A 57,671-nucleotide genomic window follows, 5' to 3' on the forward strand; every position below is an offset into this window, starting at 1 on the left:
GCCATCAGCATTTACCTGACCGAATTCCACATGAACATCTTCTTCCCAGCAATTGATGACATTGGTTTTTCTTAGAATGATCTCATCAGAACTTTTAACGGTGATATATTGAAAATCGGTAAAGTTCAGGAGCTTTCTGTGCAGGGAGACCATCTTGTTACTGGCATAAATGACAGGAGTGCAAACCTGGTGCATTCTGCTATCCAGGAAAGTTTTCAGAATGACTTCCAGTCCGACGCCATTTATATCGCCGCAGGTGATTCCTACCTTAATTCTGCCTTCTTGCTCCGTTTGACTCATAACTTGATGTGATATTAGGGTGCAAACATACCTTTTCGGGGGGACAAATTCAATGAATAGCGGGGTTATTTATTTCCCGCAGATTTGCGCAGAATACGCAGAAAAACCGCAGAATTAATATCAACACAAGAACACAAGTTCACAATAAGAACACGGAATTTAATACGTCTTATATTCCGTGTTCTTTTGTGATCTAAGTGCCCTTATGTTTAATTTTTAGTTACGAACCAGCTTCCTCACTTCCACCCTCTCACCCATTTGAATCGACACAAAGTACGATCCGCGAGAAAGAACAGAAACATCGATAATACTTTTCGAAGAGTTGGTTTTCTGAGACAAAACTTCTTTACCTAAAAGGTCATAAATTCTGACCGAAGAAATTTTTTCTGAACTATTCTTTAATTCCAGTACAAGATCTGACGTTGCCGGATTCGGATACATTTCAAAAGAACGATCGATCTCATTTACTGCTGTATTGAGATTGAAAGTATTCGGCAATGGATTCGGATCTGAAGGTGTACAGCCTAATTGCGAATACAAAAAGTTACTGACGAACCGGACAGTTGTATCCATGTAAGCAACATTTGAATAATAAGGAACATGATCAGCTCCGAAAAAAGTATACATCTGATTTGTTATTCCGATTGAATCTGCATAGGCAGAAATGGAATAGCTGCCATCGACTTGCATGATTGGAAAAACACCAAGTAAGTTTATTATAGCTGTTGCATAAGGCACAACAGCGTCAGCAGTTCCGTGCATAGTTACAACAGGAACGTCTGTAATTTTCATCCATGTTTTATTTCCAAGTGCTCCGCAAAGATCAACCACTGCATTTACTTCCGAAGAGTAACCAGGATTTCCGGAATTGCCTTCGATATCTCCTAAGATTGAAGTATCAATTGTAGATGGAAGTTCACTGTATTCATTTAAGTAGGCAAGATGCAAAGCAGTAAATGCACCGGCAGAACTTCCTCCGGCAAAAATAATATTCGGATCGATCTTGTATTCATTTGCTGTTGCAGCATCCTTTCTGAAAAATCTGATAGCAGCTTTCAGATCCTGCACTGCACGAAATACTGTTGACGTTGTATTAGCTTCATTGTAAGGAAAACTAATTCCCAGACGATAATTTATAGATGCGCAAACGTATCCGCGTTTTGAAAAATGTTCAGACAATCTCTGAACATCCAGATCGTTTTTTGTTCCACTTAAAAAACTACCGCCATGGACCCAGACTATGAGAGGTCGTTGAGCCATCGTATCACCTTCCGGCTGGTAGATATCCATTGTCAGAACAGTATTTAATCCGTTGTAATCAAGGTTTGCACCATAAGTGACATTCAATGTAGTATCAAATCCGGAAAAAACTTCTGTGTCAAATCTGCCGGATGAACAATCAACCAGTTGCGCTTGAGCTTCAGAAATAAATAGCAATGATGTTAGCAGGAGTAAGTAAACTTTATTCATCAGTATTAATTTTGAGAGAAAGATAATAAAAAAAGGCGGTCAATCGATTTGATAGCCGCCTTTTTTAAAAATCTTTCACTCTGAATTTATTATTCAGAAGGAAATCAAATATTATTGAAGAGAGATTCTTTTGCTTACTGTTCCTTTATCTGTAGAAATTCTGACAATGTAAATTCCATTCGACAAGTTTCCTCTTGAGAAAGTCGAATTGGATCCTGTCAGATTATCTTTTTTCCAGATGAGTCTGCCTGTGATATCAGATAGTTCAACTGATTTCAGATTCAGATTTGTTCCATCAGCAGAAACTGTGAATTGTGTTGAAGCCGGATTCGGATAAACTGAAACAACTTTGTTCAGAAGAGATTCTGAAATTCCATCAGGCAATCCAAGACAATATACTATACGAGGATTTACATAATTCTGAATAGTGTCAATGTATGCCAAAGCTTTTGCTTTTGACATATCAGGATTTGTACCTAAACCATTAACGTAAGCCTGAGTTCCGGCAGAAGCTGACAAACCTACTGCTTGCGCATATACAGTCAAAGCAGTTGAATCATACCATTCCCATGGACCTGCTTCACCCGGAGCAAATGGAGGTGTTGGTCTTTGGAAAGGGAACAATCCGTCTTCTCCACCATTGATTGCATTTGCAGCCAATGTATATGGATCAGTGAAACCGGCAAGATTGAAACATGCATTGTTACCTAATAGATTTGATTTTGTAATTACAGTCTGACTTCCGCTAACGTCCACAACGAATTGTGGTGGAGTTGTCGGAACATAAACCGGTCCGTCACCATATGGTGCGAATGGGTCATTTGTTACATGGAAGCCAACCATAGGAGCATCACCTGCTTCTAACCAAGAGCTATCACCAAGAGCGCCGCCCATATTTACAATAAAACTTACTCTTGAACTATAACCAACGTGATTATTCGGATTGTTTAATTGCGGAATACCACCATAAGCATCAAAATCACCAAGAGCAGCCTGATTTACATAAGGCTGACCAATCACAAATCCATAAGCTGCATTTGTTGTATTCGACAAGAATTTTGGAAGCTGGATCTCTGATGGTTTATCAAGAGTTGCATAAGCCATAGCAATATATCCACCTGTTCCTTGCCCTGCAAGAATGATATTGTTTGTATCGATATCAAAAGTATTTCCTGATGTCATAGCATCTTCATAGAAATAACGAACACAAACTTTTGCATCCTGAATAGCACGATAAACTGCCATTAGCAAAGTACCTGTACGTACATCCTGATCAGGATCTGTTGGAACCCAACCTTGACGGTAAGTAGCACTGGCAACTACATACCCACGTTTTGCAAATTGAGTACACATTTCTACTGCTGCAGAATCACTTTTTCCACCCGTAGGATTTTGATTAAAAACTGCAGGGACAAAACTTCCCGTGTGCAGATAAACGATCAAAGGACGAACCGGTGCAGCATCACCAACCGGTTGATAGATATCCATTTTAAGATCTTGTGCAGTTGGAGTACCTGTTGGAAAAATTGTGATGTTATTTCCGTAAGTTACGTTTGGTGTTACTGATACATCAGTGAACACTTCTGTTAAATAGCGCTGCGCATTCATAGTTTGCGTTGCAAACAAAGCAATTGCCAGCATTGACAATTTTAGTAGATTTTTTTTCATAGTCAGATTTTTGGTGATGTAAAAATACACAAAAATTAGCGACAAAAAACATGACAGATTCCTTCATTAAACAAAAAAAAGGCCCAATATCGTGGGCCTTTTGCAATAATTTAACAGTTGAACTAATTCAGTGTTACGACAATAGAAGCATATGCCAGTCGCCCTACTAATGGACCACCATATACTTCATAATGCAAGTTATTCATGAGATTAGATGCGCCCACTTTAAAAACCGATTTCCATGATGGAATTTTTTTGCTGATCTGGACGTCAACAACATCATAGCTTTCAATTTCTCCGGTAAACTGCGGTGAGCCTTCAAATAAAAATCCCTGAACCCACTTGTAATTGATATTATAACTCCAGTTTGAAATTTTTATCTTGTTGAACAGCATTGCTTCAATATCTCTTCCACCGAAACCTAGATTGTATTTGTTGCGAGGTGTGTTATAAGCAGGAATGATCGGATCATCTGATCCTTGTTTATTCAATTCGTTCCATGAATAATTTCCATTTATACTATAAAATTTTCCAATGTAGTAATTCAGTCCTATACTAAATCCCTGTGAGTTTACTTCATCCTGCGAATTACTTGCTATTCTGAATACATCATTCAACTCCAGAAAATCACCACCAAATGGAGAGGTACTGGTTGTAACATCTGCTCCGACTACATAACCAATAAAATCAGTATAAATACTATAGTAAAAATTTGCATCAGCATACAGATTTTTCGTAAGCGAAGCACGGTATCCGACTTCAAACGTTTTTACTTTTTCAGGCTTTACAGGTCCGATATTGAAATACTCTAATTTATCCAGATCAGGAAAACCGGAGAGATAATCGCGTAATGAAGGAATTGTTACGAGTGAATCATACCCAGTAATATTTCCAAGCAATTTTGCTCTTCCGACATTGTAATACAAATACTGATCAGTAAGAGTTGGATTTCGGATTGCTGATGAAAAAGATAACCTGACAACGTTTTTTGGATCAATCGTATAGACAAGTGAAACCGCCGGACTGAACAGCATATCAAAATTCTGGTTTTTATCGGCGCGAAGAGTAAGGTTGATCTTCAATTTTTCCTTGAGCACTTTTTTCTCCAATCCACTATAAAATCCATATTCATAATTTTCGATTTTTCTTCCGGATGTATCACTGAAAATTGTTCCGTCAGATTGCGGAAGATATTTTCTGTAGTTTCCACCTAAGATAACGTCTCCGAATTTTGGTGTAAACTTATATTCTCCTTGTACATGGACTAAGCGTGATTTATCATAAAACTTTGATCCGCCTTCTGTAAAAGATCTGCTGGATGTAATTTTATTGAAGAGTGAATCAAATCTCTGAGTACCCGGTTCAAAAAAAGGTATTGCTTTTTGAGAAACGCTTGTAAACTCATCAGCATAAGCCCTTGCAGTGTTATGATACAGTTGCAACGTATCATAATAATTGTTCATCAGAAAAGGATTAATTGCTGCGAGATATTCTGCATAAAGTCTGTCATAATCCGGATCACCAAATGCAGGCGGGGTTGGAAATCCGGGAAGTGCTTTTAATTTATTGTAATAATCACTTTGTGGCAAAGACCAAAAACCTATGTAGTTAGTACTCCATACATAATCATCTTTAGAAGCTTGCTGCAAAAGTAATCCGGTGAAATATGCATCGTAAGATTTTCCTGCATCTTCATTCGTAGTATATGCTCTGATGAAAAATTTATTTTCCTTGCGATACTCCAGACGATGCTGAAAAAACAAAATGTCTTTCAAACTAAATCTGTTGTCGCCCTGATAAACTGTTGTACCTGCCCCAAATGCTGAGTTTAAAATAATTTCATTTTTGGATTTCGTTTTGTAATGAAGGCCAACAGATGATTTAAAATTTTCAGTATTATAATCTACCAGATCTGTTTCCGCATAGCCAGTGCGATAATATGTCATTACACCGGGACGGATCCTTGGGACAGAATTGTAATTACTCGTTGCATAATATTCATCACCATAAACATTTACAGCATCATAACCACCGGGGTTTCCCGGACCATCAGGTGAATCAGGAGTTGCGCTCATGTTATTTGCTTCCCAGTCGTGTGCTTTCATATAAAAGAGATTTACTTTATAAGCAAATCGGTCTTCACCGCTTTTATCTTTGAATGCCTGCGACCAACGCACAGCAGTTTCGATCAGGTCTCTTTCTCCGGCTTTAAATGAAACTTCAAGTCCCGGTTTCACAAACGGACTTCTTGTGGTCATGGAAATAACACCATTGAAAGCATTCGGACCATAATATGCAGAACTGGCTCCTGCAATAAGTTCAACTTTCAAAACATCCAGTTCGCTCGACCCCAAAAAATTCCCTAACGAAAAATTTAATCCCGGTGATTGGTTGTCGACTCCATCGATTAATTGCAATGAACGAACAGGAGAAGTACTATTGAAACCTCTTGTATTGACAATTGTAAATCCAAGAGATGCACTGGTAAGATCAACACCTTTTAATGTACCCAGTGCTTCATAAAATGAATTCTGTGCACTTTGTTTTATTGCAATGAGATCTATGCTTTCAACTGTAAGCGGTGCTTCCTTTTGTTTTTCAGAGACACGACTTCCTGTAATAGTTACATCTTTCAGATCAACTTTCTTAGAAGAAACTTTTACGTTTAACTCTTTTGTAAAATCGGTTATAACTAATTCCTGTGTAGCATATCCAATGGAAGCAATGATCACAGTAATTGGTGCTGTTTGATTTGCAACATCCAGCTCAAAGCGACCATCTACATCTGTGCTTGCACCAACGTTTGTTCCTTTGATCGAAACGGATGCGCCAATGATGCTTTCACCATTTGTATCGTCTTTGATTATTCCTTTTAATTTTTGCGCTTGTGATGTAAATGAAAAAATCAACAAACTCATTAATAATATGATATTCCGCATCCTTTGCTTGGTCTTTGGTATCAAACCTAGTGCATTCGCAGGGAATAATCAATAGGGAAAGGGGAAAATTTTACACTTTTTCCAGTGTTAAGTAGAAATTAGTGAACTGAAGTCAATAACTTCAAAGTCTGGCCATATCAAAAAACTAATATTCTGCGAATAGTAGTAGTGATATCTATATGTCTCTTATTACTTACTGATAATAAGAGTTCCTGTTTTCAGAAAACTTCTATTACTAAAGGTAAAAAAGTAAACTCCCGGGACTATGTCTGCCGTTTCAACCCTGATCAAATGTTCTCCTTCATCCACATTCCCATCTAAAACCGTTTTAACAAGCTTACCTGTTACGTCATGTATTTTTATTGAGACGGACTGATGATCATTTGTCAAAAATGCAAACACAACATAATCACCGGCAGGATTCGGATAAACATAGAGTGGAGAATTATTTCCTTTGATAGTTTCTGTATTAGTCCCCGGTTCGAGAACAATCACTGAATCACATTTAACACATGCATTTGAATCGGTGATGCAAACGAAATATGTACCTGCAGTTAATCCGGTAATTGAAGATGTTGTAAAATTACCAGGCGTCCATGAATACCTATAGGGCGGGAATCCACCACTTACAGTTGCATCTGCAGTACCATCTGAACATGATATGCAACTTGCATTGGTATGAGATGTCACAAGAGTCAATGAATCGTCTTGCGTAAAAGTAAATTGCCTGTTCTCAATACAACCCATTGCATCTGAGATCTGCACTGTACAGATTCCGGCACATGCGTTTGTGATCGATGCATCGGTAGAACTATTGCACCACAAATAAGAATACGGCGCCGAACCTCCGCTTACATTCAATTCAGCAAATCCATTGCATTCTGAATAACATGTATGCAATGTAGCAATGGATGTAATTTGTAATGAATCCGGCGACTGAACAGTTGCTGATGCTATGGCAGTACAGCCTCTTGCATCTGTCATCAGGACACTATATGTTCCGGGTGATAAATTAATTGCTGAATCAGTTACTTGTGCACCTGGTGTCCAGAGATAAGTGTAAGGCGATGTACCGCCGCCAACATTGGCAACTATTCTTCCATCATTCACACCATAACAACTTGCATCATATGGAATCATCAGCGCGCCTAATGGTGAAGGCTCTGGTAAGATCACGCCAATGCTATCCTGACAACCGATTGCATCCGTTACAACAATGGAATAAATTCCTCCAAGGATCTGTGTAGCAGAAGATGAATTTGAAACATCAGGCAACCATGAATAAGTCAATGCTCCGGTTCCACCGGTAGTAGATAATATGATCGATCCATCATCTGTAGAATTACAGGAAGTTTCAATCATAGATGCAACAGTAACTTCAGGCAACGATGTTGTACTTACAGTCACACTAACTGACCGTGAACATGCATTAGCATCAATTACCGATATCGAATAATTTCCCGGCATCAGATCATACGCTGAATCAGCTGTTGACACAAATGGATTCCACGAATATGAATAAGGAGCAGTTCCGCCCGATGGATTGATCCGTATAAAACCGTTTCCATTTCCACATGTTGAATTCACAACTGAAGAAGTTGCTGAAACCATTGTAGGTTGCAATACTGAAATCGATTGTGTCGATGAACAATTGTTTGCATCAGTTACATTCACTGTATAATTTCCTGCTGTCAGATTATTTGCAACAGAATTAAACCCATTGGAAGGTGACCATAGATAAATATATGGCGCTGTTCCACCAATTACATTTGCTGTAGCACGGCCATTATTTCCGCCAAAGCATGAGAGACTATCCTGCGTTGCAGAAACGATCAGTTGATCTGGCTCCTGAATTGTTATTTGCTGAATTGTAGTACAGCCGTTGTCATCATTGATCTCAACTGAATAAACTCCGGCAGGCAAATTCACCGCTGACGAATCACTTCCACCGATCGGTGACCAGGCAAAAGTCATTGGCAGCTTTGCTCCTGTTACTCTTACAGTAGCAGTTCCATTTGTTCCGCCAAAACAACTGACGTTAGAAAGGTTTGCAACATTTACTGTCATTCCGCTTGCGCTATTTACTATGACAGAAGGATTGACTGTACAACCACGCTGATCTGTTACTGTCACTGAATAATTTCCAGCAATGATGTTACTTATTGAAGCAGTCGTCTGACCGTTAGGTTGCCATAAATATGAATACGTTCCGGTTCCACCTGAAGCACTTACTTGTGCACTACCTGTTGCTGAAGTACAGATCGAAGTAGTTGATGAAGTACTTGCAGTCAGCAAAGGTGGATTTGTCAATGTAACACTCTGGTTGATGGTACATCCAAAACTATCTCTTACAGCAACACTATAAGTTCCCGGGGTAAGTCCCGAAATGCTATTTGTTGTTTGCGATCCGGGACTCCATAAATAGGATAGACTTCCGGTTCCTCCTGAAGCAGTAATTGTCGCACTGCCATCATTCCCATTATTACAATTTACAACTGTCGAAGAAATATTTGTATTGATCAACGGTGCTTGTGTTATAGTTACAGGTTCTGTCCGTGTACAACTATTAGCATCAGTTACTCTGACAGAATAATTTCCCGCTGGTAAATTATTGATCTGCGCTCCTGTTGCACCACTTGGTAACCATGTAAACTGATATGTACCGGTTCCACCGCTTGCACTCGCAAGTGCTGAACCTGTACTTGCACCGAAGCATCTGACGTTATTTGCTGTTACTGATAAAGCAATTGATGTTGGCTGAGTTAAATTAACATTAAAGCTTGTCGGACAACCGGTAGCATCTGTTGCTGTCACAACATAATTTCCTGCTGCTAAATTTGAAGCTGAAGAATTATTTCCACCACTCGGCGACCAGCTGTACGTATATGGTCCTACTCCACCTGTTACATTAACTGAAGCTGATCCATTCGATTGACTAAAACACGTAGGATTCGTTGCTGAATTTAGCGTAACAATCGGAGAAGAAGGATTAGTAATTGTAACTGTTGAAGTTTTCGAACAACCTTTTGAATCAGTAACGATCACTGTATATGTTCCTGAACACAATGCTGTAGCAGTGGCTGTAGTTTGTCCGTTCGACCATGAATAATTATATGGTGTTGTTCCACCACTTACACTTGCAGAAGCTTGTCCGTTACAGCCGGATGCATTGCATGGTGCATTGACTGCTGATGCATTAAGAACCAGTGCTGAAGGTTCTGTTATTGTTGCTGTAGCTGTACGTGTACAACCAATAGCATCTTTAAAAGTAACTGTCTGACTACCGGAACACATTCCGGTTAAAGTATCACCGGAACTACCGTTATTCCATTCGTATGTTTTCTGATATGGCGAAGTACCAACGGCAATCAATTGTCCATCGCATGCATTTAAACAAGTTACATTTTGCTGAACAATATTCAGAGTACAATTACATCTTCCGGGCATATTCGAATCCAGCCATGAAAGTCTTCTGCTCATCCAGTTTTTCAGATTCTGAATTTCGCCGGCATAAGTTGAAGGTTGCGGTGAAGGATTTGGCCAGACATAAGTTCCCAGTATTGGCCATTGATTAAAATTCCAGTCTTTTGATTCACCAATCAGTGTTGTTATTGAATCAATAACAGAATTTATATGGGACAAACTTAATACGTTGGTGCGGTAATCTGTCCAACGACATTTCATCTGATTTGTATAATTCGTATCCTGTAAAAGTTTTTGCCACCAGAAAGGAACCTGCCAGCTATCGCCTGTACAACTGAATAAATAAGCCCAGCCCGTTGTATCGGAACCATTACAGTAATTTGCATTTCCATAAGCGATGTCGTAATCCCATACCGGACCTGCTTTTAATGTTTTCTCTTTGTCTTTATATAAATAAGAACTGATCCTGTAACCATCGACATTTTTACTCAACTCATTCGAGAAAAAATAATCTATCCAGGAGCCATTGCCGATGAACTTTGCATATCCTAAAACAGAATCACGGAAATTCGGTCCGGCTAATGCATTTTCAAAACTATCGACATACGATTTTATATATGCTTTTTGTGATGCAACAATACTATCTGTAGAAGGATAATCGTATTGAATAAAAACATCTTGTCCGTTTGAATGATTGATTGGCGCATACGGAGAAGTCCAGCCATCACCACCACTACCGGTTGATTTATCGATCTTCACAATGTATCCGCCGGTAATATCAGGCGCTGTTGTTTCTGTGCGTTCAAGTTTACTGATGTCGACACGATTCTTATCACGTTTCAGACTTTCCATAAAAACATAGATCCCCCAATACTGTCCATTCAAAACAACATCAACATATTTAGTCCTCACAGCATAGTGTCCCATTTCATTTGCCAACTGATAGGAAACAACATTCCTGCAAAATGATTTATCGGTATAATTTGCACTCAGGATCCAGTCGTGTTCAGAAGGCATTCCAAGTAATGAAGTATCAAGATCAATCAGCCCACTGTTATCACGTGTTTCAAATCCAAAAGATTTTTTCGGAAACATCTGCGAACTGGAACCTCTGATTTCTATTGCAATTTTCCCATTGTAATTATTCGGAATGTCTGTCAGATGATTTCTGTTCCCAACTCCATTGTCGATAATTTTCATATCAGCAATGATCTTCGGATCATCAGGAATTGTTTGTCCATTTGTATTGATGATCACAATCGGCAAAGACGATTGCGAAAAAACAAATGTCATTGCCGGTGCATTACTGAATTTCACATTCCAGCTTGAAACTGAACCGGTGACACCATTGTTATTATCGTCTATCACTCGTAGCTGCCATTGCCCATTTCCACTTTGATTATTATTTACACGCCAAAGATCTCCTTCAGGTTTATATGTCCCATTAAAAGGCGCACTTCCGGATGTGATAGCATTCGTTGCACTATGTTTGAAAACTGTATTTGTATAATTATCGCCCGTACCACCATTATCGGTAGTAAGTTCGATCAGAGTTCCATCAGGAGCAGCGAGAAAACAATCGATGTCTCTGTCCTGAGTATGTGAAATATTTATAGTCACAGATTCCAGTCCATAGGTAAAATCAATCGGATTCGCCAAACCACTCACAGCAATATTGAATCGCGATGTGTCGGTCAAAGTAATAATTGAACCACCGGTTCCTGAAAAAGTCTGAGCATTTGTTCTTCCATTTGAAAAAAGGAAAAACAGAATTCCAAAGATGAAAATTCTGATCGTTTGCATGAGTAAATTTGTCCTAGTATAAATTTTGCAATTCATTGTTTGAATTGAAGCGTGTTCTTGTATTTTACTATTTATGGACTTGAAAAGTTGTTTTAAATCTAGACAAAAGAGGCTTCAATATTACAGTTTGACAGAAGTATTAAATACTTATTTGATGATATCAGCGTTTAAAAAATAAAGCGCATAGAAATTAAAAATTGTGAAAAAGGAGAACAGACCTCTTTTTTTCTCCCTTTTTTTCTCCATTGTCTCTATGTTAAAAAATCCATCGATAATGCTTAAAAATTGAAACACGGAGAGCACTAAGAAAAAAAGGGAGGAAAAGGAGAATAATTATTTTGTTACATGAAATGACATACTTAATCCAAAAAGACCATTACCTGATTCTTCTCAACTTTATCTCCTTTTATCACTTTTACAGTCTTCACAACACCATCAGATGGTGATTTTAAGATGTTCTCCATTTTCATGGCTTCCAGTACTACAATAGCGTCTCCTTTTTTTATCTGCTGTCCGCTTTCGACCATGACCTGTAAAACCATCCCTGGCATTGGGGCTTTTATGTCGTTAACTTTTTTGCCGGCCGTTGCGTCAATACCCATTTGCTTAAGTAATTGGTCGAAACGATCCTGCACTTTTACAATATAAATGTTGCTATTTACTTTAATTTCAAAGCTTTTCTCATCTTTGTCAAAGGAAATTATTTCAGCAGTATACGATCTGTTATCTTGAAGGATGTGAAACTTTCCTTCTCTGAATTCCAACACATCTGCATTAAATGCCTTGTTATCAATAGAAAAACTTCCGTTTTCGGATTCTACATTAAATGATTTATCGGCAACTGTGACTTTATTCATCTAGTAAAGGTAAAAATTTTAGCTCTAAACCTTAATAAGTCCTTAAATATTTGAAATAAAATGGCTTCTTTTTATTCAAATTCTATCTTTGAACTATGCGAAATCTCTTTCTCTATGTTGTTGCTCTTGGATTTATTATATCCTCCTGCAAAACTGCTGAACAAACGGTTAAAAATGAAAATAAAGAAAAAAAGCTTTATGCAATTCCGGATTACAAATCAGCCTATACTAAACGTGTCGATCTGATCAATACTACTCTCTTTCTTACACCATCGTGGAAAGAAAAAGAACTGAAAGGTCTTGCGGAAATTACTCTGAAGCAACATTTTTTTCCAAGCGACAGCATAACTTTGAATGCAAGAAGTATGTCGATCCTGAATGTTTCTTTGGTCACAGGGAAAAATAAAAAACTATTGGAGTATACATATGATCAATCGCTTTTGATCATCAGACTTCCCAGAATTTATTATTCACACGAAGAAATAAAAATCGCAATTGAATACATCGCTAAACCTGAATCAACAGTTATCCCGGGAAACATTTCTTTTAAAAGTGACAAAGGCCTTTTCTTTGTCGATCCGGATAGCATTGATGACAGTCGACCAACACAACTGTGGACGCAAGGCGAAACAGAAAGTAATTCGGTCTGGTTTCCAACTGTAGAATCACCCGAACAAAAAATGACTAGTGAAATTTTTCTCACTGTTGATTCTGCATTCAAAACACTTTCAAATGGATTATTGATTGAAACGATCAATAATAACAATGGAACATTTACCTGGCACTGGCGGAATGATCTTCCTGCTGCTCCTTACCTTGTATTTATCGGCGTTGGCGATTATGCAATTGTAAAAGACAAATGGAATGGGATTGAAGTGAGTTACTATGTTGATCCACCCTATGAAAAAAATGCACGGCTGGCTTTTGGAAATACTCCTGAAATGATGACGTTCTTCTCAAAACTTCTTGGCGTTACATATCCTTGGCAGAAGTATAGTCAGATCGTTGTGCATGATTATATTTCAGGAGCAATGGAAAATGTGACTGCTGTTGTTCATGGAACGAATATGCAACAGGATGAAGGTTCAAACATTGATGACAACTATGAACATTATGTTGCTCATGAACTTTTTCATCAGTGGTTTGGCAATCTTGTAACCTGTAAATCATGGAGCAATATTACATTGAACGAAGGCTTTGCAAATTACTCTGAGTATTTGTGGAATGAATACAAGTACGGCAAAACAAAAGCCGAAAGCGATCTGAACAAAAGTCTGCGAAGTTATTTCCGCGCTGCAGAAAAAAGTGATCCGCCATTGATCCGGTATCAATATGACGATGCAGAAGATGTTTACGACAGAATTTCCTATAATAAAGGTGGAAACATTTTGCATATGCTTCGAAGCTATCTCGGCGACTCTGCATTCTTCAAAGGACTGAATGTTTATCTGACCGACAATCGGTTTTCAAGTGCTGAAGCTGACAACCTGCGTCATGCTTTTGAAAAAGTAACCGGTGAAGATCTGAATTGGTTTTTTAATCAGTGGTTTTTCAAAGGTGGTCATCCACAACTGACTGTTTCGTATTCATGGAATGAACTTTCAAAAAAAGAAACGATCAAGATCAAACAGATCCAGGATCTCACAAAAAGTCCATTGTATAAACTACCACTTGATATTGATTTTTATTTTGAAAATTCTGTTGAAAGAAAAAGAATTGTTCTTACAAAAAGCTCTCAGGAATTCGAATTTCCTTTGAATCAAAAACCGAAAGTTGTTTCTGTTGATGCAGAAAGAACTCTCGTAGGAACGATTACTACAGAACGACCTGAAGAAGAAACGATCTATTTGTATGATCATTCAAAATATGTACGTGACCGTGGGCAAGCAGTGACTACGATTGGTTTCGTTCAGGAAATTAATTCACCTGCGTCAAATATGATTCGCAGAGCATTGAAAGATTCAGCACAACTTGTTCGCCAGGATGCACTGATATATGCCAGCATTATTTGTCAGAATGAACCTGCATCGATAAAAGAAACAATGTTTGATATTGCAATGAACGACCCGGCATCCGATTGCCGTAGTACAGCAATTCAAAGGATAAAAACTTACTACAAAGCTGAAGAGTGCGTTCCACTTTTTGAAAAATTGCTGAAAGATAAATCACATGTTGTTGTTGCTTCGGCTTTCGATAATCTGAAAGACAAAGATCCGGAGAAAGGTGCGAAGGCAGCCCTTGAACTTGAAGCGGATTCAAGCAGTGAAGTACTGGCAAAACTTTCTACATATTATTCAAATAATGACTCCGCAGACTTCATCCACGTTTATAAGAGAGCATATTTATTTGTTGACCGTTGGGAAAAATTTTCTATCCTTGAAGACCTGGGAAAATATGCAGGAAATCATTATAATCTGAAAACGATTAAATCTGCAGTTGATCTTATAACGAAAGACGCTATGGGGAGCTCATTTGATTATTATAAAAAGATCTGTGAAGAAGTTTTATCAGATACACAAACTAAACTTGGAACCGCTTCTTCAAGTTTTAGCAAGAACGAAAATCGTTGGCTCGAAATGAATCCGGGTTTGACAAAAGACGCCATTTCACAAGAACTGACGTATCTGCAAACTTATATTGAGAACAAAAGAAATATCATAAAGAAGATTAATTAATGAGTTTCCGGCTTTTTGCTATCACAATATTTCTTCTGTTTACTCATCAGATATCCGCTACGGATTCTGATTCTACAATTGGGAAATACTCCTGGAGTATCCGTCGTGATCATGGATTTCTGATTGCACATCGGCCGGCATTGGTTCCTCTTCAGGAAAAACACATTTCAGGTTTTGAGATCTCACTGGCAAAAATTTCTTCAGGGAAAAACGAATGGGAGCGGGAATTTCTTAACCCAAACCGCGGAATAACTTTTGCGTATTTCGATCTGGGCAGTCCTGACAAACTCGGATATGGATTTGCAGTTTATCCTTACATTGATTTTCCGCTGAATAAAAATTCCGACAACAAATTTATCTTCCGATATGGTATCGGATTAGGCTGGGTAGAGAAAACTTTTAATTCGTCGGACAACTTCAAAAATGCAGCTATAGGCTCGCACTTCAATGGCATTATTCATTTTGACTTAGGTTATGAAAAGCGTTTATCCAAATTGTCTCTTCTTGAAATCAGTACAGGCATCACTCATTATTCAAATGGCTCTTACAGCATTCCAAATCTTGGAATAAATGTGGCTACTTTAAATCTTGCTTACACCCGCTATTTCGGTGAACGATTAGCGATCAACAGTGCACGCTCGGACTTAAAACCTAAATCCTCAAACTGGATAGCATATATTGGAGCGGGACTGAAAAAAATCTATCCGCCGGAAGGAAAACAATATAATATAGGAGTTATATCTTTTTCAAGAATGACTTCCATTGGAAATAAAAGTAATTGGGGAATTGGCATCGATGGATTTTATGACAATTCTCTTTCTGCCCGACTAAAAAACTCGAATTCTGAGCTCAAAGGTTTTTCAGATGACGTACGTGCAGGAATCTTTGGAGCAATAGAAGTATCTGTAGGTAAAACCGGTTTACTTTTTAATATGGGGCACTACCTCTATAGCAGATGGAAAGAAGACGGAAATATTTATCACAGAATTTGCGTGCGCCAATACTTCGAAAATTTCTTTCTTTGCATGAATCTAAAGACACATTATGCGAGAGCAGATTTTGTTGAATTTGGTATGGGAAAAAAATTCTAAACAATGGAACATCAAAAATATTCATGCGTAAATTAATTCTCCTTACACTCCTCATTTTTTCATTCACAAACTGTTCGAAAGACCACATGTTTGATTGCCTGAAAAGTACAGGTGACGAGATCACGCAGATAAGACGGGCTGAGTCTTTCAAAAATCTTAATCTGAAAGATAATGTTGATGTCATACTCTATTCAGACACGACTCCATTTATCAGAGTAACTGCCGGTGAGCATTTGATCGATGGTATCATTACAGAAATAGAAAATGGTACACTCTATATCCGAAATGATAACAAGTGCAACTGGACCCGCAGCTTCAGTAATAAATACACTGTCGAAATAGGTATGCGCAATCCTGAAAAAGTTGAGATCTACGGATCCGGAAATTTTACCTGTGCCGACACCATTAAAACGGAAGAATTTCTTTTTGATTCCTGGAACGCTTCCGGCAGTTACAACTTTCTTTTCAACTCAAACAAAATTTACATCAACAATAATATCGGAAGGGCCGACTTTCACGCAAAAGGAAAAGCAAATGTTACTTTTGTTTACATGAATGATGTTGCCACACTCGACTTTTCCGAATTACGAACAGAGCTTTTCTACATCCGTTCATCAACCACCGGCGATTGCAGGATCAATGTTGATAGTGAACTGGATGTTGTTTTGCTTTATACCGGGGATATTTACTATACGGGAAGTTTGTATAAGCTGACGAAAAATATTTCAGGTAGTGGAAGTTTGATTGCATACTAATTAACACTTGAAAAATTTAACATAGAGAAAAAGGAGAAAAAAAGGGAGAAAAAAAGATTTCTTTATTTTCTCCCTTTTTTTCTCCTCTTTCTCTGTGTTAAAAAAAACTACTCCTCCCCACCAATTCTCTCATACTCCACATCAACCTTCAAAGGCTTCTTAAATGAAGCAGCCACCGCCAATTCATCGCATCGATTGTTCTCAGCATTTGATGCATGACCTTTTACCCAGACAAATTTCACATGATGCTTTCTGTAAATTCTTAAAAAGCGCATCCATAGATCGGGATTCTTTTTTCCGGAAAAATACTTTTTCTCCCAGCCAAACACCCATTTCTTTTCAACAGAATCAACAACGTATTTCGAATCAGAATAGATGGTTACATGCTCGCCTTCTTTTTTTAAAGCTTCAAGCGCCACAACAACGCTTAGCAATTCCATTCTGTTATTAGTAGTATGACGATAACCTTCTGAAAGTTCTTTTCTGTGTTCACCCTTTAACAAAACAATTCCATATCCTCCCGGACCGGGGTTTCCTCTTGCACTGCCATCTGTATAAATTTTTACCATAAAACCTGAATCAGGATTTTAATACTCCTAACTCTTTTCCAATTTTGGTAAACGCAGCAATAGCTTTGTCAAGATGTGCGCGTTCATGTCCGGCAGAAATCTGGACACGAATACGTGCATTGCCTTTTGCAACAACAGGATAGAAAAATCCAACGACATAAATTCCTTCGTCTAAAAGTTTTGAAGCAAAATCCTGTGCAAGTTTGGCTTCGTACAACATGATCGGAACTATCGGATGTTCACCGGGCTTAATATCAAAACCTGCCTTTGTAATTTGCTCACGGAAGTATTTTGTATTCTCCCAGAGCTTGTCTCTGAGGGCAGGCGTTTCCTGCAGCAGATCAATTACTGCAATCGATGCACCAACAATACTCGGCGCAAGTGAATTCGAAAATAAATATGGACGTGAACGCTGACGAAGAATTTCAACGACCTCTTTCTTGGCGCTTGTAAATCCACCCATAGCACCGCCGAGGGCTTTCCCTAATGTACCGGTAATAATATCTATACGACCCATTACATTTCTATACTCATGTGTTCCTCTTCCTGTCTTGCCCATAAAACCGGATGCATGACATTCATCGATCATAACAAGTGCCTTGTATTTGTCAGCCAGATCGCAGATTTTATCCAGTTGCGCAATTGTGCCATCCATACTGAATACTCCATCGGTTACGATCATTCTGTGACGAAGATGTTGCGTTTCAATCAGAACTTTTTCAAGTTCTTCCATATTGTTATGCTTGTAACGCATGCGTTGCGCTTTGCATAAACGAACTCCATCAATTATCGATGCATGATTCAATTCATCGCTAATTATGGCATCTTGTTCATTTAACAACGGTTCGAAAACACCGCCGTTTGCATCGAAAGCTGCGGCATAAAGAATAGTATCTTCTGTTCCCAGAAAGGAAGAAATTTTTGCTTCGAGTTCTTTGTGAATATCCTGCGTACCACAGATAAAACGTACGGAAGACATTCCATATCCGTGTGTATCGATCGCTTTCTTCGCTGCTTCAATAACTTTAGGATGTGATGACAATCCCAGATAATTATTTGCGCAGAAATTTATTACTGCTTTGCCATTAGCAATAATATCTGCTCCCTGCGGGCTGCTGATGATTCGCTCTTGCTTATATAATCCGGCGGATTTGATTTCTTCAAGCTCGGAGATTAGGATTGGTTTTAATGTATCGTACATTTTAAATTAATTAATTACTTTAAATACTGTAATGAAATGTGTTCTTGTGCGTTCTTAGTGACTTGTGTTTATTTTAACACTAAGAACACTAAGAACACAATAAGATCACGGAATTTTAGTCCGGCAAAGAAGCGAAAAAATCATTTACCAAGGCGACACTTCCTGAAACAATATTTTGACTATTGAAATTAATTAATAATCCTTTCGGCTTTTGCGCAAATTTCATATAAGTTAGCAATTGAGCAGTAAAATTGGAGCTAATGTATCCACAGATTTTAATTCAACAATAACCTGATCATTAACTAAAAGATCTAATTTCAATTTACTTGCCAATTTTTCACCCTTATAAAATAAAGGAACATGATGCTCTACTTTTAAGTCAAACCCTTTTTTTAACAATTCCGCTTTCAGGCATTCTTGATAAACCGATTCCAAAAGTCCTGGTCCAAATTGACGATGTACTTCTATTGCACACCCAACAATTCCATAGGCTATACTATTTATTTGATTTTTTCGTCATGGCTATTATATTTTTCAAACAAAGAAATGTCTTCCATAGCTCCATTACAACCAATATAATAAGAGAACTTCCCCGGTTAATATGATTTCCGGGGGAGCGCAATGAGGGTGTTCATTTTTTTTTACATTTATCCGTCTTTCAAATGACCCTTTTATGCTCGAAGCTGCTGCACGTATTATATTAAGATACAGACTGATATCACTTATTGTTCTGCTTGTTCTGACCGGCGGAATGGTTTACCTGGCCTCGTCAGTCAAGCTATCTTATGAAGGCGCTAAGATCCTGCCACCAACCGATTCAACTTATGCCCAGTATTTACGCTTCAAACAAAAATTCGGCGAAGACGGAAGCGTCATGGTCATCGGATTCCAAAGCGACAGCATCTGGGAACAAAAACTGTTAGCCGACTGGTATGATCTGACTAATAACATCAAATCCATCGAAGGCATCCAGGAAGTAATATCCATTGCCCGCGCTTTTCATGTTACCCGTAATGATAGTCTGCACAAACTGGATTTTAAACCACTCATCAAATCCAGACCAACATCCCAGGCTGAAGTCGATAGTCTGAAAGAAGAAATTGCCAACCTTCCATTCTACGAAGGACTACTTTATAATCCGGAGACGAAGGTTACTTTGATGGCCATCACTCTTGATCAGGAAAAGTTAAATACCAAGAGCCGGATCGATATCGTGAATCATGTGAAAGAAATGAGTGAGCAATTTTCTGCAACTCACAACATCGATCTGCATTATTCCGGATTACCTTACATAAGAACAGCCGTTTCGCAAAAGATCCTTGCCGAAATGAAGATGTTCATGATCCTGGCATTTGTTGTAACGGCATTCATTCTATTCGTCTTCTTCAGAAGTTTCTACGCAGTGCTTTTTCCAATGATCGTTGTTGTACTCGGCGTGATCTGGTCATTTGGCACATTGGAATTATTCGGATTTAAGATCACCATCCTGACTAGTCTGATCGCTCCTCTCATCATTGTTATAGGGTTACCGAATTGCATCTTACTTCTCAATAAATACCAACAGGAATTTGCAAAGCATGGCAATAAAGTAAAGCTCTTGCCCGCTCAATTTACAAAATAGGAGTATCAACTTTCTTCGCCAATCTGACAACATCAATCGGATTTTTAGTATTCGCATTCACGCATAGCGACGTACTTATTGAATTCGGAATCATTGCAAGTATCAATGTCATGATCACGTATCTGATCTCACTCGTGTTGATACCACTTGTATTCAGTTACCTTCCGCCACCTTCACCTAAACAGATCAGTCACCTCGATAGAAAAACGCTTAACAAGATCCTCGATAAGATCGATCATTGGGTGCATGCTTACAGACCCAGAATCTATCTGACCGTTATCTCTATCATTGTTGTATGTGTGATCGGAATGATGCGAATCACAACAGTTGGATATGTTGTTGATGATCTTCCGAAAAAAGATGTCATCTATAAAGATCTGAAATTCTTCGAATCGAATTTCAGAGGAGTTCTTCCTTTTGAAATTGCCATCGATACTAAAAAGCCGAAAGGAGCATTAGAATTAAAAACTCTTTACAAGATCAATCGCGTTCAGAAAGTTCTTGCAAACTATCCTGAATTCAGTGAGCCGGTCTCAGTTGCCGAAGGAATTAAATTTTCTTATCAAGGATTGAATGATAATAATCCGAAGTACTACATCATTCCAAATATTCAGGAACTCGGACGACTTGCAGGATATGCTACACAGGCAAAAGATAATCAGAGAATGTTCAAGTCAATTCTTGACAGCACAAAACAATCGACACGCATAAGTTTTCAGGTTGCAGATATTGGTTCGATAAAAATGAAAGCATTGCTTGAAGAGATCCGGCCGCGTATCGATAGCATTTTTGATCCGCATGATTATGATGTCACTCTTACGGGAAACTCTATTATCTTTTTAAAGAACAACGACTACCTTTTACTGAATCTGAAAGAAAGTATTTTGCTTGCAATACTATTTATCGGAACCGTGATGTTTACTTTGTTCATGTCGTTCCGCATGGTCATCATTGCATTGATCCCTAGCATGTCGCCGTTATTACTTACGGCAGCGATGATGGGTTACTTTAATATTCCATTGAAACCATCAACAATTCTGATCTTCTCTATTGCTTTCGGAATTGCATCAGATGGAACAATGTATTTTCTCACCAAGTACAGGCAGGAATTACGTCGACACGGAGGAAGTATTTCCAAAACAGTTTCCAATGCTATTTATGAAACCGGTCCGGGAATGATCTATACAGCAGTGATTTTATTCTCCGGCTTCTTCATCTTCACTGCATCAAGTTTCGGCGGAACTGCTGCACTCGGCGTTTTAATTTCAATTACTTTACTCATTGGAATGATCAGCAACCTGATCTTTCTTCCCACTCTATTGCTCTCTCTTGAAAAAAGAATTATCACACGCGCATTTATGAAAGAACAATTAATTCAGATGTTCGATGAAGATGAGGATGTGGAGCTGGATGACTTGCAGATCAGAAGAGATACTGATGAAGATGGGAGACCGCATTTGTAATTGAATAATAATTTCAGGAAGCTGTTTCTTACGAATTGATTATTTCAATCACTACTTTATTACTGATTTTTATCAGGGTATAGACTTAATAAACCGATTTCAATTTAAGGTTATAGCCTTAAATTACTAAGTCTCCAAATCCATATAATTGATATTGAAGACTCTATTTGATCCACAAAAACAACCAATAATAATTCATGCAATAAAAGAAAAGTTCTGTATTTCTTGGTTAAAAGCCTGAAAACCGAACCATTCCACCCTTTTTTCGTATTTTGCATTAATTGTAATTGTCCTGAAAATGGCGAAATTTCATCAAAAACTGTGAAAGGTATAATCCTAGCCGGTGGATCCGGTACCCGTTTACATCCTTTGACCCTAGCCATGAGCAAACAACTCATGCCTGTGTACGATAAACCTATGATCTATTACCCGTTGTCAATCTTAATGACTGCCGGAATAAACGAGATCCTGATTATTTCTACTCCACATGATCTTCCACATTTTCAGAGATTACTCGGCGATGGAGTAAATCTTGGTTGTAAATTTTCCTATGCTGAACAAGCTGTTCCTAACGGACTCGCACAGGCATTCGTTATTGGTGAAAAATTTATCGGAAAAGATAAAGTAGCACTTATTCTTGGTGACAATATTTTTTACGGAACGGGATTGCAACAAGTACTTCAAAGCAATATTGATCCCGATGGCGGAATTGTATTCGCTTATCATGTAAGTGATCCGGAACGTTATGGTGTCGTAGAATTCGACAAAGACAAAAAAGCGATCAGCATCGAAGAAAAACCTCTGAAACCAAAATCCAATTATGCCGTTCCCGGATTATATTTTTACGATAATTCTGTAATTGATATTGCAAAAAATCTTAAGCCTAGTCCACGCGGTGAATATGAAATCACTGATGTCAACAAAGTCTATCTTGCAAAAGGGAATCTGAAAGTCGGCATACTCGATAAAGGTACTGCCTGGCTCGATACAGGAACATTTGCTTCACTGATGCAAGCCGGACAATTTGTTCAGGTCATCGAGGAAAGACAAGGATTGAAAATCGGATGTATTGAAGAAATAGCATACCGTCAGGGATATATAACAAAAGAACAATTACGCACTATTGCCGAACCCCTCGTAAAAAGTGGTTATGGCAAATATCTGCTTTCATTACCGGAGAATTAGATTTTTAGTAAACACAAGGCAGTCTTTCACCCCATCTAATGGGACGTTTGTAAAAAAGAAGTTTGCCATATTACTTAAATTGTAAACTTTGGTAAATAACCAAGAACTATGAAAAGAACTATACTCGTAACAGGTGGCGCAGGATTTATCGGCAGCTCGCTCGCTGAACGTCTTGCCCGTGATCCCGACAACTATGTTGTTATCGTTGATAATCTTTTAACAGGGTCACTATCGAAGGTTCCCAAGTCTGTTCATCAGAATGTGAAGTTCATCAAAGCTGATGCTAATGATCTGATGGATCTTTCAAGCATCTTCCATGCATATCGATTTGATTATGTATTTCATTACGCTGCTGTTGTTGGCGTGAAAAGAACTCTTGCTAATCCGGTCATGGTACTGAATGATATGACAGGGATCAATAACGTACTTAATCTTTCGAAGAACACGGGTGTGAAAAGAGTATTCTACACATCATCATCTGAAGTATATGGTGAGCCGGTTGAATTTCCACAGAATGAATATACGACTCCATTAAATTCACGATTGCCTTATGCAATTGTAAAGAATGTCGGCGAAGCTTATCTCCGCTCTTTCAAACGTGAATACGATCTTGATTTTACGATCTTCCGTTTATTCAATACCTACGGACCAAAACAAAGTTCTGATTTCGTTATTTCGAAATTCCTTATCGCTGCTTTAAAAGATAAAGACATTACAATTTACGGTGACGGCTCCCAGACAAGAACATTCTGTTTCATCGAAGATCATCTTGATGCTACGATGAATGCCTTTTATAATAACTTACTTGTTAATGATGTTGCCAACATCGGATCCGATAATGAAATGTCGATGCTTGAACTTGCGAAATTCATAATCAAGCAAACCAATTCCCGTTCCGCAATTGTTCATCTTCCTGCTCTTGCTGAAGGCGACATGACTCGCCGTCGTCCGGATGTTACAAAAATGAAAGATCTGCTGAATCGTGATTTTACTTCGCTTGAATCGGGGTTGAATTTGATTTTGAAGAATAGTCAGTATGTTCTTCAATAAAAGACCGTAATAATTTAACACGAAGAGCACAAGTTCACAATAAGCACACGGATTTCTTAGTACAAATTCCGTGTTCTTATTGTGAACTTGTGCTCTTCGTGTTTAAAAAAATCGGAGCATCGAACTAAACTATTGCCACGTTTTTTTGTTACTTTGCTATCATTTAGCAGATCATGCATTCACTCTCACATTTCCAGCAACTAATCGAAAAAGGCCTCTCAAGCCTTGAGCTCGACAAAAAACCTGCTGAGCTTTACGATCCGATTCAATACATGCTCAATCTGGGCGGTAAAAGAATGCGTCCTGCTTTGTTGTTGATGAGTAATGAAATGTTTGGTGGAAATCCGGAAGAGGTAATTTCACCTGCACTTGGAATAGAAGTGTTCCATAATTTTACCTTGCTGCATGACGATATAATGGACAAGGCTCCATTGCGCCGGACAAAGGCAACGGTCCATGAAAAATGGAATGCAAATGTTGCAATACTTTCCGGTGACACTATGTTTGTTCAGTCATGTCAACTAATGATGAAGGTGAATGACAAATATCTCAGAAAGGTCATGGATCTTTTTATGAAGACTGCCATTGAAGTTTGCGAAGGACAGCAATACGACATGAATTACGAATCAATCGAAAAAGTCAGTCTCGATGAATACCTCGAAATGATCGCCCTCAAAACGGCAGTACTTCTTGGTGGATCTCTTGCTATTGGCGCCATTTGCGCTAATGCAAAAGACGATGACATTGAAAACATTTATCACTTCGGAAAAAAATTAGGTATCGCTTTTCAATTACAGGATGATATTTTAGATGCTTACGGCGATGCTGAAAAATTCGGCAAGCAGGTTGGCGGCGATATCATTTCGAATAAAAAAACTTTTCTGCTTATATCCGCTTGTGAACAAGCAAAAGGAAAACAACTCGAACAATTAACTTTTTCATTAAATCAAAAAGATTTTAACGCAGAAGAAAAAGTAAAAACTGTTATTGCTGTTTACGATGAATTAAAGATCAAAGAACAAGAAGAACAAAAAATGGATCAGTATTTTCAGGAAGCAATGAAGCACTTAAAAACTATTCAGGTTGCTGATGAGAGGAAAGAGTTGCTGGTTTCGTTTGCGGAGAAGTTAATGGTCAGGACATCTTAAAAAATAAAACACTAAGATCACTAAAAGTCAGCACAAGAGCACAAGCATCATAAAGTGTTCTTGTGACGAATTTTAGTGATCTTAGTGTTAAAAAAAAATCGAAGACATCCACTTTCCAATAAAAGAAAGGGGTTCAAAGTGTTACATAAACACCTTAAACCCCTATATCACTTTATTCTATTCTAACCAATTTCTAGTTACTATTCTCTAACAACAAACTACCAATTTCAATTATCCTCCGCCCGTATCACCTGCACCGCACCATGAAACGTTTTAGCAGGACTTGGAATATCGATGACGTAATAGTACACATCGGATTTTAATCCAAAGGCATCCCAATCATTTCTATAGAATTCACTTTTGAAAACAAGCAATCCCCAACGATCGTAGATGAATAATTTTGTATTAGCAGGAATGTTTTTAATAACGAAATAATCATTCTGTCCCGGACTTGATGGATATGGTGTAAATACATTCGGAACAGTGAAAGGAGAAAATTCAACAACTAAATAATCTGTTGTCGCTCCACATCCGCCTGATGTCGTAATTGTAAGTGCCACCGAATCCAATGCATAATCTTCTGCTGACGGAGTATAGGTAGCATTCAGACTTGTATCACTCGGAGAGAATGTTCCTGTGCCTGTAGTTGTCCACGTTACACCACTTACATTTGTAACAACAGGCGCTAGTGGAATAGTAACACCGTTGTCGCTTAATATCAATGTATCATTTCCCGCTTCGACTGATGACGGATGCGCAATTGTAAGTATAACAGTATCCTGCAAATTCAGACACGCTCCTGTAGTAGTTAAAAAGATCATTACCGAACCTGAAGTCGTATCGTTTGTTCCCGGTGAATACCCAACATCCTGCACATTTGCAGCCGGTGAAAATGTTCCGTCGCCTGCTGTTGTCCAGACTATTCCACCTGCATTCTGCTGCGTACCATTTAAAATGATCGTATCTCCGATACATAACAACTGATCGTTTCCTGCTGCAGGAATACCCGGAGGAATTACTGTAACAGTGATAGAATCGGAAGAAGTACAACCATAAACATTACTTGCATCTATATAATAAGTAGTAGTTACAAGCGGACTAACATAGATAGTACTATCTGTTTCACCATTCGGACCCCACAGATAAGTTGTTCCTCCTGTTGCATTCAATGTATCCTGTTGGCCGTAACAAATTGTTCCCTGAGCAGCAGTAGCAACTAATGTCGGTGCCGGTGAAACGTATAATGCCATTTCCGCAGTATCATTTGCGCAAGGGAAATTCGACACCACCATATACAAATGAATATAACCATTGTCTGTTGCAGATGGTGTATAAGTAGGTGCTAATAAAAGTGTGTCATCGAAAGTTCCGCCGCCATCACTGTACCAATATTGCGTACCTGTGTTGATCGTTCCAAAAACCTGAAACGAAGAATTGTTACAGATCGCTGATGAATCAGGAAGAATAGACGCTATCGGATGTGCATTGATAGTAATATTATAAACAGAAGTATCGCTGTTACACCCAAAAGAATTTGTTTCGAATACAGTTACAACTCCTGTTCCTGCTGTTCCCCATACTACCGATAATGTATCCTGTGTCAGATTCAATGTTGAAGAAGTTGCAGTATCTGCACTCCACGTATAAGTTGAACCTACTGTTGTCGTAGAATTCAGAATAAATATTTCAGTGGAATTGTCACAGATCAATGTGTTCCCTAATATTCCTGGAGCAACAGGCTTTGGATTTACAGTTACGTCAAGTGTATCCATTGGCCCAATACAATTTGCTGAACTCACTTCATAAACTGTTACAGTTCCCGGACCGGGCGATCCCCAGATAAAACTGTTGAAAGTTCCGACAGGACCTAATGCATATGATCCATTTGTTACATCCCAATAATATGTAGAACCTGCTGTAGGAGTAATAAAATAAGTCATTGTAGAACCTTCGCAAACTGATACCGGTCCGCTGATCGTTGGTGCTGCAGGAAGTGGATTAACAATAACTGAAACACTTTGCACTATTCCTGAACAACCAAAAGCATTTGTGTCGACTACATCAATTGTTCCTAACCCTGAAGCTGTCCATTGAATGCGGATACTGTCTGTTCCTTGTCCGGAAAGTATTGTTCCGCCACCAACAGTCCACGTATAATTTCCACCGGTCGGAGAAACTGTGTAGTAAGTTGCAGTATCATCAATACAAATTTGTGCAGGAGCTACGATCGGATTAGTTACCGGCAACGGATCAACAGTTACCTGTATTGTTTGAGATGCTGTACATGATCCTACAGTTCCTGTAACAGTATAAACATATGGTGAACCTACAGCAGTTAATCCGGAAATGGAAGTAGTATCTGTAATGGCACCGCTGGACCATAAATAAGTATTGGCTCCACTTGCATAAAGATTTGCAATTCCACCTTCACAAAATGTTGTATCCGGAGTTACTACAAGTGTAACTGAATCGATAACTGAAACTGTAGTCGACAAATTATACACACATGTTGTTGCACTATCAGTTACTGTTACATCGAATGTATATGTTCCGGCACCACAAGTTGCAAAATCAAATAACTGAGAATTTCCAGTTGCTGAATTCGGATTTGTACATCCTGGAACTGTTGTCCAGTTATATGTTGATCCCGACGATGCACCAAAAATTGCAATCGTAGATTCTAATAACGGATCAGCAAGACACAAAAACGATGTTGATGCAGTTATGATCGGCGGAGGTTGAATCTGTACAGTATCACTCGCTGTTGAATCACATCCAAAACTATCAGTCACTAACAAATAAAATATTGTTGGCGTATTTACATCTGCCGAAGCGATCAGACTTGTTGCATTGGTAATGGTCAAACCGGGATCATCGCTCGTCCATAGATACGTCGTTCCTGGATTTGCATCACTGCCGGTACCATCCAATGTAATTGTCGTAGTAGCACCAAGACAAATCAGATCCGGATTTACAGTTGTAACTGCTGCCGGTTTTGGAAGAATAGAAACAACAATTGCTGAATCGATTGAACAACCACTTCCTGAATCACGGACATTCAGATTAAATGTATCGGCTGTACAAACAATTGCAGTTGTAGAGATCTGTGTTGAATCAGCAATTATACTTGAGCCAGTGTTTGTCCATGTATAAACCATACCTGACGTACTTCCAATTCCATCAAGTGTTACCGTCTGACATCCACAGATAGGAGCAACCGGCGCTACACTTACTGAAGGCGGTGCACTTAATGTCAGAGTGTAAGTTATAGTTTGTGTACAAGTTCCTGTCGATCCGTCAATCGTAAAAATTGTTGTTGTTGCAGGAGAAACTACTTGCGTTGCTAATGTCGGATCAGCGAATCCATAAGGCGGATTAGAAGACCAAATATAATTGTTCGCACCATTTGCAGTCAATGTTGCAGAGTCGCCATCACAAATTTGTGTTGGACCAGTAACAGACATTGTTAAACCGGTGATGACATCGAATGAAGCTGTAACAGTATCAATACAACCGGTTCCAGCATCAGTGATGATACATGTAAAATAATATGTTGAAACAATTCCTGCAGGAAAATCAGCAGTGATGTCAGATGAATCAACTGCTGCTGAAGTGATCAAAGCATAGTCAGGTGATAATCCCCATTCATAGGTTGACCCAGGAGTTGCACCGGTAACCGTAAATTGATTCTGTAACGGCGATTGCGTCACACATAAATTTGCATTTGCAGAATTGATAGTTGGTGGCGGATAATGTGATAGGACAATACATGATGGATTTGAAACACAACCATTATCATCTGTTACTGTTACACAATACGTTTCATCTGTATCGAAAGCAATCGGACTATCGCTGGTACTATCACTTAGTCCGGCTGTTGGACTCCAGGAATAAGTATAAGGCGCTGCACCGTTGTTAACAGTTGGAATTATCTGATATGTATCGAACGGACAAAATTGCTGATCGAATCCCGCAAAGACTAATGGGATTTCATTAACGACAACATCAACAAACGTATCAGCAACACAACCTAATGAATCGGTTACAGAAACAAACATTGTGTACGGTCCGCCGGCGGTCAGACCGCTGACATTCGGAGAATAACAACTTGTGCAATCAAACGCTCCCGGACCAAACCAATCTACAGAAGTTATGGTTAAAGCTGAAACTACGTTTACGGATAAGGCAGCATCTTCTCCTTCGCAAATAGTGACCATTGGTCCCGGATCTGCAAATGGTTTTGGAAGAAGATTGATAACTGTTGTTGTAGTTTCAGGACCACATACACCATCAACAATTAACGTTACAGTATAAGACGAACTTGAACTGGTAAAAGTGTGTGATACATTCTGTCCATTGGCTGTATTGTCAACACCTGAAGCCGGATCACCAAAATCCCAGATCCAGTCTGTAATGTTTGGATCCAGATAAGGTGGATCGGGTAGAATAGAAGCATTGCCTTCAAAGAAGATCGGAGTTCCGGGACAAGATACAGTTGGGTTGTATGTAATCGTCGGATAAAGTTCTTGTACAACAATATCCTGACTTACGCTTTTACATCCGCATTCTGTATTACAAACTCTTAAGGTAATTGTATGATTGCCGATCGTAGCAAAGTTTACAAGTGTATCTGCTCCTGATGCAGGAATGTAGGCGCCTGCATCTAATCTCCATTCGTAAGTAATATTTGTTCCGCCATGCAGCGTTGTCGTATTCGTCAGATTTACATCAAGTGGAGCGCAGCCGTTGTTCGGATTTGTATTAAAGTTTGCATCCGGACGTGCAATGATGGCGTCATTTGGAGTTGAAGCAACGATGTTAAATCCTTCCTGATTTCCCGATTCTCCATCAACCATGATGTAATACTGTGTTCCACTAGTTGTAGGAAATGTAACACTCATTGTACCAGCGGTTCCGCTACTTCCCGTTGTACAAAAACCTAAGGGTGTTAATACCGCACATGTTCCGGTGTAAACTTCCATCGCTAATCCGGGATTATTATCGATTCCCGTTACGGTAACTGTTGCTGTTCCGGTATTATGACTGAAGACCGTAAACCAGACACTATTGTCTACGATTCCATCGCCGCAACCTAAAACAGGATCGGTTCCGGTTGTCGTCGCACCAACAGTGGTGCGGCTTGTAGTGCTATTGGCGCATAATGCGATGGCTGCTGAACAATTATCTTGTGCTTTAGCAAAAGAACAGATGAACAACAGTAAAAAGGTGCTGATGAGTAATTTCATTCAATTGTATTATAAGCAACCAAAATAGACTAATATTTGATGGTTCTATTTTGAATTCAAATTGAATTATTAACATTCAATTGTATGAAATTACGAATGGAAACCGTTAAAATAAAGTCTCCAAATCATGCCATAAAATTCACGCTTTGTATGCATCTTTGTTATTCCGATGAATAAAAATGCTGCAGACATTCTGAACCTATTGTCAAAACTGACCTTGCGGCGTTTTGCAAATTTCAGCAAGGTCATTTTGGGATATTATATGTCGCGCATCAGCGGGAAAGTTCATGTCTATGGACTTCCATTCTCCGTCTCAATTGAACCTACCACATCCTGTAATCTGAGATGTCCGGAATGTCCCAGCGGACTGCGATCTTTTTCCAGACCTACCGGTATGCTGGAAACTAAATTTTACACTTCTGTTCTCGATCAACTGCATCGCGACTCACTTTATGTGATCTTTTATTTCCAGGGCGAACCCTATTTGAATCCCGACTTTCTTCAAATGGTCCGATATGCAAATTCAAAGAAAATGTATTCGGCCACTTCTACTAATGCACATTATCTGAATGATGATGTTGCTAAAAAAACCGTAGAGTCGGGACTTGACCGGTTGATCATTTCCATTGATGGCACTACGCAGGAAGTTTATGAGCAATATCGTATCGGTGGGCAATTGACCAAGGTTTTAGAAGGAGCAAAAAATATTATCAAATGGAAAAAAGAACTGCGGTCTAAAACTCCATATGTTGTATTTCAGTTTTTAGTAGTTGCTCCGAACGAGCATCAATTAGCAGATATAAAAAAACTGGCAGCAGATATCGGTGTCGATGATATTGCATTCAAAACTGCTCAGATAAATGATTATCAAAACGGGAATTCTTTGATTCCTGCAAATACCGAATTTTCGCGTTACAAAAAATTGCCGGATGGAAGTTTTGCTCCAAAAAACAAGTTACTGAATCATTGCTGGAAGGTTTGGCAATCTGCGGTAATAACATGGGACGGAAAAGTCGTTCCCTGCTGTTTCGATAAGGATGCGCAACATCAGATCGGTAATCTATCTAATGAATCGTTCGAGTCGGTCTGGAAAGGAAATTCATTCCGGAATTTCCGACAAAGTCTCTTAAAAAGCAGAAAAGAAATTGATATTTGCAAAAATTGTTCAGAAGGCGGAAAGATCTGGGCTTAGTGCAATTCTCCATTTTAAATATTCAAAACTATTCTTTAAAACATCATATCTAGTTTATGATAATCAATAAATCAGAAGTCTTTGTAGGTCATGAAGGCGCTATTTACACTTTAGAAAAAAGTCCGGATGCGGATTTCTTTTTCTCCGGCGGCAGTGATGGCATTTTATCGAAATGGGAAAAACATAATTTTATTCAGCCGGAAGCTTTCAGTAAAATGAATTCACCCATCTATGCTATCAGGTGGATCAAGGAAAGATCGTTGTTGCTTTCAGGAACAGGGCTGGGAGAATTTTATGCGATTGATGTTGCCACGAAAAAACTGATCCTCGCTTCCCGCTTTCATGAAAGCGGAATCTTCGATATTCAGTTCTCTTTATACAATCAAAAGATCTATACCGGATCAAGCGGAGGTGAGTTAGCAGTATGGGACCTGAACACATTTGCATTGATCAAAAAAATACAGATCACAGCAGGCAAGGTTCGTTCGATTGCAATTTCTAATGATGATTCAGAACTTGCAATAGCATGCGGAGATGGTACGATCAGAATATTAAATGCAACAGACCTTTCAGAAAAAAAATCAATTCCTGCACATGAGAAATCCTGCAATTGCGTATGCTATCATCCTGACAAAAAATATCTGATTAGCGGCGGCCGAGATGCACATCTGCGGATCTGGAATACCGACGACTATTCTATGTTCATGGAAATTCCTGCACACAATTATGCTATCTATTCCATTGCATTTTCCCCTGACAACAAATATTTCGCAACCGCCAGCAGAGACAAGACAGCAAAGATCTGGAACAGCAACGATTTTCTTTTCGAGCATCGCATCGACAGAGAACAATCTAATGCACATTCTCATAGTGTAAATAAAGTTTTGTGGTTGGAGAATGATGAGTTGTTGACTGCCGGGGATGATCGACGGGTAATGTTGTTTACAATTGAAACCTAATGTTACAGGTTTCAGGTTACAGGTTACAGGTTGGCAACCTGCAAACCTGTAACCTGAAACCTGTAACTGCACTATTTAAATTAAAAAAATGTCTCAAACTATTTCCCAACTTGCCATAGTAGTAAACGACTACGACGAAGCAATAAAATTCTACACTGAAAAACTTGGTTTCATTCTATATGAAGACAAAGTCATGAGTGAAACGAAACGCTGGGTAGTAGTTGGTCCGAAGGATTCGGATTGTAAATTGTTACTTGCGAAAGCAGCGAATGAAGAACAACGAACGCGAATAGGAAATCAAACGGGAGGAAGAGTGTTTCTTTTTCTTTATACCACAGACTTTTGGACCGACTACGATTTAATGAAATCGAAAAATGTTGAATTCGTTAGAGAAGCTGTAGAGGAAGAATGGGGAACTGTGGCAGTGTTTAAAGATCTGTATGGGAATCTTTGGGATTTTGTACAGAATCGATAAGCCGGGTAGACAGAGATTGTTCCTTTAGTAATGTTTCAAGTTTGTTGCCATTGAAATATTAATTCAAAAATGAAACTGTGTACCTTAGAAAACGAAAAGGTCCTTTCAGGATGACCCTGTTAACAAGGGAAAACGTTGCGGCATATCAGTAAGTCAACAATTGTCATCCTGAAAGGACCTTTTCGTTCTAAACTTTATGATTTTTGTAGCATACGCTTTATTTAAGAATAATTTTCAACATAAATTAAAAAGTTGGTTAGCGAAATCAATTTTAAACCAAAAACGAACTTTTTCTCCAACTTTAAAAAAAATGAAACCTTACTAAAATTCGCCCGTTATAAAAGGCGTGTTTCATGTTAAGTTTAAGTTAAGTAATTTGAATTGTTGATCAAAGAGCTCCGGGTTAATTCTCGGAGTTTTTTGTTTATGGCCTACGGCCGGTGAGTAGAAAGTAGTGAGTAGTGATTAGCACCGGTTACAAAATTGAAATAGTCTGCATAAAATTAAAGTTTGAAAATTGAAAGAGGCTCTTGGAATAAATACCAAGAGCCTCTTCTATTTTAATTTGTAATTATCTGTCTAGCTTGTAGCAGGCGCTATTCACTTTTCACTTTTCACTTTTCACTTTTCACTTTTCACCACTCACTCTAACTATATCGTCATTATCTCCTTCTCCTTCGCCTCAAGATGTTTATCGACCAAAGCAATAAACTGATCCGTCATTTTCTGGATCTGGTCTTCTAAACCTTTTGCTACGTCTTCAGGAATAACTTTTCCTTCTTTCTTTATAAGATCATTGGCTTCTTTACGGATGGTACGGATACCAACTTTGCCATGCTCTGCTTCTGCTTTTGTTTTCTTCACTAAATCTTTTCTGCGTTCTTCTGTCAATGCAGGAATGTTGATTCGCACAACAGTTCCATCATTCTGCGGAGTGAAACCCAGATTGGAATCGGTGATCGCTTTTTCAATTGGCTTGATCATCGATTTTTCCCACGGCTGAATTGCCAATGAACGAGCATCAGGTGTTGTGATACTGGCTACTTGTGAAAGCGGAGTATTTGTTCCATAATAATCTACCTGGATCATATCCAGCATCGATGGATTCGCACGACCGGCGCGGATCTTTGTTAACTCTGCTTCAAGATGATCAATTGCTTTTTGCATGTGTGCTTTTGATTCACTGATCAATTTATTTGTATCTAACATAAGCTAAGATTTATGACTTTAATTTATGATTTTAAAATTCAACAAGTGTTCCAACTCTTTCTCCCTCTAAAACGCGCAGAAGATTTCCGGGTTTATTCATATCGAATACGATGATAGGAACTTTATTTTCATTACACAAAGTGAAGGCAGTAAGATCCATCACTTTCAACCCTTTTTCATAGACTTCATCGAATGTCACTGTTTCATATCTGACAGCATCTTTATCTTTCTCCGGATCCGATGAATAAATTCCATCTACACGTGTGCCTTTCAGGATCACATCAGCACCGATCTCAATCGCTCTAAGTGACGCTGCTGTATCAGTTGTAAAATATGGATTTCCCGTTCCCGCTCCGAAAATAACAACACGGCCTTTTTCCAAATGTCGAACTGCGCGGCGCTTGATATAAGGCTCACAGATCTGTTCCATCTTAATGGCCGACTGCAACCTTGTCTTCACTCCTACTCTTTCCAAAGCCGACTGTAAAGCCATGCTATTGATCACAGTCGCAAGCATCCCCATGTAATCGCCCTGAACTCTGTCGATCACATCTCCGGCATCATTGCCAACACCACGGAAAATGTTCCCTCCGCCGATAACAACAGCTACTTCCACTCCCTCATCAACGATAGACTTGATCTCTTCCGAATACTTTCGTAACCGGTCGTGATCGATTCCAAAATCCTTTTCGCCCATGAGGGCTTCACCGCTGAGTTTTAAGAGTACGCGTTTGTATTTCATAGAAGGGAGTTTCTGTATGCGAAGATATTCATTTTTTTGTTCAAGGTTCAAAGTTCAAAGTTCAAAGTTGGCTTTGTAGTCACCTACAACGCCAACTTTGAACTTTGAACTTTGAACAAGTTAAGGGCAAAAAAAAAGGAGAACCTTCGCTCTCCTTATAATCTTTTTTACTTATTACCCGATTTTCACGCGTTTCATCGCTGTGATATGGGCGTTTTTGTCAACGCTTTCCAAGTACTGACGAACCGTTTTCTTTTCGTCTTTAATGAATTGCTGATTTAACAAAGTATATTCAGAATAGAATTTGTTGATCTTTCCTGCTGCGATCTTTTCGATCATGTTCTCAGGTTTTCCTTCAGCGCGGATCTGCTCTTTTGCAATTTCCACTTCACGCTCAAGTAATGTAGAATCTACATCGTCTTTATCGATCGCTACCGGCGCCATAGCTGCAACTTGCATTGCAATATCGCGGCCTGCATCAGCAGCCGTTTGATTCGTTGTATCAAAAGCTACAACTGACGTAAGTTTGTTACCCGGGTGATTATAGATGATCACTTTTTCTGCATTCACATATGCGAAATCTACTAGATCGATTTTTTCACCGATTCTTCCCATCTGATCAACTAATGTCTCAGCAACTGTTCTGTCACCAAGTTTCATTGCTTTCAGTTCATCTGCAGATTTAGCTTTATTGCTAACAGCAAGATCAAGAATTGACTCACCATATTTCAGGAAGTCAGCATTTACAGCTACGAAATCTGTTTCGCAACAAACTGCAATTACAAAACCTTCTTTGCCGTCTGCAGTTACTTTTCCGAAAACATAACCTTCTTTCGCTTCACGATCCTGACGGTTCGCTGCGATCTTCTGTCCTTTTTTACGTAAAATGTCAATAGCAGCTTCAAAATCACCATTGGCTTCCGTCAATGCTTTTTTGCAATCCATCATACCGGAACCGGTCTGTTGGCGAAGTTTGTTTACATCTGCTGCGCTGATTGTTGCAGTAGTCATTGTTATATCTCCTTATTGATTAATGTTCGAATTATTTTTTACGTGGTCCGCCCGCTGGTGTATTCGTACGACGTGGACGACCTTTTCCTGCTGCTCCACCTTTTGGTGCACTTGCCGGAGCTCCACCTTCAGTTGATGGCTCTTCGTCGAAGTTAAGTTCCATTGCCATTTCAGCATTCTCAGAACCTTCTTCGCCTTCTTTTTCTTTCTCTACTTCTTTGTCGATCTTACGTTCAGCTAATCCTTCTTCGATAGCTTTCACCATAGTATCCATGATGATTGCAATTGATTTAGTAGCATCGTCGTTTGCAGGAATTGCAAAATCAACTTGTGTAGGATCTGTATTTGTATCAGTGATTGCGAAAGTCGGGATATTTAATTTGTGAGCTTCTGCTACTGCAATGTGTTCTTTCACTGTATCGATGATGAACAATGCAGCAGGTAGACGACTCAGATCAGAGATCGAACCCAGGAATTTTTCCATCTTCGCTTTCTGACGAGAGATCTGAAGACGCTCTTTCTTGGAAATGTTGTCGAATGTACCATCCGTCGCCATTTTCTCGAATCCTGCCATCTTCTTCACCGACTTACGTACAGTAGCAAAGTTAGTCAACATTCCGCCCGGCCATCTTTCTGTGATGAAAGGCATGTTTACTTTTGTTGCACCATTTGCAACGATCTCTTTAGCTTGCTTCTTTGTAGCAACAAACAAAACCTTTTTACCTGATTTTGCGATTTGCTTTATAGCTGCTGCTGCTTCGTCGATCTTAGCAACTGTTTTGTTTAGATCGATAATGTGGATACCACGTGCTTCCATGAAAATATATGGAGCCATTTTCGGATTCCATTTGCTTTTCAAGTGGCCGAAGTGAGCACCTGCATCTAGTAAGTCTTGATATGAAACTCTTGACATTGAATTGAAGTTGACGAATGAATTTATTTTTATAAAGACAACGGAAAAGAGTTTGGATAAACTCTTTTCCGCCATCGTAATATTAACGTTTAGAGAACTGGAATTTCTTACGCGCTTTCTTCTGTCCCGGCTTCTTACGCTCAACCATACGAGGGTCACGCGTCAATAAACCTTCTTTACGAAGTGGCGATTTGTTTTCTTCAGCAACCTTCACAAGAGCACGTGCAATTCCTAAGCGTGCAGCTTCTGCCTGACCTTTGATACCACCACCATCAACGGTGATCTTGATATCATACGTCTCAACTACGTTGATTACAGTTTGGGCTTGTCTTAAAATATATTGCAACGGACCTGTAGGAAAATATTCCTTGAAGTCACGTGAATTTACTGTAATGTCACCACTGCCCGGCGCTAAATACACGCGTGCAATTGATGTTTTTCTACGGCCGAGAGAATGGATCGTTGCCATGTTTAAATCAGTTCTTTTGATTAAAATTTAACTTCTTTTGGTTTTTGTGCTGTATGCGGATGCTCTGTTCCTACGAATACATATAGGTTACGGAACATCTCTCTTCCTAACTTTGTTTTAGGTAACATTCCACGAATGGAGTTCTCTAAAATCAAGGCCGGATTTTTTTTCATCCACTCTGTAGGAGTCGCGAAACGTTGTCCACCCGGATAACCCGTGTGACGTACGTATTCTTTTTCCTGCATTTTATTGCCGGTAAAGCGAATCTTTTCAGCGTTAATAACAATTACGTTATCACCGCAATCCACGTGTGGAGTGTAATTTACTTTGTGCTTACCACGCAACATTTTGGCAACTTCAGAAGAAACTCTTCCAACTACCAGGTCAGTTGCATCTACTAGCACCCATTCTTTATTGACTGTTTTTGCGTTTGCAGAAACAGTCTTATAGCTCACTGCGTCCAATTTACTTAATATTTATAGTGTTATTTTCCAATAAATAGCTTTCCCACGAAGGGGTTGCAAAAGTAGGATAATATTTCTTACTAACAAATGCTTGTGCAATTAATTTATCACGACTGATGTGGTTAACAGCGGTTTTTATTGAAAAATTTCGGAATGCGGATTTCGGATTTCGGATTGATCGGTAGTAATTCAACTGTTTTATTTCAATTAACTCCCTTTTTAGGTCAAAATCGGCCTTCTGCTTTGGATTCAACATCTTTGATGAGGCGGAATAATGGGAGGGTCCGAACAAAGAAACCGACGAAAAAAGTTGCTAAAATTAACAACGACATCCATCCGATTTCCTGATGTTCCAGAAAAAAAGTCACCAGAACGCCGCCAAGAAAGCTGTAAACCATCAAATAAAGGACCTCAAATTTAACAGCAGCCGATCCGATTCGTTTTTTACGCATGACACGCAAAATCAGCATCGTTATAATTAAAAGCAGGATCAAATACGGCAAATAGGCAGAGTGGCTCATTTTTAGATGTTTAATTGAATATCACATTAATTCCCGCGAAAATAAACAAATTTGTACTCTTATTGTTAAAACTTCAACGCACTTTTATATGTCATCAATTTTAATCACCGGCGGAACCGGACTTGTGGGAACTCGCCTGGCGAAACTGCTTAGTCAGAATGGACATCAAGTCTCTTTGCTCAGCAGATCTTCCGGAAATTCAGAACACAAAACTTTCATCTGGAATCCCGAAAAAAAAATCTTCCCAATAGAAGCTCTTAATAATGTTGATTTCATTGTGCATTTAGCAGGCGCCGGAATTGCTGATAAGTACTGGACGAAAAAGTATAAAGAGAAAATTGTCAGAAGCAGAGTTGATTCTGCAAATCTGATTTTCGAAGTGCTGAAAAGTAATTCGCATCAGGTAAAATGTTTCATTTCTGCATCAGCCACCGGATACTATGGTGAAAGCGGCGAAACCTGGGTCGATGAAACGCGACCTCCTGCTGATGATTTTTTGGGAAACACATGCAAGGTCTGGGAAAAGTCTGCCATGCAATTCGAAACACTCGGAATGCGAGTAGTAATACTCAGAACAGGAATTGTACTTGCAAAAGAAGATGGCGCAGTGAAACCAATGGCGCTTTCGGTGAAATTATTTGCGGGTGCTGCTTTCGGTGATGGCGAACAATATATGCCTTGGATCCATCTCGATGACCTTTGCAGAGAATATGAATTTGCAATTAGCAATCAATCGCTGCATGGTGCTTACAATGCTGTAGCACCATCTCCTGTAAAAAATTCTTTCTTCATAAAGACATTAGGAAAAGTTCTGCATCGCCCCATCTGGCCGATCAATATTCCGGGATTTGTTTTGAAAACAATTCTTGGGGAAAAAGCAGTTGTCGTATTGCAAGGACAAAGAGTAACGAATGAAAAGATCAGACAGGAAGGGTTTGCTTTCAAGTATAATGATGTGAGAGTGGCGCTGGAAGAGGTTTTGAAAAATGAAGTGGAGTGAAGTGGAATGAAGTGGATGAAAAAATGAATGAATGAAGTTGGATCTGCGAGATCTGCGGGAAATAAATAAACTTGAAAAACTTTCACACTTACCTATAAGTAAAGATCAAACTACAAAAAAAACAATGAACTTCTTCTGGTTCCGCCGCGATTTAAGATTAGACGATAATGCTGGACTTTACCATGCACTACGTTCAGGCAAACCGGTGCAATGCGTTTTTATTTTTGATACGGAAATTTTAGAAAAACTGGAAAACAAGAATGATCTGCGGGTTGTTTTTATTCACAGACAGATTTCAAAACTTAACAATGAATTAATTGAATTAGGTTCTTCTCTGCTTGTCAGATACGGAAAGCCCGCAGATATATGGAATTAACCTTGCAAAAGAATTTAAGATCGAAAATGTTTTTACCAATCACGATTACGAACCGTATGCTAAAGTACGTGATGAAGAAATAAAAATATTGCTTCAGAAAAAATCAATTCAATTCAACACGTACAAGGATCAAGTCATCTTTGAAAAAAGCGAAGTGACAAAAGATGATGGATTGCCATACACCGTCTTCACACCTTTTATGAAAAAATGGCGATCCATAGTAAAACCGTTTCATTTAAAATCTTATCCGACAGAAAAATATTTCGACGCATTTGCAAAAACAAATCAAGGATCAATTCCATCATTAGAACAAATGGGCTTTAAAGATTCTGTGATTGAATTTCCAAAACCAAAAGTTTCAAAAGATATTTTAGAAAATTACATTCAACAACGCGATATACCATCTGTCAAAGGAACTTCACGACTTAGTATTCACCTCCGCTTTGGAACAATCAGTATCCGCAAACTTGTCAGGCAAGCATGGCCTTATGAGAAATGGGTGAATGAATTGATCTGGCGGGAATTTTATATGATGATTATGTGGCATTTTCCGCATGTTGTCGATCAGGCATTCAAAAGTCAATACAACAAGCTGCCATGGCATCATAACGAAACTGATTTCAAAAAATGGTGTGAAGGTAAAACCGGTTATCCGATCGTTGATGCCGGAATGCGCGAACTCAATGAAACAGGTTTTATGCACAACCGTGTGCGAATGGTCGTCTCTATGTTCCTGACAAAATATTTACTGATCGACTGGCGCTGGGGTGAAGCATACTTTGCACAAAAACTTCTTGACTACGAATTGTCGAGCAACAATGGTGGCTGGCAATGGAGCGCAGGAACAGGTGTTGATGCTGCACCTTATTTCAGACTCTTCAGCATGAGCGAACAAACTAAACGCTTTGATCCGGAATTAAAATACATCCGCAAATGGGTCCCTGAGTTTGAAGATTTTTCTTATCCGAAGCCGATTGTTGATTATGCGTTTGCGAGGAAGAGGTGTCTGGAATTCTTTAAATCAAACTTGCCGAAATAGGTTTGAAATACAAACACAAGAACACTGAGATCACAAAAGTTCACGGAATTTAAATTTTTCATAGCCGAAACTATGCTTATACAAATTAGTGGTTTTACCTGAAAAAATAAAGGTAAGTTTGAAATAGCAAGGATGTTTATAAAAACAATTGCTGTTTCTTTTTCAAATGCCTAATTCCGTGAACTTTTGTGATCTCAGTGTTCTTGTGTTTAAACCTACCTGGAAATAACTTATTTCACTAAGTCCGGTTCAAACTCCAGCGAAACCGAATTCATACAAAACCTTTTATAAGTTGGCGGCGGACCATCATCAAAAATATGTCCTAGATGCGAATCACATCTTGCGCAGATCACTTCTGTCCTTTCCATTCCATATGACTTATCCACTTTATAGATCACACTGTTTTTTCTGAGTGGTTCAAAAAAACTCGGCCAACCGCAATCACTTTCAAATTTTGAATCGGATCTGAAAAGTTTATTACCGCACACAGCGCAGTAATATGTTCCGATTGGATTTTTGTCCCAATACTTTCCGGAAAACGCACGCTCAGTACCATTCTCCCGGGAAACATTGTAAAGTTCTGCCGACAAAATTTTTTTCCATTCTGCATTACTTACATTCAGGTGCGTCGTGTCTGATTTTGAATAATACGGATTGTTTCCGCGTCCTGATTCCTGTTTTTGTTTGGCAGAACATGAAATCAAAAAACATAGGGTTGCAATTAAAATCGGTTTCATAAATGATTTATTATTCTTTCTAATTCCCAATAAAGGTAAGTATTGAAGGTGATATATATTATTCTTTGTCTTGCTTTAATCTTACAATAATATTTCCCGCAGATTTGCGCAGAAGACGCAGAAAATCCGCAGAGATCTCTGTGAGATCGTATTGGTTTGTGAACTAGACTGAATTTATATACCCTAAGAAAACAATTAATTCCAAAGGAATTTCTGCGGATTTTCTGCGTCTTCTGCGCAAATCTGCGGGAAAGAAAATTCAGCTTTGCGCAAGTACATCGTATGCCGGCTCGTTCGGTGTGCAAGCGGCGTTTGTACATAATAACACCAAACAGAGCGTTGATCAGGTGGCAAACAATACACTTCGTATTATCAACAACGCTCCCACTCCTGTAAGATTTCATGTGAATTTTTCACTTCCTTCAGGCTGGGAATATTTAGGAAATCCTGAAAAAGACGTTGAATTGGCAGGAAATGATTCCATTTTCCTTCCTGTTCGTTTAATTGTGAACCGCGATTCAAAAGGTGGTACAAGTTATATTGTAACTGCCTGGTTGTCATCTGACAAAGGCGTTCAGTTTTCTTCACAAAACTGGTATGTAACAATACCTATACATTCCGAATGGAGTGCCAATATTCCGGTCAAACAGCAGTACTTCATAACAGGTGTTGATTCCTCCGGATTCAAAGTCCGGTTCCGAAATACGGGAAATGCCGATGAACAAATTCGCATTTCCCTGATCCCTGATCATAGAATAGAAGTCTTGCGACAGAGTGATGGCGGAGCAGCTCTTCTGACATTTACACTAAGCTTACCGGTCGGCGCAGATACTGTGCTGACTTTTCCCGTTAATAAAAGAGCTGAAGCAAAGAACATCGGAAAAAAAGATGCCGATCTGCATGCTGCTCCTTCAAAAGAATTATATACTATTCAGGTGTTGGCAAAAGCTTTGTCGAGCACTACAAGCTGGAGCGGAACAATTCAGTTCTTTAAATTGGGAAATACCGTTAAGCAAAATGAATTCGGTCGCTCTGCAATTCCATTGGTACTTGAAGCAAATGTCTATGATGTGCTTTCCGACGGAACGACTATGTCACTCGATGCTTATGGCAGTGTTTTCCAAAAGAAAATACGATCATCAATTACCGTTTTCAAACTGTGTTCATCACAAATTTCCTTGAACAAAATTCTTTCCTTGGTAACAATCACTATATCGGATATTTCTCAAACAATGCAATTGTTGAAGTGGGAGAAGTAAATGGCTGGGGAAGAAGTTTGTTGACAGGAAAAGGAATCAAAGCATCTTACACATACGGCAAAAACACTGTTGGCGCCATGTATACAAGAGGACCGGGCTTCTTTAAAAATAATTTTTCTGAAGGAATGGGTTTTTACCATAGTTTCAGAAATAAAAAACTGGTCTGGAATAATTATTATTCTACTCAAAAAAATGAAAGACTTTACTCAAAGACTGATCTTGCAAATACATCAGTAAGTTATAAGATAAATCCTCATCACCAGATTTTATTTGGTGGTGGCGCAAGTATCGACAGTTATAAAAGAGATTCTGTTAGTTCTGCTGTTCCGGGTTTTGGGTACGACATGACTTATTCAGGAAGTTATAATAAACTGAATGGCTCTCTATCCTATTCTACCGGTACAGGAAATTATGCGCTTGCTCATGGAACAACGATGATCTCGGGTCGTGCAAACTATAATATCAATGCCAAAAAACTGATTGCATTTTCATATCAGAATTTTAAACAACGTCCGGAATACTTCTTCAACGGAGTGATCACATCAGGCTCACCAACCCGGTCAGACAGATATGAGTTGCGTTATGGAATTCAGTCTCCAACTGCATTTGCATTTCTAAAACCAACGTACATGTATGAAGAAAATCAAACTCTTCGTACAAGAACGAAAGGACTCGGAGTAGAATACAATCTGAGAAACCTGCAAAGCGTAAGGATCTCTACAAGTGGTTTCTTCGGATACGCAAAAGCGATCGACTATGATGTTCCTGATTTCTTCATGGCAAGAATGAGTGTTTTTGCAAGATGGAGCAAAATGTTTGTCAGCATGCGTTATTACTATGGTGCTAACCAGATCTCTGAACAAAAACGATTCATTAATGATAAGATCACTCCACAATCGGTGCACATTGTTGGCGCATACGATTACTGGATGGCTGGTGGAAAATTACTTCTGACCACTACTACTAATCTTATGTATGAATCGTACTTCAAAAAAGTTAATTTCAGATTACGTCCGGAGCTTTACTATTATACTAAGACAGGAATGCGACTTTCATTCTATGCATCATATATGAGCACTAAACAAGGTGCAAATCCAATGCTGGAAGACCGTCCGGGAAAAGAAGATTACGAGGCTACAGCAAACAGCGAATTGAGTTTAGGATTCGGCGTCAGAAAACAAATCGGTATTCCTGTTCCCGGTAAAAAATACATTTCCACTACTGTGATCATATTCAAAGATCTTAACGGAAACAGGAAATTAGATGCTAATGAAGAAGGTGTGACAGACATGCTTGTAAATATCCGTCCGCTTCATTTCAAAAATGATGGCAGTGATACAACTTCAATGGATAAAACACATGGAGAAGATTTCATTACAAATACAAAAGGCGAGATCACCTATGAAAATATTCCTGCCGGTACTTATAGTGTAAAATGTAATTCATTGGTGTCTCAAAGCGAATGGTTCGATGCCAATAATGGCGAATACCTGATGGACAAACGCCAGACTATCTATATTCCACTGACAAAAGGAGTGCGTATAACAGGCTCTCTATTGGTTGAACAAGACAAATATTCAAATTCTGATGTCAAACTTGACATAGCGAGAATCCGGGTAACAGCAATTGATTCTTCAGGAAAAACGTATTCAGCACTTACTGATGGAAACGGAAGTTTCATGATGTACGTACCAACCGGTATTTACACATTAACCGTAAATGAATCTGCCTTAGGAAGTAATTATATGTTATTGCAAAATAAGATCAATATCGACTTGAGTTATTTCTCTGACAACTTCAGTATCACATTTAACGCTGTCGAAAAGAAGCGAAAAATGAACATAAAAAAGTTCAATCTGCAAGGTGAAGAGCAAAAATGACAAAACTAACCTTAATGTCATTCGTAAATATTAGCAAAACCATCCAAAAACCAACCAATGAAGATTATTTGTAGATTATTATTCGCAATCATCCTGCTCTCGTCGGGCGTAATAAAAGGACAGAATGTGAGTATTTCACCAAGCAGACTTTATTATAAGACTGCAATTGGCGAGTACAAAACCCAGGAAATTAATATCACTAACAGCTCAAAAAATAAACAAGCTTTTGTGATCTCATTCTCTGACTTTGAACCTGCAGGAATTGAAGGCAAGTCACGTTTCATGAAACCGGGAGAAAGCGAGAACTCATGTTCGCAATGGCTGAGCGCTACTCCATCGTTCTTTGAATTAGAACCGGGAACTACACAAAAAGTTCAGGTACTGATGCAAGTTCCGGCAACACCGGAAGCGAATAAAGTAAAGTGGGCTGCAATGCAGATCAAACTTGCTAAAGAAAAACAAGGTGCTGATGGCGCAGACAAAAATGCAATCGGACTAGGTATCACTGAAACATTTCAGTTTGTTGTTCACGTGTTTCAATCGCCACCAACAGTGGTTGACAAGAGCGCTGAACTTGTAAGCTTCCGTGAAATGCCATCAACAGAAACCGATTCAGTACGTATATTATTATTAAAAGTAAAAAATAACGGAGAATCAATCCTTGACTGTGCATCGTATCTTGAATACACGCACTTGCAAAGTGGAAAAGACGACAGACAAAAACCTTTTGCTTTCACATTATTACCGGGAGCATCAAGAGAAATCAAATTCGCTATTCCAAAGGAATTGTCAAAAGGAAAATACTCTGTCTTAGGCGTTGTCGACTTTGGCAGCAGAGAAAATGTACTGGCAGCAGAAATGGAAATAGATCTGAAATAGCTTTGATCCACAAGTTAAATCAGAATTAAATAAAATTAAAAGAATGACTTTATTGAAAATGCTAGCTTTAAATAAAGGAGTTCAATTAATAGTACCGGAATTAAGTAGAAATGCCCAATTCTGGAATTATAGTGAAGAGTGGGATAAAACTGTAAGAACGCACTACACTTTATCTAATACTCACAAACCAAACGACACATATTTGTAGTGTCCAATACACAATTATTATTTAAACAAATTAAAAAATCACACCCCCCAATGAAAATGAAATTTATCTCACGTGTGTTAACAGTAGCAGCAATTACATCAGTATTTGCAGTTAACACTTCGAAAGCACAGCTTTCAGATCAAGAGTATGTAGCTGTTACAATGGACCTACAAGGTATCCTTGAACTTAACATGACTACTGAACCTCAAGTTGACTTCGTGTTCAACACGATTCAAAAATACCAGGTTGGTATTACAAAGTACAATGCTACTCGTCTTGAAGTAGAATCTACTGTACCTTGGGATCTTTATGCTCAACCAAGTACTCAATACTGGACGCAACAAATTGCTTACGGTGCAGGTACTAACGGTCAGGGAACAATTCCTTCTGAAGTATTAGAAATGCAGGCAATCCAGTCAAACTCTGTTGCTGCTCCTCTAACATTCAACAGCTTCATAGGTCTTTCAAGTAATGCAGGTGCAAACACTGCTTCATTGACTCCATCAGCGAACACGCAATTCCTTGCGGGTGAATTTGCTCAAGGTGTTTCTTCAAGCTACGCTCCATCAACTTCAACTTCTAGTCCGTTGACAAACAAATTCCTTATTCACTACCGTATCAAACCGGGTGTTCCAGCGAACTTCCCTGATTTGACAACTCAGTACCCTGCTCTTGCTGCAACTACGTTCACAGCATTGACTCCGTATGCTCAACCGGGTTACTATGATCTAGAAGTAGTTTATACTCTTACAGAAGATCTATAAGCCATAAAAATCCTTTAGGATTTTAAAAAAAAGAAATTTTTGCACGGCCCTTCAGGTGTTTTTTTTTGAGTAGAATTGAAACATTCAGTGCTATAATGAGTAAATCTCCCTTGAGGCTCCTACAGCCTTACACACATGCATCAAATCAGAAAGATCATTCTTATTTTTTTTATTTGTCAGTTGCCGAATTTGAGCAAAGCTCAAACAGTCGACATCGACCTGATCAGTGCGACCAATGTTGATTTCAGATTTGACACATTCTACAAGCTTACCAATGGTATTTTCATTGCCAATGCAATAACGTTTAATATAGAAGCGATCGGTACTCAGTGGGATCTTTATATGGGCTCAGTGACATCTGTTCCGGGTGTATGGGACAATGTTCAGTATTATGGTTCGAGTGGAAATAGCGCACCGAGTGTAAATGTTGTCCAGACCAGAGTTCACAATTTAAGTGGTACGCCACAGATCTCCGGATTTGTTCCACTACAGGATATTGCTACATCTACATTAGACATTATCGGTAATCATAATATCGTTGACGCCGCTGTAAATTGTTCTGATCCTTCACCTGTAGGAACAAATACTGCCGGAAGTTATCTTTCCGATCCGCAGTGCTACCAGTTCCGCGTTGACTTAAGAATTGTTCCGGGATATACTTACAGACCGGGGTTGTATACTTTGCAGATTGAGTTTATTGTGGCGCCGGATTTGTAATTCGAGATTCGTAATTCGTGGGCGGCCTGAACTTTAACACTAAGATCACTAAAAATCATCACAAGAACACGTGTTGATGCTTACTTTCTATTGTGCTCTTGTGCTAAAAACTTAGTGACCTTAGTGTTTAATTTTTTTTAACTTCTTTATTTGATCTTCAGCAAATCATCCGGCGTATCAATAGCTACACTTTCAAGGTTAGTAACTGCTGCTTTTATCTGATAGCCGTTTTCTATCCAACGCAACTGTTCAAGTGATTCTGTAATTTCCAAATTCGTTTTTGCCATTCCGGAAATTTCGCCGAGAATTTTTGTTTTGTATCCGTAGATTCCGATGTGTTTATAATAGGTTGAATGTTTGAGCCACTCCTCTTCAGGAAAATTCCTGTTGAAGGGAATCGGTGAACGACTGAAATAGATCGCGTCCATTTTATTATTCAAAACTACTTTCACATTATTGTGGTTGAAGAGTTCTGAGGGATCATCGATCTTTTTTACAAGTGTCGCAATAGAAACACTTTTATCTTCAAGCAAAGCACAAAGCATATCTATCTGCTCCGGATGAATGTATGGTTCATCGCCCTGGATATTAATTACTGCATCCCACTCCCTTGCTTTTCCTGAATTAATTATCTCCGCACACCGATCGGTTCCACTCTGATGTTCAGGAGAAGTCATCCACGCATTTCCACCAAAACTCTGCACGTGATCAAAGATGCGCTGATCATCTGTCGCTATTAATACCGAACTCAACTTCTTTGCTTTTCCACATTGCTCATAAACGCGCTGGATCATACTCTTTCCCTGAATGTCTACCAATGGCTTACCTGGAAAACGTGTTGATGCATAACGTGCGGGAATGATTCCGATTACTTTCATGGGTCTTCTCTTTTCTTGTGTGAAATTATAAAATTTACACCAAGTATTTATTACAATGTAAAATTCACCTGTCCAATAAACATTCTTGGCGGTTGCATATCTGCCGGACGTTGCATATAAATGTAGTTGGTCAGGTTCTTAACGATGAAAGAGAGTTTTACATTGTCTGAGATTGTCCAAGAGGTCCGGAGATCATAGATCGTATCGCCATGACGATGATACTTTCTGTAGTGACCGATTCCCAGTCCCGGCTGAAAAGCAAAATCCAGAAGTCCGCTGACAAAGATCTTATCTATGTTTTCCATTCTGCTGGTGTACCTGACACTCAGACCAATTTCAAATTTTTTCCATTCAACACCAAGATCTGCTTTGATCATACTCTTCTACCTGTATTTCAAAAAGTCAGTTGAATCACTACCCATCACAGTTCCAATACCACCAACCTTAACAATGAAAGCACTGTCATACGAAACTTGCCGTGGATCCAGTAGCGTAATACTTGTCATCGCATTTACCTTCCAGTTTTTTCCAAGAGAGCCACTGATAAATAATGATGCGTCAATTCCTTCTATTCTTGTATCTCCTATATTCAAAGACTTAAATCCATTTCCAATCAATGGCTCTGACGACGCGCCCCATTGTGCAAAAGAGAATTCGATCATATTCTTGTACTCATTTCTGAATACGGCTACATCAATATAGCCGGTCCATTTTTTAAACCCAAAAAGTTGCTTAACTCCAATTTCATAACTCACGCCTCTTTCAGATTCAAGATCAGCATTTGGATAGATCACAACACTTCCTACATTCGTCTTGATAAATTTCTCCGCAACAGAAGGGAACCGGTAACCTTGTCCAACTGATGCCCTGATGTATGTGCCTTTAACCGGATTAAAATTTATTCCACCTCTGAAAACCGGAGTCCATTTTTCCTGAATACTATCGATCTTACTTCTTTCAGCTCTTGCTCCTCCACTGACAGAAAATTTTTTGTACTTGAAATCACCTTGAATGTAACCGGCTTGCTGAACTCCTGTATGATCACCATACAACTCACTCTCAACTGTTGAATTTGTATTTACAAGTCCACCGATTATATTCAAATTCTCTTTGATCGTTTTCTGATACTGCAATTCAGAATAAAACAAAATTGCTTTCGAATTCTGATCTGTATTATTTTCATTTGTTGTATTAAACCATCTGCTTCTGAATCTGAATGTTCCTGCCCTCTTATTTGAATAGGTTACAAATGGATCTATATTCGTCCGGTAGGTCCTGGAATTACTGAGTGTGCCCGGCGCAGGTGTATATGCGCCTGAAGTATCATTTTTGAACAGAAAAAAAATCGTACTTACTCCTGCCATCGTATTCATATTAACTCCCGCACTCAATTCCTCCACTTTTTTAAAACGATAACGTGTATTAAAATTGAAACGACCTCGTTGCTCCTTTTCTCCTTCACGGTAGCCTTGATCATCAAAAACATTTTCACCTACGACAAGATCCAGATTTCCTACTTGCTGACTGTGAAAAAAACTGAATCCTGAAGTGCGAAGAACTTTATCGCCCCACCATTTGAGATCATACTCTTTTCCATCGATCTTAAAAACCGGACGATCATAAACTCCTGTGAAAAACGAAACTTTGGTTATTGGCTTAGCTTTGGGATATGCTGTGCGGACATTGATCACACCATTCAAAGCCGAAGAACCAAACAAGACACTGCTTGCACCTTTGATCACTTCCACTTGTTCAAGATTTTCTATTGGCAGAAAATTCCATTTTGTATCATTCGCATCGGCTGTCAATTGCGGCAGATCATCGACAAGCAATTGCACACGACTTCCGGCTCCATAACTCCAGCCACTGCCCCCTCTGATGTTTGCCTGTCCATCGATAATTGTAACTCCGGGAATAAATTCCATTGCCTCTTCCATGTTAACCACGTTTTTGCTTTCAATTAACTGTGGCTTTAACACTTCCATGGAAACAGTGACCTCTTCCAGCTTCTGCTCAAATTTTCCGGCGCTGATAACGACAGTATTCAGTTCAGTCCCCGAACTTTTCATTCTGAAATTTAACTCTTTCTTTTCACCTGCATTTAATATGACATTCTGCTTTCCTGTTTCATAAGAAAGCATTTTGAAAGAGATCTGATAGCTCCCCGGAGCAAGACTTAGATTGTAAACACCGTTGACATCAGTACTTGCTTTGCTGGTTGTATCAACAAAAACAATTACGCCGATCAGCGGTTCATTTGTTTTGTCGTCGACAAGCTTACCCGTCAGATTTGCATCCTGAGCAAACATCAACTGCGTAAGCGAAATAAACAAAACGAATAATAGCGAATTTCTCATAGTATATTAAATGTAAAAAAAGAAGCATTGTTGTAATATTGACAGCTTTCTTTCGGGAAGATTTCCTGAAACAATATTACTGAATTATTAGAAACAGAAATTAGATGAACAAAGATGATGATGAACAATTAATGTAAAAAGAAGCGACTGATAAATTTATCAAAGAGATCAGCGAATTTCAGCCGGTGATTGTCAGCGGACTGGCTTATGGTGTAGACATTCAGGCACATAAAGCTGCATTGAAGAATAATCTTCAGACAGTAGGTGTAGTTGCGCATGGATTAGATAAAATGTATCCTGCAGATAATGCAGCGACGGCAGAGAAAATGTTACTGAATGGCGGACTTCTTTCCGAATATATACACGGCACTAAACCTACCCGCGATAATTTTCCGGCCCGCAACAGGATCGTCGCCGGATTAACAGATGCAGTTATTGTAATCGAATCTGCCACCAGAGGCGGAGCACTTATCACAGCCGATATTGCAAACAGTTATAACCGCGATGTGTTTGCTTTGCCAGGCCGCATAAATGACATTTATTCGAAGGGATGTCATGCTCTCATCAGACAAAATAAAGCAATGATCTTTGAAAATGCAGCCGATATTGCTGATGCAATGAACTGGAACGTGAAAGAAAAAACCACACCGCAAAAACAGATGCAATTATTTCAGGATTTTCAACCTGATGAACAAACGATCATTCAAGCTTTAAACATAAAAGATCTTTTGTCGATAGACGAAATAGCTTTAACAGTAATGCTGCCTGTCAGTAAAGTTTCATCCATTTTACTCAATCTTGAATTTTCAGGTGTTTTAACTCCGCTTCCCGGAAAAATATTCAAACTCAACCAATAATTCAGCATGGAATTCAAATAGATAACGACTTGTTTTTTTTAATCACTTCTTATGATTCAACAAAATAAATTTCGTTACTTACCATACAAATTAAACTACTTCATGGGAAAGAAATTGTTTCTGATGGTTTTTATTTTAGCCATCACTTTTCTCTCATCTTTTGCTGAAAAACCAATTGCTGTCTTTAATGAAAAGAACGGCGTAATGTCGTATGACGAACTGACAAGAAATGTTCTGATCAATTCCCAGAATGAAAAAGTTGTAACAGATAATTATCACCGGTCATTTTCAAAAAAAGACTGGTCTATGTATGCCAATCAGGCTTTAGTACTGGCTTCAATTAACTACCGTGCCGGTCAAAAAGAATCAGCGATAGATTTTTTCAAAAACGCAATAACCGCTTTTTCAAAAACTAATTCTCCTGAAGGACAAGCATTGGCTTCCTGTGGAATTGCCTTGGTATTTCAGTACAACAATCAATTGGATTCAGCAGTAAACTATTTCAACAATTCCATCCGGCTAAATCACGCTGCTAAAAATTTCATCGGTGAACTTAAGGTTCGTTTCCTTCTGTCAAAGGCCTATGAAAGTACAGAAGATCACGCTTCAACGCTTCAGAATTTCAAGGAAGCGATTTCTATTTTACCGAATATTTCCGATCCTGTGATGAAAGCCTATTTGTACAACAGCTATTCAGAAGAATTGATTCATAGCAGAAATGAAGACGAAGCATTAACATATTTGGAAAAAGCATTGACTCTTTCCGAAAACAATAACATTCAGAAAGCAGTCATTTACAGAAATATTGGGATTGTAAATTTTAACAAAGGCGACTACCAAAGTGCTACAGGTAATTTTGAAAAAAGTCTGACTTCTGATTTCAGACTTCCGGCATTGCGTTTACTCCGTGACACATATTTAAAACTATATGCTTCAGGAAAAGTCGGCGGTGATGCGAAAAAAGAAAATCTCTATTCAACAAAATATAAATTGTTAAAAGATTCCGTAGAAGATGTACTTAACAGCAGAATGCTTAGTCCGGATTCTTTCACTCTCGAATTAAAAGAAAAACTATTTGTCAGTAAACTACTCACCCGCACTAAGAGCATGAGTAGTGAAATGAACAGGAACAGCATTGAATTCAATCAACGACTTACGGAAGCTGAACTGGATCGTTTAAAAGCAGAAGAAGCTTTAGAACGTTTCCACGAAGAACGGATGAATGAAGAAGCGGCAAATAAAGAAAGAGAAGACCTGGTAAAAGAACTGGAAAAAGAAAAAGCACTTCAGGAACTTGCTCTTTCAAATACAGAATTGGCCCGCGAAAAGCAGCAAAGATGGATCATCATTTTATTAAGTGGGGTTGTTCTCGTCACAACGATCCTGATCTTTCTTTATAACCGATACCGACTCAAAAGAAAATCTCATAATGACCTTGACTCTGCCTTTCTCGAATTAAAGACAGCACACAGGAAACTAAAGGAAACTCAGGAGCAACTGATCCGTTCAGAAAAGATGGCATCATTGGGTCAAATGACAGCCGGCATTGCTCATGAGATCCAGAACCCGCTCAACTTCGTTTTAAATTTCGCTGAGGGCTCTAAAGACCTTCTGAAGGAACTTGAGGACTCAACCGATGAAAGTGACCGTAGAGAGATCGCAGAAAGCCTGTATATCAACCTTACAAAAATCGGAGAACACGGCAAACGGGCGGATGCAATCGTTAAAAACATGCTCCAACATAGCCGGGTAAACAAATCAGAACGTGTACCGACTGATCTGAACAAACTTGCTGAGGAATACTTTCAACTTGCATTTCATGGTCTGAGGGCAAAGGATTCAACCTTTCAGTGCACTCTGGAAAAAGAACTTGATCCGAATTTCCCAATGCTGGAGTTGATCCAGCAAGACATCAGTCGTGTTTTGTTAAACTTATTCAACAATGCTTTTTATGCAGTAAATCAGAAAGCCAGGAAAAATAATCCCGGATTTACTCCCACCGTAAAACTGTCTACCATGGTCTATGGTAATTTTGCTTTCCTGACCATCTATGATAATGGCGAAGGAATTCCAAAGGAGATCAAAGAGAAAATTTTTGAACCGTTCTTCACTACCAAACCAACCGGACAAGGTACAGGACTGGGTTTATCGCTCAGCTTTGAGATCATTAAAAACCATGGAGCAAGGATGGAGATGGAGAGTGAAGTTGGGGTTGGGACGACGTTCAAGTTGATCTTTAAGATCGGTGGGTAGTTCCCAATGGTTAGGCCTTCCCCACCCCAAAATTTTTCCCCCACTTTTGGGACGGGAGAAAAACCTGGGAAATGGGGCCCCCCACCCCTTGCTAGCCCGGGGGGTGGTTTTTGTTTTTGCCCTCTTTACCCCCCCCCCCACCCCCCGCCGGGGGCCCACGAAAAACAGGTTGTCCCCGGCTTTCTGGGGGGAAAAATGAAAATTAAAAACCCCCCCCCCCCAACAAAAAAATTTTAACCCCTCCTACCTTTGGTTTGGGGTTTTTTTTTTTTTTTTTTTTGCGGGGGGGGGGGGGGGGGGGGGTGGGGGTTTTTTTTGGGGAACCTCCCGAAGGGGATTTGGGGGGGGCGGGGGGGGAAAGTCGGGGGGGAAATTTTGGGGGGGGGAAAAATTTGGGGGGGGGTTGTGTTTGGGGTTGGGTTTTGGGGGGAATGGGGGGGGGGGAAAGGGGGAAAAAATTTAAAAAAAGGGGGCCCCCCAAAAAAGGGGAAAAGGATGAAAATTTGAAAAACGAAAAAAAAAAAAAAAAAAAAATTTTTTTTTTGGGGGGGGTTCCCCCCCTTTTTTTTGGGGGGGGGGGGTTTTTTTTTTTTTGGATTTTTCCCCCCGCCCCCCAAGGGGACGGCCCCCCCCCCCCCCCATTGAGTAAGTCTTTAGTCAAAAAAAAAGAGCAACCTTCACGATCGCTCTCTTTTTTAAAAACTTTTCTTTACAATTAAGAAAGGTGTTTGCTTACAAGTTTTGTCATTTCGAACATAGAAACTTGTTTTTTGCCATTGAACACTTTTTTCAAATTGTCATCAGCATTGATGTTACGTCTTTCTTTAGGATCTTGAAGATTGTTCTTCTTGATGTAAGCCCAAAGACGTTTAGTAACTTCAGTACGCGGAAGTGGTTTGTTACCAACTACAGGCTGAAGAGCATCAGAGATGTTCATCGGCTTCATGAAAGCAGCATTTGGTTTACGCTTTACTTTAGCTTTAGCCGGAGCTTTTTTAGCTGGAGCTTTCTTTGCAGGAGCTTTTTTAGCAGCTACTTTTTCTTAGCAGGTGCTTTTGGTTTTGCTTTAGCAGCAGCTTTCTTTGCCGGAGCTTTTTTCTTAGCTTTTTTAGTTGCCATGATTTTTAAAACGATTTAAGGTTTTCTATTGATACAAATCAACGAAGTTTTTCATAGGGAAAACACATCACTCCAAAGAAGTTTTCCACAATCCGGAAACAGATTTTCATAGGTAAAACTTCATCTCTTCCGGTCGTATTCAGAGGTAAATATCTTAGCTTTCAATTTGATTTCACTCTTCTCTTCATCTGTTTTATTTTTTCATTCGCAAAATTCTTCAAACCTTCTGAAAAGCCCGTAAATACTGGCATTTAGCCACTTTTTCATTGGTAAAACCAAGCTGAAAAAATGCTTTCTCCTATGAAGAATCCTACCCAAAAATGCGATTTGGCGATTAGCGGGAATATTGATATTATTGTAAAGGGTACGGATGGGTTTACACTTATTCACAATGCCCACTTGTTAACAAAGAGAAAATTTATAACGTGAGCAATCTCCTCTTCCGGCTTTTTTTATTCTGCGCTTTGCCTTTATATAGTCTTGCGCAAGACTCAACGGCCACTCGGTCACTGGTAGGATGCGTATCCGGTAATTGCGAAAATGGGCTTGGCTCCTACAGGACTTCCAATGGAAATCTCTATACCGGTAACTTTAGTAATGGTAAATACCATGGCGCAGGAAAGATAGAGTATAAAGATGGCGACATCTATGAAGGTAGTTTTGCCCTAGGAAAAATGAGTGGCAAAGGTGTCTATACATATAGAGATGGTACAACGTACGACGGAACATTTGCCAATGGAAAAATGGAAGGCTCAGGAATTATGACCTACGTCAGCGGAAATCGCTATGAAGGATCTTTCTCCAACAACATGAAATCAGGTCAGGGTACATACTTCTTTAATGATAGTAGTCGGTATGAAGGAAATTTTGTTTCTGACAAAATGGATGGCGCCGGAAAGATCACCTATGCAAACGGAGATTATTATTCCGGAAATTTTGTAAAAGGAAAACAAACAGGAAAGGGTACGTACCGGTATCATGATGGCAATGAATACACCGGCGATTTTGTAAACGGCACTTTTTCCGGCTCAGGAAAACTCGTCCTGACTGATGGTAGCAGCTATGAAGGTGAATTCAAAAATGATAACATGGAAGGTTTTGGAATCTTCTATTACAACAATGGTGACCTTATATTGGGACATTCCTGAATGGAAAGTATAATGGTTGCGGTACTTATTTCTATTCAAATGGCGACCGTTATACCGGCGATTACCTGAATAATCAGAGTCATGGTACAGGTACTTTCATTGAAGCCTCCGGTGAAGGAACAACCTACCACTATCTCAATGGCGATATTATCGGAGAAGGCATTCAACTATATAATTTTGCTATCAATAATTCATCTTCTACTCAAAAGCAAAATACTTCTACTGAAGAGATCTCAAAACAGGAACAGGCAGAACCTGCTCAAATAGTAAAAGCCGAACCTGAAACTCCGGTAAAATCAGAACCGGTGATTTCAACAAAAACAGAAGCTCCAATTACAACAAAGACAGAACCATCAATCTCAACTAAGTCAGAACCGGTAATTGTAACAAAGCCTGACCCTGTTAAAGAAAATGAACCTATTGCAATTGTCTCCCCGCCAAAACCTAATTCAATTACAAATAATACCGGTCAGATCTGTATGGTCTGTAAAGGAAAAGGAAAGATTCATCAGGCAGAATTGAGAAAGAATAAAATGGTTACTAAAGATATCAGCAACGGACTTGGTCCAAGAAATTTTGTGACCTATTCTGTAAATGAAATCGTTCGCCCTGCCGGAAATGTAACTTGTGGCAAATGCCAGGGTACAGGAAAATTACTCAATGACTAATCCATAGGAAATTATCTATGAAAAAGATACAAGCACTTTTTTTATTCTTTATACTTCTGGCAAATTCAGTTTCCGCACAATCGAGTCTGCGATTCGGCCGGATCTCTGTCGATAAAGGCCTTTCTCAATCTACAGTTTACTGTACTTATCAGGATAGTCAGGGATTTATCTGGGTCGGAACAGAAGACGGGTTGAATAAATATGATGGCTATACTTTCGATATCTACAAATTTGATCCTACTGATACGGCTACTATCAGTAATAATATTGTCCGATGCATTTTTGAAGACAAAAAAAATAATCTCTGGGTAGGAACTGATAACGGACTAAATAAACTCATCCGAAAAAACGGATCCTTTCAACGCTATCAGAATATTCCAGGCAATGTGAATTCTATCAGCAATAACCTGATCAGTTCGATCACTGAAGATAATAAAGGGATCGTCTGGATCGGAACCGGGAATGGATTGAATGCATATGACATCTCTACAGGGAAGTTTTCAGTTTTCAGAAGTGATGCAAATAATTCCGCTAGTCTGACTAGTAATATTATTTCCTGTCTTTATTTCGACAAGACCAATAACCTTTGGGTCGGGACTTCATCAGACGGGCTGAACAAGTTCGATATCTCTTCAGGGACGGCTAAACGATACATTAATATAGGCGGTGACAATAATTCCATAAGCGAGAATGAAATCACATCCATTACTTCCGACAATCAGAATAATTTATGGGTGGGAACTCTGAACAGTGGCGCAAATATTATTTCACCGGCAGGGAAAATTACACGCTTCAATACGGCAAACGGCCTTTCTTCTAATAGTATATTCTCTCTTAAGCAAGATACAAAAGGTATTATGTGGATCGGCACTTTCGGTGGCGGGCTCGATGCATTAAATACCCGTACAGGAAAAATCATCAACTATCACAAAGAACCGCAAAACCTTGAATCTATTTCAAGCAATAAGATCTACAATATTTTTGAAGACAATGCCGGCACATTATGGTATTCTACAGCAAACGGATTGAGTTTTTATAACAGAACCATAGCGAAATTTGTCACATACAAAGTAAATGAAGCGGGTGATGCTGCAGGTAATAATAGCGTCTTTG

The 57,671-nt window shown here is 39.0% G+C and carries 40 protein-coding genes and 4 pseudogenes (2 of these 44 cut by a window edge); 22 read left to right on the forward strand and 22 right to left on the reverse strand.

What is annotated here, in order from left to right; all coding sequences use genetic code 11:
* The 6 genes from pdxA to IPL24_13230 form a co-directional block, all read right to left on the reverse strand.
* Positions 1-300 carry the 5' portion of a 4-hydroxythreonine-4-phosphate dehydrogenase PdxA gene (gene pdxA / locus IPL24_13205; GenBank protein ID MBK8364572.1) on the reverse strand. The gene continues 768 nt to the left of window position 1, outside the view, so only the first 300 of its 1,068 coding nucleotides appear in the window; its start codon is at positions 298-300; its stop codon lies off the left edge, out of view.
* Positions 301-516: 216 nt separating this feature from the next.
* On the reverse strand, positions 517-1,770 hold the full coding sequence (locus IPL24_13210) for a T9SS type A sorting domain-containing protein (GenBank protein ID MBK8364573.1): 1,254 nt from the start codon (positions 1,768-1,770) through the stop codon (positions 517-519).
* Positions 1,771-1,881: 111 nt separating this feature from the next.
* Positions 1,882-3,438, reverse strand: coding sequence for a T9SS type A sorting domain-containing protein (locus tag IPL24_13215; GenBank protein ID MBK8364574.1), 1,557 nt, complete (start codon positions 3,436-3,438; stop codon positions 1,882-1,884).
* 122 nt (positions 3,439-3,560) lie between these two features.
* Positions 3,561-6,377 carry a TonB-dependent receptor gene (locus tag IPL24_13220; protein ID MBK8364575.1) on the reverse strand — a complete coding sequence of 939 codons (2,817 nt, stop codon included), beginning with the start codon at positions 6,375-6,377 and terminating at the stop codon, positions 3,561-3,563.
* Positions 6,378-6,566: 189 nt separating this feature from the next.
* Positions 6,567-11,603 carry a CotH kinase family protein gene (locus IPL24_13225; GenBank protein MBK8364576.1) on the reverse strand — a complete coding sequence of 1,679 codons (5,037 nt, stop codon included), beginning with the start codon at positions 11,601-11,603 and terminating at the stop codon, positions 6,567-6,569.
* A 359-nt stretch (positions 11,604-11,962) separates the two neighbouring features.
* A complete protein-coding gene (locus IPL24_13230; GenBank protein ID MBK8364577.1) occupies positions 11,963-12,460 on the reverse strand; it encodes a biotin/lipoyl-binding protein in 498 nt (165 codons plus the stop codon).
* A 95-nt stretch (positions 12,461-12,555) separates the two neighbouring features.
* Here IPL24_13230 and IPL24_13235 point away from each other — a divergent pair, with 95 nt between their 5' ends.
* From IPL24_13235 to IPL24_13245, 3 genes are read left to right on the forward strand one after another with little or no spacing between them, the layout of a single operon-like run.
* Entirely contained in the window at positions 12,556-15,135 is a 2,580-nt protein-coding gene (locus IPL24_13235; GenBank protein ID MBK8364578.1) for a M1 family peptidase, read from the forward strand.
* Entirely contained in the window at positions 15,135-16,226 is a 1,092-nt protein-coding gene (locus tag IPL24_13240) for an acyloxyacyl hydrolase (protein ID MBK8364579.1), read from the forward strand. Before IPL24_13235 ends, IPL24_13240 begins: the two co-directional genes overlap by 1 nt.
* A 23-nt stretch (positions 16,227-16,249) precedes the next feature.
* Complete coding sequence (locus tag IPL24_13245) at positions 16,250-16,981, forward strand: DUF2807 domain-containing protein (protein ID MBK8364580.1); 732 nt, start codon at positions 16,250-16,252, stop codon at positions 16,979-16,981.
* Positions 16,982-17,088: 107 nt separating this feature from the next.
* On the opposite strand, the gene rnhA is transcribed toward IPL24_13245, so the two are convergent.
* From rnhA to IPL24_13260, 3 genes and pseudogenes are all read right to left on the reverse strand, one after another.
* Positions 17,089-17,550 carry a ribonuclease HI gene (gene rnhA / locus IPL24_13250; GenBank protein ID MBK8364581.1) on the reverse strand — a complete coding sequence of 154 codons (462 nt, stop codon included), beginning with the start codon at positions 17,548-17,550 and terminating at the stop codon, positions 17,089-17,091.
* Positions 17,551-17,560: 10 nt separating this feature from the next.
* Positions 17,561-18,751, reverse strand: coding sequence for a glycine C-acetyltransferase (gene kbl / locus IPL24_13255; protein ID MBK8364582.1), 1,191 nt, complete (start codon positions 18,749-18,751; stop codon positions 17,561-17,563).
* 115 nt (positions 18,752-18,866) lie between these two features.
* Positions 18,867-19,255, reverse strand: a pseudogene (locus IPL24_13260) (GxxExxY protein).
* Positions 19,256-19,424: 169 nt separating this feature from the next.
* Here IPL24_13260 and IPL24_13265 point away from each other — a divergent pair.
* From IPL24_13265 to IPL24_13280, 4 genes and pseudogenes are all read left to right on the forward strand, one after another.
* Positions 19,425-21,835 (forward strand): annotated as a pseudogene (locus IPL24_13265) (MMPL family transporter).
* Between the two features lie 321 nt (positions 21,836-22,156).
* Positions 22,157-23,020 carry a glucose-1-phosphate thymidylyltransferase RfbA gene (gene rfbA / locus IPL24_13270; GenBank protein MBK8364583.1) on the forward strand — a complete coding sequence of 288 codons (864 nt, stop codon included), beginning with the start codon at positions 22,157-22,159 and terminating at the stop codon, positions 23,018-23,020.
* A gap of 108 nt (positions 23,021-23,128) precedes the next feature.
* Positions 23,129-24,070 (forward strand): NAD-dependent epimerase/dehydratase family protein, encoded by a 942-nt coding sequence (locus tag IPL24_13275; GenBank protein MBK8364584.1) that lies wholly within the window; start codon positions 23,129-23,131, stop codon positions 24,068-24,070.
* Between the two features lie 173 nt (positions 24,071-24,243).
* Positions 24,244-25,218 carry a polyprenyl synthetase family protein gene (locus IPL24_13280; protein ID MBK8364585.1) on the forward strand — a complete coding sequence of 325 codons (975 nt, stop codon included), beginning with the start codon at positions 24,244-24,246 and terminating at the stop codon, positions 25,216-25,218.
* 227 nt (positions 25,219-25,445) lie between these two features.
* On the opposite strand, the gene IPL24_13285 is transcribed toward IPL24_13280, so the two are convergent.
* The gene (locus IPL24_13285) at positions 25,446-30,464 is read right to left on the reverse strand and encodes a gliding motility-associated C-terminal domain-containing protein (GenBank protein ID MBK8364586.1); all 5,019 of its coding nucleotides are present in this window, start codon (positions 30,462-30,464) and stop codon (positions 25,446-25,448) included.
* Between the two features lie 169 nt (positions 30,465-30,633).
* On the opposite strand from IPL24_13285, the gene IPL24_13290 reads away from it, so the two are divergent.
* The 3 genes from IPL24_13290 to IPL24_13300 all read left to right on the forward strand — a co-directional run bounded on the left by IPL24_13290 (position 30,634) and on the right by IPL24_13300 (position 33,090).
* Entirely contained in the window at positions 30,634-31,656 is a 1,023-nt protein-coding gene (locus tag IPL24_13290) for an SPASM domain-containing protein (GenBank protein ID MBK8364587.1), read from the forward strand.
* A gap of 56 nt (positions 31,657-31,712) precedes the next feature.
* The gene (locus tag IPL24_13295) at positions 31,713-32,615 is read left to right on the forward strand and encodes a WD40 repeat domain-containing protein (protein MBK8364588.1); all 903 of its coding nucleotides are present in this window, start codon (positions 31,713-31,715) and stop codon (positions 32,613-32,615) included.
* An 88-nt stretch (positions 32,616-32,703) separates the two neighbouring features.
* Positions 32,704-33,090 (forward strand): VOC family protein, encoded by a 387-nt coding sequence (locus IPL24_13300; GenBank protein MBK8364589.1) that lies wholly within the window; start codon positions 32,704-32,706, stop codon positions 33,088-33,090.
* A 651-nt stretch (positions 33,091-33,741) separates the two neighbouring features.
* Here the strand turns inward: IPL24_13300 and frr are convergent.
* From frr to IPL24_13335, 7 genes are all read right to left on the reverse strand, one after another.
* Entirely contained in the window at positions 33,742-34,299 is a 558-nt protein-coding gene (gene frr / locus IPL24_13305; GenBank protein MBK8364590.1) for a ribosome recycling factor, read from the reverse strand.
* A gap of 31 nt (positions 34,300-34,330) precedes the next feature.
* Positions 34,331-35,041, reverse strand: coding sequence for a UMP kinase (locus IPL24_13310; protein MBK8364591.1), 711 nt, complete (start codon positions 35,039-35,041; stop codon positions 34,331-34,333).
* Between the two features lie 174 nt (positions 35,042-35,215).
* The gene (locus IPL24_13315) at positions 35,216-36,052 is read right to left on the reverse strand and encodes an elongation factor Ts (GenBank protein MBK8364592.1); all 837 of its coding nucleotides are present in this window, start codon (positions 36,050-36,052) and stop codon (positions 35,216-35,218) included.
* Between the two features lie 31 nt (positions 36,053-36,083).
* Positions 36,084-36,965, reverse strand: a complete 882-nt coding sequence (gene rpsB, locus IPL24_13320) for a 30S ribosomal protein S2 (protein MBK8364593.1) — start codon at positions 36,963-36,965, stop codon at positions 36,084-36,086.
* An 82-nt stretch (positions 36,966-37,047) separates the two neighbouring features.
* Positions 37,048-37,434 (reverse strand): 30S ribosomal protein S9, encoded by a 387-nt coding sequence (gene rpsI, locus IPL24_13325; protein MBK8364594.1) that lies wholly within the window; start codon positions 37,432-37,434, stop codon positions 37,048-37,050.
* A gap of 20 nt (positions 37,435-37,454) precedes the next feature.
* Entirely contained in the window at positions 37,455-37,898 is a 444-nt protein-coding gene (rplM, locus tag IPL24_13330; protein ID MBK8364595.1) for a 50S ribosomal protein L13, read from the reverse strand.
* A 224-nt stretch (positions 37,899-38,122) separates the two neighbouring features.
* The gene (locus IPL24_13335) at positions 38,123-38,419 is read right to left on the reverse strand and encodes a hypothetical protein (protein MBK8364596.1); all 297 of its coding nucleotides are present in this window, start codon (positions 38,417-38,419) and stop codon (positions 38,123-38,125) included.
* An 88-nt stretch (positions 38,420-38,507) separates the two neighbouring features.
* Between IPL24_13335 and IPL24_13340 the strand changes: the two genes are divergently transcribed.
* Complete coding sequence (locus IPL24_13340; GenBank protein ID MBK8364597.1) at positions 38,508-39,419, forward strand: TIGR01777 family protein; 912 nt, start codon at positions 38,508-38,510, stop codon at positions 39,417-39,419.
* A 124-nt stretch (positions 39,420-39,543) separates the two neighbouring features.
* Positions 39,544-40,834: pseudogene (locus tag IPL24_13345) on the forward strand (deoxyribodipyrimidine photo-lyase).
* A 230-nt stretch (positions 40,835-41,064) separates the two neighbouring features.
* Here the strand turns inward: IPL24_13345 and msrB are convergent.
* A complete protein-coding gene (gene msrB / locus IPL24_13350; protein MBK8364598.1) occupies positions 41,065-41,571 on the reverse strand; it encodes a peptide-methionine (R)-S-oxide reductase MsrB in 507 nt (168 codons plus the stop codon).
* Between the two features lie 347 nt (positions 41,572-41,918).
* On the opposite strand from msrB, the gene IPL24_13355 reads away from it, so the two are divergent.
* From IPL24_13355 to IPL24_13375, 5 genes are all read left to right on the forward strand, one after another.
* A complete protein-coding gene (locus IPL24_13355; protein MBK8364599.1) occupies positions 41,919-42,830 on the forward strand; it encodes a hypothetical protein in 912 nt (303 codons plus the stop codon).
* On the forward strand, positions 42,731-44,710 hold the full coding sequence (locus IPL24_13360) for a carboxypeptidase regulatory-like domain-containing protein (GenBank protein ID MBK8364600.1): 1,980 nt from the start codon (positions 42,731-42,733) through the stop codon (positions 44,708-44,710). The genes IPL24_13355 and IPL24_13360 overlap by 100 nt, the downstream gene beginning before the upstream one ends.
* A 57-nt stretch (positions 44,711-44,767) precedes the next feature.
* Positions 44,768-45,589 (forward strand): molecular chaperone, encoded by an 822-nt coding sequence (locus IPL24_13365; protein MBK8364601.1) that lies wholly within the window; start codon positions 44,768-44,770, stop codon positions 45,587-45,589.
* 264 nt (positions 45,590-45,853) lie between these two features.
* Positions 45,854-46,561 carry a hypothetical protein gene (locus IPL24_13370; GenBank protein ID MBK8364602.1) on the forward strand — a complete coding sequence of 236 codons (708 nt, stop codon included), beginning with the start codon at positions 45,854-45,856 and terminating at the stop codon, positions 46,559-46,561.
* A 135-nt stretch (positions 46,562-46,696) separates the two neighbouring features.
* Complete coding sequence (locus IPL24_13375) at positions 46,697-47,278, forward strand: hypothetical protein (GenBank protein ID MBK8364603.1); 582 nt, start codon at positions 46,697-46,699, stop codon at positions 47,276-47,278.
* Positions 47,279-47,424: 146 nt separating this feature from the next.
* Here IPL24_13375 and kdsB read toward each other — a convergent pair whose 3' ends face one another.
* From kdsB to IPL24_13390, 3 genes are read right to left on the reverse strand one after another with little or no spacing between them, the layout of a single operon-like run.
* A complete protein-coding gene (gene kdsB / locus IPL24_13380; GenBank protein MBK8364604.1) occupies positions 47,425-48,156 on the reverse strand; it encodes a 3-deoxy-manno-octulosonate cytidylyltransferase in 732 nt (243 codons plus the stop codon).
* 50 nt (positions 48,157-48,206) lie between these two features.
* A complete protein-coding gene (locus IPL24_13385) occupies positions 48,207-48,533 on the reverse strand; it encodes a TonB-dependent receptor (GenBank protein ID MBK8364605.1) in 327 nt (108 codons plus the stop codon).
* A gap of 6 nt (positions 48,534-48,539) precedes the next feature.
* Positions 48,540-50,513 carry a TonB-dependent receptor gene (locus IPL24_13390; GenBank protein MBK8364606.1) on the reverse strand — a complete coding sequence of 658 codons (1,974 nt, stop codon included), beginning with the start codon at positions 50,511-50,513 and terminating at the stop codon, positions 48,540-48,542.
* 185 nt (positions 50,514-50,698) lie between these two features.
* On the opposite strand from IPL24_13390, the gene IPL24_13395 reads away from it, so the two are divergent.
* Both IPL24_13395 and IPL24_13400 read left to right on the forward strand, forming a co-directional pair.
* A complete protein-coding gene (locus IPL24_13395) occupies positions 50,699-51,370 on the forward strand; it encodes a DNA-processing protein DprA (protein ID MBK8364607.1) in 672 nt (223 codons plus the stop codon).
* A gap of 1,218 nt (positions 51,371-52,588) precedes the next feature.
* Positions 52,589-53,623, forward strand: coding sequence for a two-component sensor histidine kinase (locus IPL24_13400; protein ID MBK8364608.1), 1,035 nt, complete (start codon positions 52,589-52,591; stop codon positions 53,621-53,623).
* 715 nt (positions 53,624-54,338) lie between these two features.
* Here the strand turns inward: IPL24_13400 and IPL24_13405 are convergent.
* Positions 54,339-54,742 (reverse strand): annotated as a pseudogene (locus IPL24_13405) (SWIB/MDM2 domain-containing protein).
* A gap of 425 nt (positions 54,743-55,167) precedes the next feature.
* Between IPL24_13405 and IPL24_13410 the strand changes: the two are divergent.
* The 3 genes in view from IPL24_13410 to IPL24_13420 are tightly spaced (at most 17 nt apart) and all read left to right on the forward strand, a layout consistent with a single transcriptional unit that may run on beyond the window.
* A complete protein-coding gene (locus IPL24_13410) occupies positions 55,168-55,890 on the forward strand; it encodes a hypothetical protein (protein ID MBK8364609.1) in 723 nt (240 codons plus the stop codon).
* Positions 55,875-56,558, forward strand: coding sequence for a hypothetical protein (locus tag IPL24_13415; GenBank protein ID MBK8364610.1), 684 nt, complete (start codon positions 55,875-55,877; stop codon positions 56,556-56,558). The genes IPL24_13410 and IPL24_13415 overlap by 16 nt, the downstream gene beginning before the upstream one ends.
* 17 nt (positions 56,559-56,575) lie before the next feature.
* Positions 56,576-57,671: the 5' end (the start) of a hypothetical protein gene (locus tag IPL24_13420; GenBank protein MBK8364611.1), read on the forward strand. The gene runs 2,225 nt beyond the window's last position; the window shows 1,096 of its 3,321 coding nt (coding positions 1-1,096); it begins with the start codon at positions 56,576-56,578; the stop codon falls past the right edge of the window.

It is taken from the genome of Bacteroidota bacterium (genome assembly GCA_016711505.1).
GTDB lineage: Bacteria > Bacteroidota > Bacteroidia > AKYH767-A > 2013-40CM-41-45 > JADKIH01.

Coding starts and splice junctions, on each gene's coding strand:
- kbl (MBK8364582.1), bottom strand. CDS start 18,751: ATGTACGATACATTAAAACCAATCCTAATCTCCGAGCTTGAAGAAATC.
- IPL24_13385 (MBK8364605.1), bottom strand. CDS start 48,533: ATGATCAAAGCAGATCTTGGTGTTGAATGGAAAAAATTTGAAATTGGT.
- IPL24_13220 (MBK8364575.1), bottom strand. CDS start 6,377: ATGCGGAATATCATATTATTAATGAGTTTGTTGATTTTTTCATTTACA.
- msrB (MBK8364598.1), bottom strand. CDS start 41,571: ATGAAACCGATTTTAATTGCAACCCTATGTTTTTTGATTTCATGTTCT.
- IPL24_13335 (MBK8364596.1), bottom strand. CDS start 38,419: ATGAGCCACTCTGCCTATTTGCCGTATTTGATCCTGCTTTTAATTATA.
- rpsB (MBK8364593.1), bottom strand. CDS start 36,965: ATGTCAAGAGTTTCATATCAAGACTTACTAGATGCAGGTGCTCACTTC.
- IPL24_13365 (MBK8364601.1), top strand. CDS start 44,768: ATGAAGATTATTTGTAGATTATTATTCGCAATCATCCTGCTCTCGTCG.
- kdsB (MBK8364604.1), bottom strand. CDS start 48,156: ATGAAAGTAATCGGAATCATTCCCGCACGTTATGCATCAACACGTTTT.
- IPL24_13285 (MBK8364586.1), bottom strand. CDS start 30,464: ATGAAATTACTCATCAGCACCTTTTTACTGTTGTTCATCTGTTCTTTT.
- IPL24_13240 (MBK8364579.1), top strand. CDS start 15,135: ATGAGTTTCCGGCTTTTTGCTATCACAATATTTCTTCTGTTTACTCAT.
- IPL24_13210 (MBK8364573.1), bottom strand. CDS start 1,770: ATGAATAAAGTTTACTTACTCCTGCTAACATCATTGCTATTTATTTCT.
- IPL24_13295 (MBK8364588.1), top strand. CDS start 31,713: ATGATAATCAATAAATCAGAAGTCTTTGTAGGTCATGAAGGCGCTATT.
- IPL24_13300 (MBK8364589.1), top strand. CDS start 32,704: ATGTCTCAAACTATTTCCCAACTTGCCATAGTAGTAAACGACTACGAC.
- IPL24_13370 (MBK8364602.1), top strand. CDS start 45,854: ATGAAATTTATCTCACGTGTGTTAACAGTAGCAGCAATTACATCAGTA.
- IPL24_13215 (MBK8364574.1), bottom strand. CDS start 3,438: ATGAAAAAAAATCTACTAAAATTGTCAATGCTGGCAATTGCTTTGTTT.
- IPL24_13290 (MBK8364587.1), top strand. CDS start 30,634: ATGAATAAAAATGCTGCAGACATTCTGAACCTATTGTCAAAACTGACC.
- IPL24_13340 (MBK8364597.1), top strand. CDS start 38,508: ATGTCATCAATTTTAATCACCGGCGGAACCGGACTTGTGGGAACTCGC.
- frr (MBK8364590.1), bottom strand. CDS start 34,299: ATGTTAGATACAAATAAATTGATCAGTGAATCAAAAGCACACATGCAA.
- IPL24_13400 (MBK8364608.1), top strand. CDS start 52,589: ATGAATGAAGAAGCGGCAAATAAAGAAAGAGAAGACCTGGTAAAAGAA.
- rnhA (MBK8364581.1), bottom strand. CDS start 17,550: ATGGTAAAAATTTATACAGATGGCAGTGCAAGAGGAAACCCCGGTCCG.
- IPL24_13275 (MBK8364584.1), top strand. CDS start 23,129: ATGAAAAGAACTATACTCGTAACAGGTGGCGCAGGATTTATCGGCAGC.
- IPL24_13310 (MBK8364591.1), bottom strand. CDS start 35,041: ATGAAATACAAACGCGTACTCTTAAAACTCAGCGGTGAAGCCCTCATG.
- IPL24_13375 (MBK8364603.1), top strand. CDS start 46,697: ATGCATCAAATCAGAAAGATCATTCTTATTTTTTTTATTTGTCAGTTG.
- rpsI (MBK8364594.1), bottom strand. CDS start 37,434: ATGGCAACGATCCATTCTCTCGGCCGTAGAAAAACATCAATTGCACGC.
- IPL24_13390 (MBK8364606.1), bottom strand. CDS start 50,513: ATGAGAAATTCGCTATTATTCGTTTTGTTTATTTCGCTTACGCAGTTG.
- IPL24_13280 (MBK8364585.1), top strand. CDS start 24,244: ATGCATTCACTCTCACATTTCCAGCAACTAATCGAAAAAGGCCTCTCA.
- IPL24_13245 (MBK8364580.1), top strand. CDS start 16,250: ATGCGTAAATTAATTCTCCTTACACTCCTCATTTTTTCATTCACAAAC.
- IPL24_13315 (MBK8364592.1), bottom strand. CDS start 36,052: ATGACTACTGCAACAATCAGCGCAGCAGATGTAAACAAACTTCGCCAA.
- IPL24_13225 (MBK8364576.1), bottom strand. CDS start 11,603: ATGCAAACGATCAGAATTTTCATCTTTGGAATTCTGTTTTTCCTTTTT.
- IPL24_13230 (MBK8364577.1), bottom strand. CDS start 12,460: ATGAATAAAGTCACAGTTGCCGATAAATCATTTAATGTAGAATCCGAA.
- IPL24_13235 (MBK8364578.1), top strand. CDS start 12,556: ATGCGAAATCTCTTTCTCTATGTTGTTGCTCTTGGATTTATTATATCC.